Here is a 57,671-nt window from a genome sequence, read left to right on the forward strand (position 1 = left end):
TATATAAATATACACATCTTGCAGATGATGGGTTTATCTCCGTCGTTCCGGATCGCTTTAGGGGAGGCGCTTCGGCTGGTGCGAGGGCTTGGGTTTACGCCCGCCGATGCGGGCTGCGTGGGGAGACGCACCGACAATGTTTCAACAGGTTTACGATCCTATCGCTCAGTCGCTCGGACTGAGCTCCATCTTTGCGGCATTTCCGCTTCTGACGATGTTCGTCATGCTCGGAGGGTTCAGGCTGTCGCCTCAACTGTCCGGTTTCTGCTCGCTGGTCGTCGCCATGATCGTGGCGATTGCCATCTACGGCATGCCGTTCCAGGTCGCCGCCAATTCCGCGCTTTATGGTGCGGCGTTCAGCATCCTTCCGATCATTCTGATCATCATCAATGCCATCTGGATCCACAATATGATGGTGAAGTCGGGCTATTTCGACGTCCTGCGTCGAAGCTTCGGCGTCATCAGCACCGATCTGCGCGTCCAGTCGATCATCATCGCCTTCTGCTTCGGCGGTTTGCTGGAAGCGCTGGCCGGTGCCGGCACGCCGATCGCGATTGCCGGCGTGATGATGGTGGCGATCGGCATGGACCCGCTCAAGGCGGCTCTTTGCGCGCTTGTGGCGGATACCGCACCGGTGGCCTTTGGTGCGCTGGGTGTGCCGATCACCACATTGGCCGCCGTCTCGGGCCTGCCCTATGACGAGCTTGGCGCGATCATCGGTCGCCAGACGCCAATCCTGGCGATGTTCATTCCGCTCATTCTCGTCTGGATCGTCGATGGGGGACGGGGGCTGCGTCAGGCATGGCTTCCCGCCATGGTCGCCGGTGTTGCCTATGCCGTGACCCAGTTCGTCAGCTCGTCGTGGATCTCGGTGCCGTTGACAGATGTTTTGGGCGCGCTGGCGGGTGCCTTGGCTCTCGTCGCGTTCCTGCAGGTCTGGAAGCCGAAGGAAACCGTCGAATGCGCCATCGTCAATGAGAGCGAAACCAGCACGATACCGTTCAGCAGCCGCAGCGTGACGATTGCCTTCCTGCCCTATGTCGCGATCATCGTGATCTTCACACTGTCGCAACTCGGGCCGATCGCCCAGGCTCTTTCTGTCGGTGTCAGTAAATTTGCCTGGCCGGGTCTGTCCATCGTCAGTCCGTCAGGGGTGGCCATCGGCACATCGCTGTCGCTGCCCTGGTTGCCCGGTACCGCAACGCTTCTCGGCGTCGCCGGACTGTTTGCGATGCCGTTCCTCAAGGTTTCGCCCGGTGCCGCCGTCGAGACCTATGGCGCGACGCTCAAGCAGCTGAGATGGGCCATTCCGACGGTTCTCTGCGTGCTTGCCGTCGCTTTCGTCATGAACTTCTCCGGACAAACCATCACGCTCGGGCGCTGGCTCGCCACGACCGGACATGCCTTCGCATTCCTGTCGCCGGCCATCGGCTGGATCGGGGTGGCGATTACCGGATCCGACAATTCAGCCAACGCGCTCTTCGGTGCTCTGCAAGTCGCTGCGGCTCATGAAACCGGCCTGTCCCCATCGCTTCTGGCTGCAGCCAATAGCTCGGGTGGCGTGCTGGGCAAGATGATCTCGCCTCAAAGCCTGACGATTGGGGCTGCTGCCGTCGGGATCATCGGACGCGAAGGGGATATTTTCAGAAAGACACTTCCCTGGAGCATCGTACTGACGCTCGTCCTTTGCGCGATCGTCTACCTTCAAACGACGCCAATGCTTGCATGGATGCTTCCATAAGCTTGGATCTGATCGAGAAATAGGAGAAATAGCCATGGTCTACCAGGCAACAAAAAAGTCGAAATATTGCTACACCATCGAGGAGATCCCGCTGGTTCCGCTGACGGAACAGTCCAGCACGCGGTTCGTTGCTGCAGGCCCGGCTCTGCTCAGCTTCATCACCAATCCGCCCGGATGCGTGTTCCCGATGCACAGCCATGAAGCCGTGCAGATCCTCGTCATCCTGGAAGGCACGGAAGAACATACCTGCGGTGACGAAACCTTCCTGATGGAAGCGGGTGACGTCTGCGTCCATCCCTCCAACGTACCGCATGGCGGGCGCACCACGACCGGCTTCCGCGGCATCGACATCTTCGTTCCGCCACGCGAGGATTACCTGCAGCTGATGGCCAAGCATGGCCTTCCAATCGAGGGCCCCAAGTGATATATTAAAATCCAACTGGCATTCATTGCGCCCCCTAGCGCCTTGAATGCCTGATCGGAGGAGCGGAATCGGCGGGGCTGATCACCTTGTCCCAACTCCGCTCCTTTGAATTCTGGGGGGCGTCAAATGCAGGCGCGGCAATTCATTTTTAAATTCATTATCGAAAGCGATTGGAATGGCTATGACACCGGGTTCAAGCTGGGATTTCAGACTACCGACCGAGATTCATTTCGGCTGGGATCGTCTATCAACCTTACCGGTTATCGTTGCAGATTCGAATGGCCGCCATGTGTTCGCGATGATTGGACGCAGCTTCCTCGATCGCGTCGGTGAGGCTGGGCTGAGGGATCTGCTGGGTGCGGTCGACCTGACGATCTGCACCGATATCGAGGAAAACCCTTCGATCAATACGGTTGATGCGGCGGCGAAGCGCTGCCGCGACAGCGGTGCCGACGTCGTCGTGGCGATCGGCGGCGGCAGTGTTCTCGATGCGGCCAAATGCGTGGCCCTGTTGCAGAACAACGAGGGCTCGATCCGCGACTATCTTTATCAGGTCAGAAAGCCGCAGCGTCGCGGTCTTCCGCTGATTGCCGTGCCGACGACGGCCGGGACCGGCAGCGAGGTGACGCCGTTTGCCGTCATTACCGATCTTGAAAAGAACGCCAAACCAGCGATCTCCTATCCGGAAACCTTTCCCGACCATGCGATCGTCGATCCGGCACTGACGATCAGCATGCCGGTGCCGGTGGCCGTCTCGACCGGGCTCGACGCGATGACGCAGGCGCTGGAAGGGTTCTGGTCGACGCGAGCAACCGACATGACGCGGGCGATGGCGTTTCGCGCGATCGTTCTGATCTACCGGAATATCGAGGCAGCCTGCCTCGACAAGGATCGCGATGCGATCGAGAAGGTGACGCTCGGCAGCGTGATCGGCGGAACCCAGATGGCGATGATCGGCAACACCGCGCTGCATCCCTTGTCCTATCCGTTGACGCTGGATTATGACCTTCGCCACGGTCTCGCCTGCGCGATCTATGTTCCGGCTTTCCTGCGTTACAACCAATCCGCACTTGGCCCCTGGTTCGACGATCTCCTCATCGTTCTCGGGCTCAGCTCCGTCGAGCAATTCGCCGCCGGTTTCGAGGAAAAGATGGAGAGGCTCGGGGCTCCCACACGTCTGTCGACACTTGGCGTCGATCGCGGTGCGATCCCGCAGATCGTCAGAAACGGCGTGGGCCGATCGACGGCGTTCAATCCCCGGCCTTTGACGGAAGAGATCATGGTCGAAATCCTCGTGACCATGCTTTAGGCTCGCAAGGGCGTCCGCCTTTGACAATCCCGTCGCTGCCGGGCCATGCTTGGCAGCGAAAATGGCCGGATTCGCACGCGTGATGTCAATCGCCGGGGACGGTTCCTCATCATACTACCGCTTATAAGAAGGTGCCCATGGAGGATACAGCTCCCCCGCAAGAGCAGCGAAAGAACCTGGCGAGTATTCGCGACGAACTGGACTTGCGAACCGCAAGCACGTCGGCGCTGATCTACCAGGTGCTGTGGAACGATATCGTCTCGCTTCGCCGCTATCCGGGAGAACCTATCCTGGAGAAGGAAATAGCCGGTCAGTTCGGTGTCAGCAGGACGCCTGTGCGTGAGGCGATCCTCAGGCTTTCGAACGAAAAACTGATCGAGATTCTGCCCCAGTCGGGAACCTTCGTGGCGCGTATCGCGCTCGATACGTTGCCGGAGGCCATCGTCATCAGGAAGGCGCTGGAAGACGTGACTGTGCGGACCGCGGCCGCGAAGGCAAGCCGCGCGCAGATCGCGATCCTGCGCGCAAATCTCGAATTGCAGAAGGTCGAGGCGGCAGAGGCCAATTACGAGGGGTTTCGCAAGACCGACGACACTTTCCACACACTGATCGCCGAGGCAGCCGGTTATCCCGGCATATGGGACATCATCAAGTCGGTGAAGATCAAGGTCGACCGGTATTGCCATCTGAGCCTGCCGAAGCCAGGCCGGATTTCACGGCTGATCAAGGAACATACCGCCATCTACAACGCCATTCGCGACCATGACGGCGATCGCGCCGCGGCCGCCATGCATGTTCATCTCGATGCCATCATGAGCGGCGTCGAGATGCCGGAAAACCTGGCAGTGCTGTCGGTCACCCGATAAGGGCAGGCGGCTTGCGGGATCAGGGAATGTGCCGGAGCCATTCTTCCCTGGAAAACTTTTCCGCCGCCAGCGTTTCTGCCTGCGCATATTCGTCGTCGGAAATCGTGCCGCTGGTGCCGCCATTGAGAGAAACGAACGTCTCCTTCATCCGCCGGATGATCTCCTCGCGCGGCAGGCCCGTCTGGCTGCGCAGAGGGTCGACACGCTTGACGGCGCTGGTTGTTCCCTTGTCGCTCAGCTTCTCACGGCCGATGCGCAGGACCTTGACCATTTTCTCGGCATCCATGTCATAGGCCATGGTGACGTGATGCAGCACGGCGCCGGAGGAGAAACGTTTCTGTGCCGCACCGCCGATCTTGCCCTTGGAGCTCGAAATGTCGTTGAGCGGTTTGTAGAAGGCATCGATGCCGAGTGAATTCAGGGCCTTCAGCACCCAGTCATCAAGAAACGCGTAGGAGTCGGCAAAGCTCATGTCGCGCACCAGTTCCGTCGGCGCGTAAAGCGAGTAGGTCACCGTCGTGCCCGGTTCGACGAACATCGCACCGCCGCCGGTGACGCGGCGCACCGTCTCGACGCCGAATTCGGCGGCCGCCTCCATATCAACCTCGTTTCGCAGGGACTGAAACCCGCCTATGATGATCGCGGGGCGCTCCCACTCCCAGAACCGCAGGCAGGGGCCGCGGCGTCCGCTTGCGACCTCCCGGGCAAGGACCTCGTCGAGCGCAAGATGCATGGTCGGGGTCTGGGCGGGGGCTTCGATGATCTGCCATTCATAGTCGCGCCAGGTGCCGGTGACGCCAAGCGCGCGGCGGACCGCTATCGCCACCGCCTCGGGGCTGAAACCGATCATCTCGGCGCCGGGACGCAGGCCGCCGCGAATGGCGGCAATGATATCCTCGACGGTCGCCGAGGTGGAAAGGCCTTCAAGCGAGGCACGGATGTCGTCCAGTGCTTCCGCCGGCTCGAGGAAGAAGTCGCCGGATACCTGAACCTCCGAAAGGAGGTTTTCGCTGATGTCGAGATCCACGACGACGAGTTTTCCGCCCTGGACCTTATATTCACCGTGCATGGCTTTTTTCCCGTTCTAAATCATACTGTTATTCGACTTCGCTGACCGTCAGGGAAAAGAGACGAGGTCTCCGTAAAGCGATCGAAGCTTGGCCTTTACAGCCTCCGAATTGCGGTAAATGTCAACGAATTTGCGCAGCCGCGGATCGTCGCGCATGTCCGGCCGGGTGACGAACTGGAAGGCGTAGACCGGATCGTTTTCGAAGATCAGGCCGGATGCCGGATCGAGCCCCGCAAGCTTGGCAAAGGTCGGGTAGGTTGCTGCCGCATCGACATCGTCGAGCGCACGGGCGATCTGCGGCCCGTCGAGCTGCACGACGCGCAGCGGCTTGTGCCAGGCGGTGACATCCTCAAGCGTTGCGCGATGCCCGACGCCCGGCTTGAGATCAAGCAGTTTCGCCTTTTCCAACAACAGCAGCGAGCGCGCGGTGTTGACCGCATCGCCGGAGAAGGCGATCTGGGCATTGTCGGGAATGTCTTCCAGCCTGGTATATTTCTTGGAATAGAGCCCGAACGGCGTGCTGAAGGCTGGCGCGATCGCGACGAGGTTGCGACCGCCATTCTCGTTGGTGAATTCGAGATAGGGGATATGCTGGAAGAGATTGGCGTCCACCTCGCGATCCGCCACCGCCATATTGGGCGTGTTCCAGTCGTTGAATTCGATCAGTTCGACCTTGAGGCCTTGGGTTTCGGCCTCCGCCGCCGCGATCTCGGCTGCCTGGTTGGAGATGCTGGTGGCGAGCGCGATGCGCAGCGGTGGCTGGTCCTGGGCAAACGCAACCGGAGCCGCGAGCGAGCCTGCGAAAAGAGCGATAATATTGAGAACCGAACGACGAGTAGCCATGAACCTGAGCCTTGGCGTCATCCTGCGACGATGACGGTGCGCGATCGCGGGCGGCGCTTGTGACATAATATCGCCGTCGCGCCGGATTGAACCTTCTATATTGCCAGCGGACGCTTTCTATGGACTGGATTGAAAGTCAACTGGAATTGTCACGTTCGTTCCGGGTGGCCAATAAATACCTCGAATGTCCCGGTTATTGTGCTCGATGCGACTGTTCGGCACCGATGGATTCCGTGCCGTCCGCTAAAGCCAGCGGTAGAGATTTGACGCAGTATCTGCCGATTTCTGTCGGAAAAGTGATCAAATACAACTTCACAAGACAAAGCTCTTCGGCACGAGAATCCTGGGAAGATGCGGAGCAGGCTCAGGCACATGCCGCATCTCGCAATCGCCTGGGCGTGATTCGGAAATTTCTTCTAAGCTGTTGCCAGGGCGACAATTTTTGCGACTTTGTGCAAATTTCGGTATCGCTGGGCCAGCGGTTTTTCCGATTCTGGCAAGAAATATCTGACGCGATTTTGCCGACCGCCCGCCGGCTATTGACAGTATCCTTACTCAACCAGCAGGATGTTCACACCAGCCCTGCGCTATTTTATATACGTATTGGTTTGTATGTAAATTATTCTCCCCCTTTCCGTTGGAGCTATTCGATGCAGAAGACGCCGTTGCGCGCTCTCTTTTTATTGTCCGGTCTTGCGTTTCTGGCTGGCTGTCAACAGGAAGAACAGGGACAGGCCAAGCAGGCGCCGCCTCCCACGCCAGTCGGCGTGGTGACGATTGCGGCTGAAGCATTGCCGATCATCAACGAACTCCCGGGTCGCATCGCCCCGACACGCCTTGCCGAAGTCAGGCCGCGCGTTTCCGGTATCGTGATCGAGCGCGTCTTCGAACAGGGCTCGCAGGTAAAGCAGGGCGACGTGCTCTACCGCATCGATCCGGCGCCGTTCCAGGTTCAGGTCGACAGCGCCGAAGCGACGCTCGCCCGCGCCAAGGCCGCTCAGCTCCAGGCGCGCCAGACGGCCGATCGCCAGATCCAGCTTCGCAAGTCGAATGTCGCGTCGCAGCAGGAATACGACAACGCTGTGGCGCTGCTTGCGCAAGCCGATGCGGAAGTCGCGGTGGCCGATGCCGGTCTTGCCGATGCAAAGCTCAATTTCCAGTATTCGCATGTGACGGCGCCGATCAGCGGCCGGATCGGACGTGCGCTGATCACCGAAGGCGCGCTGGTCAGCGCCAACTCGACGGAAAACCTTGCGACCATTCAGCAGCTCGATCCGATCTATGCCGACTTCACCCAGCAGGCCGCCGATCTGATCCGCCTTCGCAAGGCGCTTCAGGACGGCAAGCTGATGACCGGCGACAACGAGGCGGAGGTCAAGCTGCTTCTTGACGACGGGACACCCTATGACGTTCCGGGCCGCCTGCTGTTTTCCGAAGCCGCCGTCGATGAAACCACCGGTCAGGTGACGCTGCGCGGTGAGTTCCCCAACCCACATGGCGATCTTCTGCCGGGCATGTATGTCCGCGTCCAGATCCAGCAGGGTGTCGAAAAGGCTGCCTTTGCCGTGCCGCAACAGGCCGTTCAGCGTGATGTCGGCGGCCAGGCGAGCGTTCTCGTCGTCGGGCAGGACAATAAGGTCGAGCAGCGTCGGGTGTCCGTCGGGCGTACGCTCGGCGATCGCTCGGTCATCTCGCGGGGTCTGGCGGCAGGCGACCGTGTGATCGTCGACGGTTTCCAGAAGACCGCGCCGGGTGCCACCATCCAGCCGCAGCCCTGGAGCCCGGCAAAGCCCGCGGCCGAACAGGCTGCCGGCGGCGACGCGGCGGCAACGACCCAGCAGAAGTAAGGATCCGATCGCATGGCAAGTTTCTTTATCGATCGGCCCATTTTTGCCTGGGTCGTGGCGATTTTCATCATGCTGGCCGGGTTCCTTGCCATTCCGATGCTGCCGATTGCGCAGTATCCGAATGTCGCGCCGCCGCAGATCACCATTTCAACCAACTATCCCGGCGCGTCTCCGGAAAACATCTATCAGAGCGTCACCCGTCCGATCGAAGACGAGCTGAACGGTGTTCCGGGCCTTATCTATTTCGAGTCGACCTCTGAATCGTCGGGCCGCATCTCGATCAACGTCACCTTTGCCCCCGGCACCAATATCGGCGAAGCGCAGGTTGAAGTTCAAAATCGCATCGCCCGCGCGGAGCCGCGCCTGCCGCAGACCGTGACGTCTCAGGGCGTGCGCGTCGAGCGCGCCGGCACCTCCTTCCTGATGGTCGTTTCGTTGACTTCGACGGACGGCAATACGGACGCGATCGGGCTTGGCGACTATCTGCAGCGCAACGTCATCGGCGAAATCCGCCGCATACCGGGCGTCGGCAGTGCCCAGCTGTTCTCCACCCAGCGCTCCATGCGTATCTGGATGGATCCCGACAAAATGGTCGGTCTCAGCCTGACCTCCTCCGACGTCGTCAGTGCCATCCAGGCGCAGAACGCGCAGGTTGCGGCCGGCCGTATCGGTGCCACGCCGAACCCGATCGGCCAGCAGATTTCCGCGACGATCAACGTCGAGGGGCAGCTGACCTCGCCGGAGCAGTTCGGTGCGATCGTGCTGCGCGCCAATCCCGACGGATCTTCGGTACGTCTGCGCGATGTCGCCCGCATCGAGGTTGGCGGGGAAAGCTACAACTTCTCCAGCCGCCTGAACGGGAAGCCAAGCGCTGCCATTGGCGTCCAGCTTTCGCCGACTGGTAACGCGCTTGCGACATCGGAAGGCGTCAAGGCGCTGATGGAGGAGCTCGCGCAATATTTTCCTCCCGGTGTCCAGTACGAAATCCCCTATGATACCAGCCCGTTCGTGGCGGTCTCGATCGAAAAGGTCATCCATACGCTCATCGAAGCGATGATCCTCGTCTTCGTCGTGATGTTCGTCTTCCTGCAGAATGTCCGTTACACGGTCATTCCGGCACTGGTCGTGCCGGTCGCTCTTCTTGGCACCTGTGCGGTGATGTATGCCTCGGGCTTCTCGATCAACGTCCTCACCATGTTCGCCATGGTTCTGGCGATCGGCATTCTCGTCGACGACGCGATCGTCGTCGTCGAAAATGTCGAGCGCATCATGGCAGAAGAAAAGCTGTCGCCGAAGGAAGCGACACGCAAGGCGATGAGCCAGATTTCCGGTGCCATTATCGGCATCACGCTGGTTCTGACGGCGGTGTTCGTGCCGATGGCCTTCTTCCCCGGCGCAGTCGGTATCATCTATCAGCAGTTCTCACTGACCATGGTCGTCTCGATCCTGTTCTCGGGTTTCCTTGCCTTGTCCCTGACGCCGGCGCTTTGTGGCTCGTTCCTCAAGCCGATCAAGGAAGGTCACCACGAAAAGAAGGGGTTCTTCGGCCTCTTCAACCGTGGTTTCAACAAGGCATCGCACGGTTATTCGCGCTCGGTGGGCGGCATCATCAAGCGGTCCGGCCGCTTCATGATCATCTATCTGGCGCTTCTTGTCGGTCTCGGCTGGGCCTATATGCAGCTGCCGACATCTTTCCTTCCCAACGAAGACCAGGGTTACCTGATCGTCGACGTTCAGGCTCCCGCCGAAGCCAGCACGGACAGAACGGTCGATGTGATCTCGCAGATCGAGAAGATCGCACTCAGAGAAAAGGCCGTCGACCGGATCATCGCGATCAACGGCTTCTCGTTCTCCGGTAGCGGCCAGAATGCCGGCCTCGCTTTCATCACCCTGAAAAACTGGGATGAACGCGGTCCGGAAGATTCCGCTGCCGCCATCGCCCAGCGTCTGAACGGCAAGATCTTCGGCATCCGCGATGCGATTGCCTTTTCGCTTTCGCCACCACCGATCCAGGGTCTCGGCAACTCAAGCGGCTTCACTTTCCGTCTGCAGGACCGTGCGGGTCTGGGACAGACCGCACTCGCGGCCGCGCGCGAACAGTTGATGGCCGCGGCACGCAAGAGCCCGATGCTGGCAGGCCTTCGTATCGAAGGCATGCCGGATGCAGCTCAGGTCAACCTGATCATCGATCGTGAGAAGGCCAACACGTTCGGCGTTACCTTTGGCGACATCAACTCGACGATCACCGCCAATCTCGGTTCCACCTATGTCAACGACTTCCCGAATTCCGGGCGCATGCAGCGGGTGACCGTGCAGGCTGACGGCAATCAGCGCATGCAGACTGCAGATCTGATGAAGCTGAACGTTCGCAACGCAAGCGGCGGCATGGTGCCGATATCGTCCTTCGCGTCGGTTGAATGGATGCGCGGACCAGCACAGGTGGTGGGCTATAACGGTTATCCGTCGATCCGCATCGCCGGGCAGGCAGGCCCGGGCTATTCTTCAGGCGATGCGATTGCCGAAATGCAGCGTCTTGCCGCCGATCTTCCAAAGGGCTTCGGTTACGAGTGGACCGGTCAGTCTCTGCAGGAAATCCAGTCAGGTTCGCAGGCTCCGGCCCTGATCGGGCTCAGCGTCCTCTTCGTCTTCCTGCTGCTCGCAGCACTGTATGAAAGCTGGTCGATCCCGATTTCGGTCATGCTCGTCGTGCCGCTCGGCGTGATCGGTTGCGTTGCCGCAGTGATGATACGGCACATGCCGAACGACGTGTATTTCCTTGTCGGACTGATCGCGATCGTCGGCCTGTCGGCGAAGAATGCCATCCTGATCATCGAGTTCGCCAAGGACCTGCGCGCCGAAGGCCGCACGACCTACGAGGCGACAGTGGAGGCCGCGCATCTGCGTTTCCGCCCGATCCTGATGACGTCGATGGCATTCACGCTGGGCGTCGTGCCGATGGCAATTGCCACCGGCGCCAGCGCCGCCAGCCAGAACGCTATCGGTACCGGCGTGCTGGGGGGCATGATTTCGGCGACGATCCTCGCGATCTTCTTCGTCCCGGCCTTCTTCATGTTCATCATGCGGTTGTTCGGTGGAGCCCGAAAAGAGCCGCTGATCCGCGAGAAAACCGAAGAGACGGATGCCAAGTCGGCACATTGATAGCGATCGAACCCGGAAGCCGGATCGGCTTCCGGGTTCGATGATCATATCGGCCACCGGTTTGGAGTGCCTGGGCTGATGGAAAGGGGGAGGGATGAGACGAACCAAGGCTGAGGCCGCGGAAACGCGGTGTTCTATCCTTTGCTCCGCCGAGCAACTGTTTTTCGAAAAGGGCGTCGCCAACAGCGCGCTCGACGAGATCGCGACTGCTGCCGGTGTTACCCGCGGCGCGATCTACTGGCATTTCGCCAATAAGAGCGACCTTTTCCTCGAGCTATACAACAGCGCACAGCTGCCACGGGTCAACATGGCAGATGTCGACGATCCTCTGGAGGAAGGAGAGGATCCCCTGGCGAGAGTCGAGAAGATGGCATGCGGCTGGCTGGAAATGCTGTCCGTCGACCGCCACCGCCAGCGGCTTCTTTCCATTCTCCTGCGGACCAATTTCACGCAGGAATTCGAACCGGTCAGGCAGGAGATGGACGCGCTCGACCGGGAGCATACGCTGCATCTGGAAGGCACGTTGGCACGAGCGGCCCGCCATGGCGGCCTTGCAGACGGCTGGACGCCGCAATCTGCCAGCAAGGCGTTCAAATGGATGATGAAGGGGATATGCTGGGACTGGCTTCTTTTCGGCCAGAAATTCGACCTGGTCGCCGAAGGTGGCGACAAGGTCAGGCGTCTGCTCTCAAGCTTCCGCAACAATCCGGTCTGACGGATCGTCCGGGCGCTACGTGATGAAATGAGCTTCCAACGTCGGCAGATATCAGCGGGTCAGCCGCGCCATTGAGGGCCGCTGCCACTGCCGCTCAACAGCCAGGTCACGCTGACCTGCAATACGCCGGCCATCATGTCGATGCGGTTGGAGCGCGGCTCTGCGCGATCGTTTTCCCAGTCGGACCATGTGCCCGGCTCCACGCCAAGCACATGGGCGGCCTCGTCGACGGAAATGTTGCGGGCATCGCGGGCAAGCGAGATGCGCCCGCCGAGCGTATCGTCCACGCCGTAGACGGGTTCGAATTTTCGATTGCTCATCCAGATATCCCCATGGTTCAGACGGCGGCCGCCCGCATGACAGGCAGCCGCCGGTCGAACGTTAGCCCTTTTCCCCAACCCAGTTTTTGATCTGGTCCGGATGGTCCTTGATGTATTTTACGATCGCCTCGTCATAGGAGGTCTCCTGGGCATTGAACATGCCGGCCTCCAGATCGGAAATCGGCAGCTTCATGCGCGACAGGAAGCCGGCGACCTTGGGGTTGTCGGTCTTGAAATCCTTGCGGGCTAGCACATCCACGTGTTCGGCTTCACCGAGTGATTTCTTCGGATCGGCGATATAGCGCAGCTTGTATTTGCCGAACATCCAGTGCGGGCTCCAGGCGGTGGCGACAAACCACTTTTCGGAGCGGACGGCACGATCCACAGTGGTCAGCATGCCGGCTTCGCTGGAAATCTGCAGCTTGTAGTCGCCGAGGCCGTAATCCTGAAGTGCCTGCTTGGACAGACGGGTGAGGCCGGCGCCCGGATCAATGCCCTGAACGGTGGCGGCAAGTTTCTCCTGCACTTCGGGCTTCTTAAGATCCTCGATCGAGGCGATCTCGCTTTCGGGAATATAGGCAGGCACGATCCAGCCCAGCTTTGCGCCGTCATATACGGTGCCCAGCGTCTCCACCTTGTCCTTCACCTTGGCATAATAGTCGGAATGCGTATTCGGCAGCCAGGCCATCATCATCGCGTCGACATTGCCGCGGCTGACACCTTGATAGAGAGGAGCAACATCCGTCTGGATCAGTTCGACATCGGTGCCGAGTTCATCCTTGATAAGCTTTGCGGCAAGCTTGGTGACGAATTCGGCATCGGCCCAGGGACCCCAGCCGAGCTTCACCGGCTTGGCATCCTGCGCCAGGGTCGGCAGGGCCGAACCGGCCAGAAGCGAAGCGGCGAGCCCGAGGGTTGCGGCGAGCGTCGCACGGCGGGTCGAGGAAAAAGTCTTGAACATGCGTTCTCCTTTTTGGGAGGTTTGATTTCGCGGGTTCGGCACCCGCATGGTTGGCGTGGGAAAGGCTCAGGCGATGGCCGTTGCCATCTCCTCACGCTCGTTCTTCTTGAAAAGCAGGCCCCAAAAGGCGGCACGCGGCTTTCCGAGGGACTGGGTAAGACGATCGAGGATGACCGCCAGGATGACGACGGCGAGGCCGCCTTCGAAACCGGTGCCGACGTCGAGACGCTGGATGCCGGTCAGGACCGTATTGCCGATGCCGCCGGCACCGATCATGGAGGCGATCACCACCATCGACAGCGACAGCATGATTGTCTGGTTGATGCCGGCCATGATCGACGGCATCGCATTCGGCAGCTGCACCTTGAACAGAAGCTGCCTCGATGTGCAGCCGAAGGCATTGCCGGCCTCGATGAATTCGGCATGCACCTGGCGGATGCCCAGATTGGTCAGCCGAACGACCGGCGGCATGGCGAAGATGACGGTGGCGATTGCGCCCGGCACGGCACCAAGGCCGAAGAACATCGCGGCCGGGATGAGATAGACGAAGGCCGGCATGGTCTGCATCAGGTCGAGGATCGGGCGCACAATGGCCGCAACGCTATCCCTGCGCGCCATGGCGATGCCGAGCGGCAGGCCGATGAGCATCGCCATCAGCGTCGAAGCGATGACCAGCGACAATGTTTCCATCATCGCGCCCCACAGCCCCATATGGTTGACGAGCCAGAGCGCCACACCGGTCAGTACGCCGAAGCCGAAGCCCACGCGCCAGAGCGAGAGAAGCACGAAAATGGCGATGCCGACCGGCATCGGTATGGCTGTCAGTGCGTTCTGGATGCCTGACGTGACGAAACCGATCACGGCGGCGATGAAATCCAGCGCGGGTGAAAAATTTTCGAGGATGTAATTGACGGCGGCGTCGATGCCGTCACCGATATCGAAGTTCATAGTCTGTCTCCGGTGGTTGGCCGGTTATAGGGGGAGCTGGAATCAGCCGGCGCGGTCGAGTGTTTCGAGCAGCGTCGATTTGCTGATGGAGCCGACATAGCGCTTGCCGTCATCGATGACGGGCACGGGCCACGGACTGGCGGCGACCCTGCCAAGCACATTCGACAGCGGTTCGTCGGCCGGTATCGGTTCGATTTCCGGCAGGAAGGCTCCGCGATAGGGATCGGCCGCCTTGGAGCGGATTTTCTCAACCAGTGAGGTCTGGCTGACCACGCCGTGATAGGTCTTGTCGCGGCCGAGGATGATGGCGTATTCGCGGTCGAAATTCTTCATCCGCTCCAACGCCGCAGCAGCGGTCATACCCTGGCGCTCGATGATGGTGATCTGCGTCTTGCGCGCAACATCGCCCGCCTTGAAGACCTGGCTGACATCGACATTGCGGAAGAAGGAACGGACATAGTCATTGGCCGGGCTCATGACAATCTCGTCCGGTGTCCCGACTTGAATGACGTTGCCGTTCTGCATGATGCAGATCCGGTCGCCGATGCGCATCGCCTCGTCGAGATCGTGGCTGACGAAAACGATGGTGCGGCTTTGTTCCGACTGCAGGCGGACAAGCTCGTCCTGCATCTCGGTGCGGATCAGCGGATCAAGTGCCGAAAATGCCTCGTCCATCAGAAGGATGGTCGGTTCACTGGCCAGCGCGCGGGCAAGGCCGACACGCTGTTTCATGCCGCCTGACAGCTGGTCCGGCATGCTGTCGGCATAACCGTCGAGGCCGACGGCCTTGAGTGCCGCAAGCGCTTTTTCCCTGCGCTCGCCCTCGCCAATGCCGGCGACTTCAAGTCCGAAAGCGGCATTGTTGATTACCGTGCGGTTGGGCAGGAGCGCAAATGACTGGAAAACCATGCTGATGTCGCGGCGACGGACATCGATGAGCTCGCGACGGGACATTTTGGTAATGTCGCGGCCATCGATCTCGATCGAACCGGATGTCGGCTCGATAAGGCGGTTCAACAGGCGCAAAAGGGTTGATTTGCCGGAGCCGGACAGGCCCATGATGACAAAGATTTCGCCGGCCTTGATATCGAAGCTGGCATTGTTTACGCCGACCGAGCAACCGGTCGCGGCGTGGATTTCGGATTTCGTCTTGCCGGCGCGGACCATGTCCAGGGCCTTGTCAGGCCGCTCGCCGAAAATCTTGTAGACGTTGTTGATACTGATCTTGGTCGGAGCCGGCGAAGCCGACGCGTCATTTTCAGTTGCAAAAGCCATTCAATCTCGGGCCCGGGCTCGATAGCTCGGGCATTCTCCTTTTGTGATTTCCTTGAAGAGTGCGCCTGGACGGACCGGTGCAAAAGGATATCAATACAATAACTGGCGGCAACCAAGTATCGCCACCGCGGATGTAGGCTGCAGACAATGCAGAAATGCATTCGTCGATCTGCATGAAACATGCGGATCGGCTCCGGCGTGGTTTACAGAAGAAATACGTCAGACTGGCCGATGACCTACATGGAAGGTAGGGAGGTTGGGTCCAGAAGTCCATAAAAAAACATAATTGTATTATTGCGCGGCGCGAACGAAACTGCTTCGACATGCCGCCATCCTCCGCAATGGCAGGGGTTTCGGCACAAGGTGAAGCGGGCGAAATCTGGCGATCACGAAGCCGTGAGTGGTCGCTTGCTCGCGTTCGGTCGCATGGCGCAGCTATGCCGTGGCGTCTAAGGCTATTGGCGGCACCACGAGAAATAAAATCATGAATGCTTATTTTCTAGGCGCTTCAGCTGCTTGACACTGTTTTGAGCGCTGCCTACAGAATTGACCAAATGGTAAAGAGGGGATTTCGACCATGACCAGTGAATTCAGATTGTCTCGCCGTACGCTTATCGCATCCGCCGCTGCGTTCAGCGCCAGCGCCTTCATTCCGGCAGCCCGTGCAGCCGCTCCCTTGAAGGTCGCCGGCATCCATGGTTCGCCGGTCGAAAATGCCTGGAACTCGGTGCTGCATGCGGCACTGCAGGAAGCCGCCAAGGAAGGCGTGATCGAATATGTCTTTTCCGAAGGCGTTTCCGGCACAGATTATGGCCGCGCCATGCGCGAATATGCCGAACAGGGCAACAAGCTGATCATCGGCGAAGCCTATGCTGTCGAAAGCGAAGCCCGCGAAGTGGCCGGGGAATATCCGGAGACAGCCTTCGTTCTCGGCTCCAGCGGCAAGCAGGCCGGCGACAACTTTGGCGTTTTCGGCACCTGGAATCATGATGGCGCCTATCTCGCTGGCATGCTGGCCGGCAAGATGACCAAGAGCAATACGGTCGGTGCCGTCGGCGCCATGCCGATCCCGGAAGTCAACATGCTGATCAATGCGTTCGGTGAAGGCGTCAAGGCCGTCAACCCGAATGCCAAGCTGCTCGTTTCCTTCATCGGCACCTTCTTCGATCCGCCGAAGGCGCGCGAGGCAGGCCTTGCCCAGATCGACGCCGGCGCCGACATCCTGTTCGGCGAGCGCATCGGCACGGCAGATGCTGCCAAGGAACGTGGCATCAAGGCCGTCGGCTCGCTGATCGACTACACGCCGCGTTATCCGGACACGGTATTTGCCAACGCACTCTGGGGCTTCCGCCCGATCCTCAACGCGGCGATTGCCGATGTGGCCGCCGGCAAGCCGGTCGGCAAGGATTACACGGCTTTCGGTCTTCTGAAGGAAGGCGGCAGCGACATCGCCTACACGAAGGGCGTTGCGCCTGCCGATGCGGAAGCTGCGATGGAAGCCAAGCGCGCCGAAATCAAGGCCGGCACGTTCGAAGTGCCGCGCAACATGAACGAACCGAAGTAAGCAGGCACCGATGCAGGCCGACGCGACAGCACTTGCCGAAGCGATCGGCCGCCGACAGATGACGGCGCGGCAGGCGATGGAAACATCGCTTGCCGCTGCCGAAAACCATCAGGCGCTCGGCGCCATATGTTACCTCGATGCCGAACAGGGATTGGCCTTAGCAGATGCGTTTGACGCATTGCCGGCCGACCAGCGGAAGTCGATGCCTTTCGGTGGTGTGCCGACTTTGGCAAAGGATCTCGGTGGTCCTTTCAAGGGCTTTCCGATAAGCGCCGGGTCGAAATCTCTCCCAAGGCAGGATAGATTGGCGGATTCCGACCTTGCCGCCCATTTCCGCAATGCTGGATTTTGCCTGTTCGGTATCACGACGACACCGGAATTCGGGCTTTCGCTGGCGAGTGAACCGGCGATCGGGCCGATCTCGGGCAATCCGCTTGATCCTTTTCTGACATCAGGCGGCTCCTCGGGCGGTGCTGCAGCGGCCGTTGCGGCCGGCATTGTTGCAATCGCCCATGCCACCGATGCCGGCGGCTCTATCCGGGTTCCGGCCGCCTGTTGCGGCCTTGTCGGCCTGAAACCCGGTCGTGGGGCAATGGCGGCCGGGCCGCTATTCACCAATCATCTCGGCGGGATTGCCAGCGAGCTTGCCGTCTGCCGCTCGGTGCGCGATGCGGAGCGCGCGTTTTCCGTCCTTTCGGGGGCTGCACGCGGGCCTTATCCGCCGGTCGATCGGGCCGTCGCTCCTGCCGGAAAACTTCGGGTCGGGCTACTGAATGATCTTGGACCGGCATTTGCGATCGATCCGATTCGCGCCGAGGCGATCGAGAATGCCGCGCGGATGCTGGAAGCGGAAGGGCACGAAATCGCTTCGCTCACCTGGGACGATATCCGGGCCGTTGTCGACGCATCAGGCCGGGCGTTTCGCGATGTGATTGCCATCAATCTGGCGAGCTTGGCCAAGATCCCCGGTATCGATGCCTCGCTTTGGGAACCGATGACACAGGCCGTTGCCGAGGAAGGCAGCTGGATGAGCGGCGTGCAGGTCTGGGATCTCGTGCAGGCGATGGTTTATGTCAGCCGCGATCTCTACGCTCTGTTCGACCGTTTCGACGCGTTGCTGACGCCAATGCTGACCTCCGCGCCAATGCCGATCGGTTCATTCCCGAGCGATCATCGGGATACCGACCTGCATTTTGCCCGCATGGGGTCTTTTGCGCCGCTGGCAGCACTCGCCAACATATCCGGATTCCCGGCAATCACCCTGCCTTTCGGGGTGGACAAGAGCGGCTTGCCCTTGCCGGTGCAGATGATTGCTCCTATGGGGCATGAGGCTCTGCTTCTGGCGCTTGCCGCAAGGCTTGAGCGTGAAGAGCGCTGGTCACACCGTTTTCCCATTGCAGGCCTTGGATAATGACTGAGACCGTTCTCGACATTTCGAACGTCAGCAAGCGTTTTGGCGACAATCTTGCCAATGACGATATCTCGCTGTCGCTCGGCAAAGGCGAGATCGTTGCGCTGCTGGGCGAAAACGGCGCCGGCAAAACGACGCTGATGAGCATTCTGTTCGGCCATTACGTGCCCGACACGGGTTCGGTCACCATCATGGGCGAGGCGCTGCCGCCTGGAAAGCCGCGCGCCGCAATCCGCGCCGGTATCGGCATGGTGCATCAGCATTTTTCACTGGCACCCAACCTGGCTGTGCTGGAAAACGTCATGACCGGGACGGAAAGTCTCTGGTCTTTCGGCTCCAATGTGTCTGCCGGGCGCAAGAAGCTGATCGAGATCTCGCAGCGCTTTGGCCTCAAGGTCGATCCCGGAGCAAGGCTTGGCGATCTTTCCGTCGGCGAGCAGCAGCGGGTGGAAATCTTGAAGGCGCTCTATAACGATGCGCGCATTCTTGTGCTCGACGAACCGACGGCGGTTCTGACCAAGCTCGAGGCTGAAACGCTGTTTTCGACGCTGAAGGACATGGCGCGGCAGGGCCTGTCGCTGATCTTCATTTCCCACAAGCTCGACGAGGTGATGGCGACCGCCGACCGGATCGTCGTGCTGCGTAGCGGCAAGCTGGTCGCCGAGCGCCGGGCCGGCGATACCAGCAAGGCGGAACTGGCTGAACTGATGGTAGGCCGCAAGGTGACGCGGCCAGTACGCGAGGCCTCGACGCCCGGTGAGATCGTGCTGGAGGCAGCCGGCGTCACGGTGCGTGCCAGCGGTATCGATCGTCTGAAGTCTATTGATTTTCGCCTGCGGGCCGGCGAGGTTCTGGGCATTATCGGCGTTTCCGGTAACGGTCAGGCCGTGCTGGCCCAGCTCCTGAGTGGCACGATCAGCCGCAGCGCCGGTGATCTGGTGTTGTTCGGCAAGGGTGTCGGCGATCTGACGGTGGCGGACGCGGTTTTGGCCGGCATCGGCCGCATTCCTGAGGATCGCAACCGAGACGGTGCGATCGGCGAGATGGCGATCTGGGAAAATGCCGTGCTCGAACGTCTGTCGCGGTTTTCGAAAGCGGGGTTGGTCGATCGCAAGGCGGGGATAGCCTTTGCGCAAAAGATCATCGATGGTTTTGACGTACGCGGGGGAACGCCCACCAGCCGTATCCGGCTCCTGTCCGGCGGCAACATGCAGAAGCTGATCCTTGGCCGCAACCTGATCGAACATCCGAAAATCCTTCTCGCCGCTCAGCCGGCACGCGGACTGGACGAAGGGGCGGTAGCCGCTGTCCACGAAAGGATACTGGCTGCCCGCAATGCGGGGGCGGCGGTGCTGCTGATATCCGAGGATCTCGACGAGGTGATGGCGCTGGCCGACCGCATCCAGGCAATCGTCGGCGGCAGGCTGTCGCCCTCGGTCAATGCGGAGGATGTCGATGCGCAGAGGCTCGGCCTGATGATGGCCGGGGAATGGGATATGCCGGGCATGAAGGACGCGACCGATGCGGTTTGAGAGGCGCGAACATCGCTCGACGCTGCTGGTGATCGCGACACCAATTCTGGCTGTGGTCGCAGCCCTTGCCATTGCGGGCGTGCTGATCGCGCTGGCCGGCGCGCCGGTGTTCCAGGCCTATTGGAAGATCCTGACCAGCGCCTTCGGCTCGCGGCTGTCTGCAACCGAAACGCTGACGCGTGCCTCACCGCTGATCCTGACCGGTCTTGCCGCGGCCGTCGCCTTTAGGGCGCGGCTTTGGAATATCGGCGGGGAGGGGCAGTTCTATCTCGGCGCCATCGCGGCCGCCGCCGCCAGCGTGCATCTTTTCGCCGGCCTGCCGTCGCTCTTGCAGATCCCGCTGCTTTTTGTTGTCGGCGCGGTCGCCGGCATGGTTCTGTTGCTGATGCCGCTGTGGCTGCGTCTGCGCTTCTCGGTCGATGAAGTGGTGACGACGCTGCTTTTGAATTTCGTGGCACTTCTGTTCGTCTCGATGCTGATCGACGGCGTGCTGAAGGATCCGGCCGCCTTCGGCTGGCCGCAATCGGAAGCGGTGGATGCCGCCGCCCGCCTGCCGAAACTGCTGGCCCGCTCGCGCCTGCATATCGGCCTTGGCATTGCCGTCGTGATCGCCTTCCTCATCTATTTCGTCCAGACGCGCACCGTCTTCGGCGTACAGTCGAGGGCTGCAGGTCTCAACCCATCCGGTGCTGTTTTTGCAGGCGTGCCGCTCGGCCGCACGTTGGTGATCGTCGCGATGATTTCCGGTGGTCTGGCGGGCCTTGCCGGCACGATCGAGGTTCTGGGCGTCAAGGGTTACGTGACGACCGACCTGTCGCCGGGTTACGGTTATTCCGGCATCGTCGTTGCCATGCTCGCCAATCTCAACCCGCTCGGCGTGGTTCTGGCAGCGCTGTTTACCGCCACGATGTTCGTCGGCGCCGACGGCATGAGCCGCAGCATGGGCATTCCGACTTACATTGCCGATGTGACGGTGGCGCTGTCGCTTCTCTCCATGCTCGTCGCGGTGTTCTTCACGCAATACAGGATACGCCGATGAGCGCGCTTTTCGATATCCTCGCTTCCGCTGGCCTCTGGGCCGCCGTGTTGCGCATCGCGACGCCTCTCATTCTCGGCACGCTTGGTGCATTGCTGTCCGAGCGTGCCGGCGTGCTGAACCTCGGCATCGAAGGCATCATGACCTTCGGCGCCATGGTCGGCTGGCTGACGGTCTATAACGGTGCCGATCTCTGGGTGGGTGTTCTGGCTGCTGCTCTCGGTGGGGCGATGTTCGGACTGTTGCATTCGCTGCTCACGGTGACGCTCGGCCTGTCGCAGCATGTGTCCGGCCTCGGTGTCACGTTGTTTGCCTCAAGCTTTGCCTATTACGTTTTCCGGCTGATGGTGCCGGTTGCCGGCACGCCGCCAACGATCACGCCGTTCCAGCCGCTCGATATTCCCGGCCTGTCGTCACTTCCCTTCTTCGGTCCCGCCTTTTTCAACCAGACGGCGCCGACCTATCTGGCAATCGGGCTTGCCATCGCGCTTGCCTATCTGATCGCTCGCACGCCGGTGGGGCTTGCGATCCGCATGACGGGCGAAAATCCGCATGCGGCGGAGGCGCAGGGGCTGAATCCGATGGCAGTTCGTTACGGCGCGGTGATTGCCGGAAGCGCGCTGATGGGCGTCGGCGGCGCGTTCCTGACGCTTTCTGCTTTCAACAGCTTTTTCCCGACCATGGTTCAGGGGCGCGGCTGGATTTGTATCGCGCTGGTAGTTTTTGCCTCGTGGAGGCCGGAACGGGCGCTGCTTGGCGCGATCCTGTTTGCGCTGTTCGATGCCTTCCAGCTTCGGCTGCAGACGGTGCTGAATGGTGTCGTGCCGTACCAGATTTTCCTGATGATCCCTTATCTGTTGTCCATCGTGGCACTGGCTGTCATGGCACGGCGTGCCCGCGTTCCGCAGGCGCTGATGCAGCCTTACCGGCGCGGCGAGCGCTGACGTTTTTATTCCGAGGAGTTTTCCATGTTCGATCTCATCATCAAAAACGCCAACCTGCCGGATGGCCGCAAGGGTATCGATATCGCCGTTTCGGGTGGCAAGATTGCCGCGATCGAGGCGAATATCGCAGGCGGGGCGCAGGAAACCATCGATGCGACGAACCGGCTGGTCAGCACCTCCTTTGTCGATCCGCATTTCCACATGGACGCAACCCTGTCGCTCGGCCTGCCGCGGATGAACGTCTCCGGCACGCTGCTGGAGGGCATCGCGCTGTGGGGCGAGCTTCGGCCGATCCTGACCAAGGAGGCGCTGGTCGAGCGCGCTCTCGCCTATTGCGATCTCGCCGTATCTCAGGGGCTTCTGCATATCCGCACCCATGTCGATACCTCCGATCCGCGGCTGGTGACGGCGGAAGCCATGCTGGAAGTGAAGGAGCGGGTGGCACCCTATATCGACCTGCAACTCGTCGCCTTCCCGCAGGACGGTTATTATCGCGCAGCAGACGGCGTGAAATCGTTGGAGCGGGCGCTCGACATGGGCGTCGATATCGTCGGCGGCATTCCGCATTTCGAGCGCACCATGCAGGATGGTGCAGCCTCGGTGGAAGCGCTTTGCCGCATCGCCGCCGATCGCGGCCTGCCGGTCGATATGCATTGCGACGAGACCGACGATCCGATGTCGCGTCATATCGAGACCCTGTCTGCCCAGACGGTGCGGTTCGGCCTGCAGGGAAGGGTTGCCGGTTCCCACCTGACCTCGATGCATTCGATGGATAATTATTACGTCTCGAAACTGATCCCGCTGATGGCGGAAGCCGAGATCAACGTCATCCCCAATCCGCTGATCAACATCATGCTGCAGGGCCGCCACGACACCTATCCGAAACGCCGCGGTATGACGCGGGTGCGCGAGCTGATGGCGGCCGGCCTCAACGTCTCTTTCGGCCATGACTGCGTGATGGATCCCTGGTATTCGATGGGGTCCGGCGACATGCTGGAAGTCGGACACATGGCGATCCATGTGGCGCAGATGGCGAGCGTCGAGGACAAGAAGAAGATCTTTGACGCCTTGACGGTGAATTCGGCCAAGACGATGGGGCTTGAGAACTACGGCCTGTCGGTCGGCTGCAATGCCGACCTCGTTATGCTGCAGGCGGAAGACGTGCTGGAAGCATTGCGGCTGAAGCCGACGCGGCTTGCGGTCATCCGGCGCGGCAAGGTGATTGCCCGCACCGAACCGAAGGTCTCGCATCTCGTACTGGATGGCCGGCCGGGTCAGATCGACGCCGGCCGCAACCCCACGACGCGCGGTTAAGCTCAGGCAGGCTGGAGCGCTGCCGCCTGGCGGCGCAAGAGCATGCCGAACAGGTCTCGTGGTTCGTCCGGATCGGCGACCAGATCGAGTTTTTCGAACCGGGTGCTGCCCTTCAGCTTGTCATAGACATACCGAAGTGCGGAAAAATCTTCTGTCGCGAAACCGACGCTGTCGAACAGGGTGATTTGCCGTGCGTCTTTTCGCCCGGCTGTCTGGCCGGTGATCACCTGCCAGAGTTCGATGACCGGATGATCGGCGTCGAGCTGCTGGATCTCGCCTTCGACGCGGGTCTGCGGCGGGTATTCGACGAAGATCGATGAGCGCTTGAGGATATCCCGGTGCAGTTCCGTCTTGCCGGGGCAATCGCCGCCGACGGCGTTGATATGGACGCCGGGACCGATCATGTTGTCGGAGAGGATCGTGGCATTCTGCTTGTCGGCGGTGGCGGTGGTGATGATTTCCGCACCTTCGACCGCTTCTTCGGCGCTGCGACAGGCGGTGATGGTCAAGCCGAGTTGCGAGAGATTGCGGCGGCACCGGTCGGTCGCGGTCGGGTCGATATCGTAGAGCCTCAGGTTTTCGATCCCGAGCAGTGACTTGAAGGCCAGCGCCTGGAATTCGCTCTGGGCACCGTTGCCGATCAGCGCCATGGTTTTGGCACCCTTCGGCGCCAGATGCCGTGCCGCGACAGCGGATGTGGCAGCGGTCCTGAGCGCGGTCAGGATCGTCATTTCCGACAGAAGTAGCGGATAACCGCTGTCGACATCCGACAAAACGCCGAAAGCGGTCACCGTCTGGCGGCCGCTTTTCGTGTTTTTAGGATGACCGTTCACATACTTGAAAGCGTAGAGCGTACCGTCGCTTGCCGGCATCAGCTCGATCACCCCGTCACGCGAATGCGAGGCGATGCGAGCGACCTTGTCGAACAGTTCCCAACGGCGAAAATCCTCCTCCACATAGGCGGCGAGTTCGGTCAGAAAGGTCTCGGTGCCGGTGGAGAGCACCAGATCCATCATGTTCTCGACACTGATGAAGGGGACGATGTTGAGATTCTGTTCGGCCGGCATCAGTAGCTCCTTGTCGGTCGGTCGAGGACCTTGCGGCCCATCAGGCTTGCGGTGAGATCGACGAGAAGCGTGGCGGTGCGGCCGCGCTCGTCGAGGAAAGGGTTGAGTTCGACCAGATCGAGGCTGGTGACGAGCCCGCTGTCATGCAGCATTTCCATCACCAGATGCGCCTCGCGGAAGGTGGCGCCGCCCGGAACCGTGGTGCCGACAGCCGGCGCGATCGACGGGTCGAGGAAATCGACATCGAGGCTGACATGCAGCAGGCCGTTTGCAGCTTCGACCTCTTCGAGAAAACGGCGCAGCAGCACGGCGACGCCATGTTCGTCGATCGTACGCATGTCATGCACGGTGACGGCGTTTTCCTTCAGCGCATCGCGCTCGGCCGGATCGACGCTGCGGATGCCGATCATGCAGACATTGGCGGGATCGACCGGATGCGAAAGCGGCGGCAGGTAGCCGTCGAAGCCGGGGCGGCCGGTATAATAGGCGGCTGGCAGGCCATGAAGATTGCCGCTTTTCGTTGAATCGAGCGTGTGGAAATCCGTATGCGCATCCAGCCAGAGGACGAAGAGCTGGCGGCCCTGTTCTGCTGCGCGCCGAGCGACACCGGCAACCGTGCCGGCCGACAGCGCGTGGTCGCCGCCCATGAAGATCGGCATGCCTTCACCGCTTTCGCGATAAGCGACGTCGGTCAGGAGTTTTGTCCAGGCGGCGATTTCGGGCAGGTTGCGCACGGCTGGGTTCGGATGGGTGACATCCGGCAGGTCGCTGATCACGACATTGCCGATATCGGTGACCTCGTGGCCAAGTTCCTCAAGCGCGCCCTTGAGATCGGCGACGCGAAGAGCACTCGGGCCCATTTCGCAGCCAAGCTGCGAAGCGCCGTCCTGAAGAGGGATACCGATCAGTCTGCAATGCATGTCTTTACTCCATTTCTCTCAAAAAAAAACATATGTCTCTGGCGGAATGAATAGATCGAATTGCCAAAACAGACAAAATGGCTTTCCATTTTGGCAGTATGATTTATCAATTCGTCCATGGATGAATTCGATCATAAGCTGGTGACGCTTTTGCGTCACGATGCGCGTCGCAGCATTTCTGACCTTGCGGCCGATCTCGGTACCTCGCGGGCGACGGTTCGGGCGCGCATGGAAAAGCTGGAACGGAACCGCGACGTCCTCGGCTATACGGTAATCCTGAGGGCCGATGCCGTCGAGCTTCCGGTGCGTGGTATCATGATGGTGGAGATCGAGGGGCGTGTCGCCGACCGGGTGATCCAGACGCTTGGCGGCTTTCCGGAAGTTTCCGAGATTCACACCACCAATGGGCGGTGGGATCTGGTTGTCGAATTGGGCACCGCGACACTTGCCGATTTCGACAATGTGCTTCGCCGCATCAGGCTGGTGCAGGGGATTACCGCCAGCGAAACGAACCTGCTTCTGGCGACGCCGCGCAGTACCCGCGCACGGCTGTGAGCTTTTGCCCAAAGCGCCGTTGACGGCTGTCAACGGCGCGCTTAGTCCTTGCGCCCTCACATATTGATTTCCTTCAAGTCGAGACGCCCATGACCATTATCAGACCGGATATCAGCGCCCGTGCCGCGGCAGCACCTCGCAGTGGTATTGGCGAGATCGTCGCCTATGCCAGAGGCCGCGAAAACCTGATGCCGCTCTGGATCGGTGAGGGCGATCTGCCGACGCCGGACTTCATCACCAAGGTAGCCGGTGAGGCGCTTGCCGCCGGCGAGACCTTCTATACCTGGACGCAAGGGATCCCCGAGCTTCGTCAGGCGATCCTGCGTTATTATGAGCGCCACTACGCCACCAGCCTTTCGGTCGATAACATCTATGTCACCGGATCGGGCATGCAGTCGATCGTGCTGGCGCTTCAGGCGGCGGTCTCGGCCGGTGACGAAATCATCTATCTCTCGCCGTCATGGCCGAATGCGATGAATGCGGCTCTCGTGGCCGAGGTGACGCCGAGGCCTGTCCTTCTCGACTTCATCGATGGGCAATGGAAGACCAATATCGATCGTCTGGCATCTGCGATTACCGACAAGACCAAAGCGCTGTTCATAAATTCGCCATCCAACCCGACCGGCTGGACGGCAACCAGAGACGATCTGGTCGCGATCATTGATCTCGCCCGCAAGCATGGCCTGTGGATCATCGCCGACGAAATTTATGGCCTTTATCATTTCGATGGTGCGCGCGCGCCGTCCTTCATGGATGTGATGGAGCCGGAAGACCGGATCATCTTCGCCCAGTCGTTTTCGAAGAACTGGTGCATGACCGGCTGGCGGGTCGGCTGGATGGTGGCGCCGGCCGAAATCGGCCAGACGCTGACCAATCTCATCCAGTATTCCACCTCCGGCGTGGCACAGTTCATGCAGAAGGGTGCGATCGCCGCCCTCGATCACGGCGATGATTTCATCCGCACCAATATCGAGAGGGCGCGGACATCGCGCGATATTCTCTGCGACGCATTGGTGGCGACCAACCGGGTCGAGACCGGCCGCCCGCCCGGTGCGCTTTATGCCTTCCTGAAAATCGACGGCGTTACCGATGCGCGGGCTGAAGCCTTCAAGATCGTCGATGCGACGGGTGTCGGCCTGGCGCCAGGCACGGCGTTCGGACCGGGTGGCGAGACGTTCCTGCGGGCCTGTTATCTGCGTGATCCGAAGCAGGTGGCAGATGCCGCTGAGCGGCTGAGCAACTATATCCGGGCTCTTTAACGCAGCATCAATTTTCCAGCCAGCGGCGGCCGGAGGCGGAAAGATGCGAATGCATCGCCGCCTGTGCCGCCAGTGGATCACGGGCCTCCAGCGCAGCCAGAATAGCGTGATGTTCTGTCAGCGCGACAGTCCAGCTCTCTGCCGTTTCGAAATGTCCGCGTATGCCGGCCGAAAGCGGACTGTGCCGCTCGTCGAACAGGTTGGCGACGATCTCCGCAAGCAGGCTGTTGCCTGCACTCTGGGCGATGGTCAGGTGGAAGGCGCGGTCCTGCTCGATCGGCTTTCGCGCATTGGTAATATCATCCGCCATCGCCTCCAGTATTGTGTGCAGCGACGCGAGTGTCTCATCGGTAATCGTTGCCGCGGCCTGGACGATGATGGCGCTTTCGATGACCGCGCGCGCCTGCATCAGTTCCGAAGGGCTTTCTCCGAGCGATCGGCCATTGCCGGCCGGCTTTGCCGTGTTGAGCACATAGATGCCCGAGCCCATCCTGATCTCGATCGCGCCGTCGATTTCGAGCGCGATCAGTGCCTCGCGAAGCGACGGGCGTGACACGCCGAGCTGCTGCGCCAGTTCGCGTTCTGCGGGAAGGCGGGTGCCGGGGTGATAGTTGCCGGAGGCGATAAGCTGCCGGACGCGGTCCGCAGTCTGCTGGTAGAGGCGTCGTGTATCCGTCATTGAGGTCAGGCCAATTGCGCATTTATTGAGCAGTCGGGCGCCACTTGGCGGCAAAATTTGGCAGGACGCAAGAAAAATCTGCAAATTGGCTTGACCAAAAGCAATGCGCGGGATTTTATGTCGCACAAGGGCCGTGGGAAGCCCTTGCGCGAAGAGGAGATCGCGATGGGAGGAGTGCCGCAACCTGCTGGCGCCAACGGCATGGTCATGCCTTCGGTTCTGTTGAAGCTGGAAGCCGTGTCTAAGGAATTTCCGGGCGTCAAGGCGCTGTCGGGCGTCAGTTTCGATCTGCGCGCCGGCGAGGTGCATGCCGTCTGCGGCGAAAACGGCGCCGGCAAGTCGACACTGATGAAGATCATCAGCGGCGTCTATCAGCCGAATTCGGGCTCTATTGTCTTCAAGGGCGAGACCGTGCAGTTTGCTTCGACCTTGCAGTCGGAAGCCGCCGGCATTGCCATCATTCACCAGGAGCTCAATCTCGTTCCGCATCTGACGGTCGCGGAAAACATCTATCTCGCCCGCGAACCGCGTCGCGGCTTTCTGGTCGATCGCAAACGCCTTCTCACGGATGCGAAACGCTGTCTCGACAGGCTCGGCGTCGACATTGACCCGAACGTGCAGGTGCGGACGTTATCGGTCGCCCAGTGCCAGATGGTCGAGATTGCCAAGGCACTGTCGCTCGATGCAACCGTGCTGATCATGGACGAGCCGACCTCCTCGCTGACGGAGCAGGAGGCGCAGCTTCTGTTCAAGGTGATCCGGGATCTGAAGGCCCAGGGCACCGGTATTATCTATATCTCGCACCGTCTGGACGAGATGGCGGAGATCGTCGATCGTGTCACCGTGCTGCGCGACGGTCGTTATATCTCGACCGACGATTTTGCCGATCTGACCGTCGATGACATCGTGGCGCGCATGGTCGGCCGCTCGCTGGAAGACAAGTTCCCCGAGCCGACGCGCGTGCCGGGCGACGAAGTGATCTTCTCGGCAAGCGGTCTGACCAGACGCGGCGTATTTTCGGACATCAATTTCGAGATCCGTCGCGGTGAGATCCTTGGTTTTGCCGGGCTGATGGGGGCAGGGCGGACGGAAGTGGCGCGTGCGATCTTCGGCGCCGATCCGCTTGATGCCGGCACGATCATGCTTGACGGCAACGAATTGAAGATCTCCGATCCACGCAACGCCATCGATGCAGGGATCGCCTATCTTTCCGAAGACCGCAAGGCGCAGGGACTGGCGGTAAAAATGCCGGTCGATGCCAATCTGGTCATGGCGCGGATGGAGGCGGTCGCGAGCCGTTTCGGCGTGATAGACCGCAGGCGCCACCGCGAGGCGGGCCAGCGTTATGTCGATCTCCTGAACATCCGCACGCCGAGCCTCAGTCAGCCGGTGCGGCTTCTATCCGGTGGCAACCAGCAGAAGATCATCATCGGCAAATGGCTGTTTCGCGAGCCGCGCGTCATGTTCTTCGACGAGCCGACGCGCGGCATCGATGTGGGTGCCAAATTCGCCATCTACCAGATCATGGACGAGCTTGCCGCCCGCGGCATTGGCATCGTGCTGATCAGTTCGGAACTGCCGGAAGTGCTGGGCATGTCCGATCGCATCGCCGTCTTCCATGGCGGGCACATCACCGCGACGCTTACGACGCGGATGACCTCCCAGGAAGAAATCATGCATTACGCCTCCGGCAGTGGTCGGCGTGGCGAACAGGGATAAAGAGCATGACCGACATGACCAGTGAAAAGCCGGTACAGCAGCCGGTCCCGAGCCCGGCCGGTCAGGGCCGCCGCCTCAGCGAGCGGCAGAAGGACATCATTCAAAAATTTGCAGCGCTTGGCAGTCTCGTCGTGTTGGCTGCGGTATTTTCGGCAACCAGCAGCGCCTTCATGACGGTCGGCAACGGCATGACCATCGCCTTGCAGGTCACTTCGATCGCATTGCTCGGTATCGGGGCAACTTACGTCATCATCACCGGTGGCATCGATCTTTCGGTCGGCTCGGTTCTGGCGCTTGCCGGCGTGGTGGCGGCGCTCGCCGTCAAGGAACTGCAATTGCCGATCTGGATCGGCATGCTGCTCGGCATTCTCACCGGCGCATTCTGTGGGCTGATCAACGGTTTCATGGTAACGCAGCTGAAGCTTCCCCCCTTTATCGCAACGCTCGGTATGATGCTGATCGCTCGCGGCGTTGCATTGCAGATCACCGGCGCGAGAGCTGTTTCGGGCCTTGGCGAAGCCTTCGGCGAACTTGGCAACGGTTCGCTGTTCCGCATCGAATCGCTTGACGATCAGGGCTTTCCGGTCGTTACCTTTCCCGGCATTCCCTATCCGGTCGTGATCATGGTCGTGATCGGCCTGATTGCGGCCTTCGTGCTGAACCGCACGGTGCTCGGCCGTTATATCTATGCGATCGGATCCAATGCCGATGCGGCGAGGCTTTCGGGCGTCAATGTTTCGCGCGTTACCGCATTCACCTATGTTGTGTCGGGGGCGCTTGCCGGCCTCACCGGCTGCGTGCTGATGTCGCGTCTCGTCACCGCCCAGCCGAACGAGGGTGTGGCCTATGAACTCGATGCCATCGCCAGTGCCGTCATCGGCGGCACGTCGTTGATCGGCGGGGTCGGAACGATTTCCGGCACGATGATCGGCGCCTTCGTCATCGGCATCTTGCGCAATGGTTTGAACATGAACGGCGTCTCCGCCTTCACCCAGCAGATCATCATCGGCCTCGTCATACTGGTCACCGTGTGGATCGACCAGCTGCGCAACCGCCGCTGAGGACAAGGGAACGGCCGGGGGCCGGACCTGACTATGGAAAGCCACGGGGAGGGGAGGAGCCTTCCCTTTAAACGAACCCCAAGGGACATCCCGGGGTCATTCGAGGAGGAAAAGACATGCGTAGACTTGCAACGGTCCTGATGGCGTCGGCACTTGCCTTTGCCGGGGCATCCGCCGCATCGGCCGGCGAAATCGCCGTCATCGTCAAGACGGTCAACTCGACCTTCTGGCAGAACGTGCAGAAGGGTGCCGAAGCCGCGATCGGAAGTGCCAAGGGTAACACGATGACCTTCCAGGGCCCGGCGGCCGAATCCGCCATCGCCGACGAGGTCAACATGGTCGAGAACGCCGTCAACCGTAAGGTTTCGGCGATCCTGCTTGCGCCGTCCGATCCGGACGCGCTGGTGCCGGCCGTCAAAAAGGCCTGGGAAGCCCGTATCCCGGTCGTCATCATCGACAGCCAGCTCGCCAGCGGCGCCGACAAATATTACCAGTCCTTCCTTGCCACCGACAACCGCAAGGCCGGTGAACTGGCCGCGAAGGCGCTGATCGAGAAGGTCGGCACGACCGGCAAGATCGCCGTCATGTCCTATGTCGCCGGTGCCGGTTCCGAGATTGGCCGCGTCGGTGGCTTTACCGACTACATCAAGGCCAATTCCAAGCTCGAGATCGTCGGCCCCTATTATTCGCAGTCGCAGATGGCAACGGCGCTCAACCAGACCACCGACGTTCTGGCCGCCAATAGCGACCTCAAGGGCATTTTCGGTGCCAATGAGCCGACGGCGATCGGCATGGGCCGGGCGATCAAGCAGGCCGGCAAGGCCGGCAAGATCGTGGCGATCGGCTTTGACGGAAACCAGGACCTGCAGGAATTCGTGAAAGACGGCACGCTGACCGCGACCGTTGTCCAGGGCTCCTACCAGATGGGCGAAAAGGGCATCCAGACGCTGGCCTCCATCCTCGCCAAGCAGAAGGTCGAAAAGACCGTCGATACCGGTGTCGTTGTTGTGACGAAGGAAAACATCGACAAGCCGGAAGCCAAGAACGTTCTCTACTAAGCAGACCGGCGCGCGGGTGGTTTCGCCCGCGCGCTCCTTTTCGATGATGATCAGGATTTGAGAATATCATGAAGGTTTCGGACAGGCGCAGGCTGCGCGATCGCGACGTCTCGTTTACGCTCATGGGCCTGGGCTGCGCCCAGATGGGCAATCTCTACCGGCTGACCCCCTATCAGGAATCCTTGAGTGCCTTTGAGGCCGCCTGGGATGCCGGCATCCGCTATTTCGATACGGCGCCTTTTTACGGCTACACCCGTTCGGAGCGTCGTCTGGGCACGATGGTGACGGACCGCGAGCGGGACGATTATGTGCTCAGCACCAAGGTCGGCCGCATCATGGTGCCAGATGAGACTGTGGGGCCGGAAGAGGATGCCTATGTCGCACCGCTGCCGTTCCGGCCTCATTATGATTACAGCTATGACGCGATCATGCGCTCCTTCGAGGCGAGTCGTCAGCGTCTCGGCGTGTTCAAGCCCGACATCCTCTATGTCCACGATATCGGCCGCGCCACCCATGGCGATCTCCACCAGCATTATTGGGACCAGCTGACCAAGGGCGGCGGCTTTCGCGCACTCGGCGAGTTACGAGTGTCCGGCATGGTCAAGGCGATCGGCCTCGGCGTCAACGAGTGGCAGGCAGTCGCCGATGCGATGGACGAATGCGACATTGACGTCTCAATGCTCGCCGGTCGCTACACGCTGCTGGAACATGAAGAAAGCCTGCCGCTTCTCGATCGTTGCCATCGCCAGGGTGTCGGTATTGTCGTTGCCGGCGCCTTCAATTCCGGCCTTCTGGCGGGCAATCGTAAGTTCAACTATGCCGATGCGCCGGCTGATATTCTCGCCCGCGTCGGCGAGATCGAAGCGGCCTGCGAGGCCGAAGGCGTTGCCATGCAGGCAGCGGCGCTCGCCTTCCCCGCACAGCATCCGGCCGTCGTCACCGTCGTGTCGGGCGCCCGCAATGGCGACCAGATAAAGGCCAATGTCGGCTGGTTCGAGCAGGACATCCCGGGTTCCTTCTGGACACGACTGAAGGACAAGGGCGTGATTTCCGCCGACGCCCAGGTTGCGGGTGGTTGAGCCGATGATCATCGATGCCCACCAGCATTTCTGGCTGATGAAAGACCGTAAGGGCGACTGGCCGCCGCCGGAACTCGCCGCCATCCATCGTGATTTCCTGCCCGGCGATCTTGCACCAGAGATCGAAGCCGCTGGTGTCGGCGGCACGATCCTCGTGCAGTCTCTGCCAAGCGTTGAAGATACCCGGTTCATGCTGGGGCTGGCCGAGAAGAGCGAGACCATTCTGGGTGTCGTCGGCTGGGTCGAGATGAAGGCGGCGGATGCACCAGCCGTGATTACCGAACTGGCCAGATCGCCCAAGCTCAAGGGGCTGAGGCCGATGCTGCAGGGCATTGCCGATCCCGACTGGATCGACGATCCGGCGCTGGAGCCGGCGGTCGATGCGATGATGGCGCATCATCTGGTCTTCGATGCGCTGGTACTGGAACCGCATCTTTCGGCTCTGCATGCCTTTGCCCGCCGTCATCCCGGCCTGCCGGTCGTCATCGATCACGGCGCCAAGCCACGGATTTCGGAAGGCCATTATCGCGACTGGCGGCATGGCATGCTGCGGCTCGCCGAACTTCCCAATGTTTTCTGCAAGCTCTCCGGTCTGCTGACGGAGGCTGGCGACCAGAAGCCCGAGGCGCTGCGGCCCTATATCGAGACGATAATCGAACTTTTCGGTGCAGAGCGGGTGATCTGGGGCAGCGACTGGCCGGTCGTCAATCTCGCAGGCAGTTATGCGGGGTGGATCGAACAATGCCGCGAAATTGTGCCGGATGCCGTCCATGATGCGGTGTTCGGCGGCAATGCCCGCCGTTTCTACGGTCTGCAGGGAGTGTGAGATGCAGAGAATGGGAATGGTGATCGGCCTCGAGCCGGAGAAGGTCACCGAATACAAGGCACTTCACGCCGCCGTCTGGCCGGAGATTCTCGATCTCCTGTTGCGCTGCAACATCCGCAATTATTCGATTTTCCTGCGCGAGCCGGAGAACCTGCTGTTCGGTTATTGGGAATACCATGGCACTGATTTCGCTACCGATATGGCGATGATGGCAGCCGATGAAAAGAACCAGGAATGGTGGACGTACTGCATTCCCTGCCAAAGGCCTTTCGCGACGCGAAAGGATGGGGAATGGTGGGCATCGATGGATGAGGTGTTCCATCTCGACTGAAAGGGAGAAGATATGACTAAGCTAGGAGGCAAGGTGGTCGTGGTGACCGCTGCTGGTCAGGGAATAGGTCGGGCCAGCGCGCTCGCTTACGCCGCGGCCGGTGCCAAGGTCTGGGCAACTGATATCAATGAAGAAGCACTGGCAACGCTGAATGGCAGCGCCAATATCGAGACATCGAAGCTTGATGTCCTCGATGCAGCTTCGGTGACGGCATTCTTTGAACGCATCGGCGCAGTCGATGTTCTGTTCAACTGCGCCGGCGTCGTGCATGGCGGCTCGGTGCTGGAGATGACGGACAAGGATCTAGATTTCGCTTTCGATCTCAATGTCCGCGCAATGGTGCGCACGATCAAGGCCGTGCTGCCAGGCATGCTGGAGCGTGGCGACGGCACGATCATCAACATGGCCTCTATCGCATCGAGTTCCAAGGGTGTGCCGAACCGTTGCGCCTATGGCACGACCAAGGCAGCCGTTATCGGCCTGACCAAGGCAATTGCAGCCGATTACGTCACGCGCGGCATTCGCTGCAACGCGATTTGCCCTGGCACGGTCGAAAGCCCGTCGCTGGAAAGCCGGATGCGTGCTCAGGGCAATTACGACGAAGCCCGTGCGGCCTTCATCGCCCGCCAGCCGATGGGGCGTCTCGGCAGCCCGGAGGAAATCGCCGAACTCGCCGTTTATCTTGCCGGCGCTACCTACACGACCGGTCAGGCCGTCGGCATTGACGGCGGCTGGTCGATCTGAGCTGTTTTGAAAAGCAAGTTTTGAACTGAAAGGACTATCTCCATGAAATTCCTGCGTTATGGCGCACCCGGTGCGGAAAAGCCCGCAATCGTCGATGCCGACGGCAAGATCCGCGATCTGTCTGCGCATGTCACCGACCTCTCGGGCGCGGCACTGGCCCCCGATGCGCTGGCGAAGCTCGGCGCGATCGATGTCAGCAGCCTGCCGCTGGTCGAAGGTTCGCCGCGTCTTGGCCCCTGCGTTGCCGGCACCGGCAAGTTCATCTGCATTGGTCTCAATTATTCCGACCATGCCGCCGAAACCGGCGCGACCGTGCCGCCGGAGCCGATCATCTTCATGAAGGCATCGTCCGCCATCGTCGGCCCGAATGACGACGTCACCATTCCGCGCGGTTCCGAAAAGACCGACTGGGAAGTCGAGCTCGCCGTCGTCATCGGCAAGACCGCCAAATATGTGAGCGAAGCCGATGCGCTTGATTATGTCGCCGGTTATTGCGTCACCAACGACGTCTCCGAACGCGCCTTCCAGACGGAACGCTCGGGCCAGTGGACCAAGGGCAAGTCCTGCGACACGTTCGGTCCGATGGGGCCTTGGCTCGTCACCAAGGACGAGGTTCCGGACCCGCAGAACCTCGGCATGTGGCTGACGGTGAACGGCGAAAAAATGCAGGACGGTTCGTCGAAGACCATGGTCTACGGCGTCGCCTTCCTCGTCTCCTACCTGTCGCAGTTCATGTCGCTGCATCCGGGCGATGTGATCTCCACCGGCACGCCTCCGGGCGTCGGCATGGGCCTCAAGCCGCCGCGTTACCTGAAGCCCGGTGATGTCGTCGAACTGGGCATCGAAGGCCTTGGCACCCAGAAACAGACTTTCCAGGCCGACATCTGAGCCAACTGATCGGCGCGCCGGCAGGAGGCTGGCGCGCCGATTTCATCACGACCCAAAGCATGTCGCGCGAACGTTTGCAGCGGTTTTTCGCCGACGAGATGCAGCAAGACAAAAACTGAAGCGTGATGCGCGGATCCGAAGGGTCGCGAGGCGCTTTAGCCGGCAGAGGAGGCCGCAGACCATGACCCGCATCACCAATCTTCGTGTTTTCGACTTGCGCTTCCCGACCTCGGCAAGCCTCGACGGTTCGGATGCGATGAACCCCGATCCGGATTATTCGGCTGCCTATGTCATCCTCGAAACCGACAAGGATGGCATTTCCGGCCATGGCCTGACCTTCACCATCGGCCGCGGCAACGACATTTGCTGCATGGCGATCGAGGCGATGCGCCATCTGGTGGTCGGCAAGGATCTGGCCGAGATGCGCGCCGCCCCCGGAAAGTTCTGGCGGCACCTGACCGGCGACAGCCAGTTGCGCTGGATCGGCCCTGAGAAGGGCGCCATGCATCTGGCGACTGGCGCCGTGGTCAACGCGCTCTGGGATGCGCTCGCCAAGGAGGCGGGCATGCCGGTTTGGAAATTCGTCTCCACCATGTCTCCGGAAGAGATCGCCGATATCGTCGACTACCGTTACCTGACCGATGCGCTCACCCGCGACGAGGCGATCGACATCCTGCGCAAGGCCGAGAGCGGAAAGGCGGAGCGCATCGCCATACTCGAAAATGAGGGTTACGCCTGCTATACGACATCCGCCGGCTGGCTCGGTTACCCCGACGACAAGCTGCGGCGGCTCGCGCAGGAAGCGGTCGATGCAGGCTTCAGCCATGTGAAGATGAAGGTCGGTCGCGATCTGGAAGACGATATCCGTAGGCTCACCATTTGCCGCGAGGTGATCGGCCCGGATCGTTATATGATGATCGATGCCAATCAGGTCTGGGATGTGAACCAGGCGATCGACTGGGTGAAGGCACTTTCCTTCGCCAATCCCTTCTTCATCGAGGAGCCGACCAGCCCGGATGATGTGGCCGGCCACAAGAAGATCCGTGAAGCGATTGCGCCGGTGAAGGTCGCGACGGGCGAAATGTGCCAGAACCGCATCATGTTCAAGCAGTTCATCGCAGAAGGCGCGATCGACATCGTGCAGATCGATGCCTGCCGCATGGGAGGATTGAACGAGGTTCTGGCGGTATTGCTGATTGCCGCCAAATACGGCAAGGCGGTCTGGCCGCATGCCGGCGGCGTCGGCTTGTGCGAATATGTGCAGCACCTGTCGATGATCGACTACATTGCCGTATCGGGGACAAAGGAAGGACGCGTGATCGAATATGTCGACCACTTGCACGAACACTTCATCGACCCCTGCGTGATCAAAAACGCCGCCTACATGCCGCCGTCACGACCGGGCTTCTCGATCGAGATGAAACCGCAGTCGATCGAGGCTTACCAGTTCGGACGGCCGAAGGCGGCGTAAATAAAGCGGCTACGAAGTTCGCCGCTGCCCCTCATCCGCCTGCCGGCACCTTCTCCCCGTGAACGGGGAGAAGGAAGAATGCCGCAACGTCTCTGGTTTTCGGCAATATTGAGCGAGGCACGTCCCCTCGCCCCGTTCACGGGGAGAGGGTTAGGGTGAGGGGCTTTCTTGCCTGACCCACCATCACATCACCGCACCGATCTGCCACGGAACGAACTCGTTGCGCCCGTAACCGAGTGCCTCGGATTTCGACGGTTTGCCCGAAGCGACGGCGAGAACCGTCTCGAAAATTTCCTTGCCCTTTTCCTCCAGCGTCACGCCATCGATGATGTCGCCGCAATTGATGTCCATGTCTTCCGGCATCTGGGCGTAAAGCTGGTTGTTGGTGGCAAGCTTGATCGAGGGCACCGGCTTGCAGCCATAGGCCGAACCGCGGCCGGTGGTGAAGCAGAGGATGTTGGCGCCGCCGGCGACCTGGCCGGTGGCCGCTACCGGATCGTAGCCGGGCGTATCCATATAAACGAACCCCTTGCGGTCGATCCGCTCGGCGTAGCGATAGACACCGCGCAGGGTGGAATTGCCGCCCTTGGCGACGGCGCCGAGCGACTTTTCGAGAATGGTGGTGAGGCCACCCGCCTTGTTGCCGGGCGAGGGGTTGTTGTTCATCTCGCCGCCGTTGCGGGTCGTGTATTCCTCCCACCAGTGGATCAGGTCGACGATCTTCTGGCCGACTTCGACACTTTCGGCGCGACGGGTAAGCAGGTGTTCGGCACCGTAGATTTCCGGTGTTTCGGACAGGATGCTGGTGCCGCCCTGGCGCACCAGCATGTCGGCGGCGACACCGAGTGCGGGATTTGCAGTCAGGCCCGAATAACCGTCGGAGCCGCCGCATTGCAGGGCAAGCGTCAGTTCCGAAGCTGGCAATGGCTCGCGCTTTGAGCGCGCGACGAAGGGCAGCATTTCCTTGATCCGGGCGACGCCGGCCTCCACCGCCTTGCGCGTGCCACCGATCTCCTGGATGGTCAGCGACTGGAAATGGTCGCCATCGGTAATGCCATAGGTGTCCTTCATCCGCGGGATCTGGAACACTTCGCAGCCGAGGCCGATCAACACGACGGCGCCGAAATTCGGGTGGCTGGCATAACCCCATTGGGTGCGCGAAAGCACGTCAAAGGCCTCGCCTTTGCCGGCCATGCCGCAGCCCTGGCCATGCGGCAGCGGCACGACGCCATCGATATCCGGATAGTCGTCGAGAATGCCCGAGCGGTTGATCTCGTCAGCCACATAATCGACGACGGTGGCGGAACAGTTCACCGAGGACAGGATGCCGATATAGTTGCGGGTGCCGGCGCGGCCATCGGCGCGGCGAAAGCCATTAAAGAAGGCGGGCAGTTCGCCCTGGCGCAGCGCATCCGGCGGGCCAGCTTCGGCGGCAAAGGCATAATCGCGCTCAAAATCGTCGCCCATGGTGACGTTCTTTTCGTGAACCCATTCGCCGGGCTGGATGTCGGCCGAGGCAAAACCGATCACCTGGCCGAATTTGCGGATCGGTTCGCCCTTGGCAATCACACGGGCCGCGACCTTGTGGCCGCGCGGAACACGGGAAAGGGTCTGGATACCGTTTTCGACCGGTGTGCCGGTCGGAGCATCGGCGATGGTCACGACCACATTGTCGAGGGCGTTCAGTCTCAAAGCTTTGGTTGACATATCAAACCTCCAGAATGGCCTTGATCACGCCGGCTTCCGGCTTCGACCAGGTTGAAAACAATTCCACGGCGTCGGCGAGAGGCGCCTTGTGGGTGTTGAGCGCCCGGGTCGGCACTCGGCCGGCCTCGATCTGGCGAACCACTTCGGCAAAATCATCCGGCTGGGCATTGCGGCTGGCAAAAAGGGTCGCCTCCCGCTTGTGGAATTCCGGGTCGGAGAAGGTGATGTCCTGCCGGACGACCGAGAGCAGCACGTAACGGGCGCCATGGGCAAGGAAATTGAAACCGCGCTGCATGGGGATGGCATTGCCGGTGGCATCGATGACGACGTCATACCATTCGCCGCCGGTCAGCCGTTCGGCAGTCTTTTCCGCATCAGCATCGGCAAAGAAGGTCTCGTCGGCGCCGAGCTTGTCGACGGCGAAGGCGAGCCTGTCCTCGCGGGTGTCGGTCACCGTCACATGGGCACCGCGGGCCTTGGCAAAAATGATTGCCGACATGCCGATCGGGCCGGCGCCGGTGATCAGCACACGATCCTCGGCGGTGATGCCGCCACGTTTGACGCCATGGGCGCCGATCGCCAGGAATTCGATCATCGCGGCATCTTCGAGCGGGATGTTGCCGGTCGGGATGACGTTTGCTTCGGGCACGCAGAGATATTGCGCCATGCCGCCATCGCTATGGACGCCAAGTACCGAGATATTGCGGCAGGCATTGGTGATGCCCTTCCGGCAGGCCTGGCAGGTGCCGCAGGAGAGATAGGGCACGATATAAACGGGTTCGCCCGGCTTCAGCCTGCTGCCGGCCGGGGCTTCCTCGACGGTGCCGGACAGTTCATGGCCCATGACCCGCGGATATTCGAGGAAGGGATGCTTGCCGGCGAAAATGTGAAAATCCGTGCCGCAAATGCCGACATGGCGAATGCGGACCTTGACCTCGCCTTCTGCGCGGACGGGATCGGGGCGATCCTCAAGCGCGAGACGGCCGGGCTCGATACAAACGAGCGCCTTCATGATGAACTCCTGCAATTAAATCGGGGTGTTTTTCTGGGAAATGCGGATCTCAAAGCCATGCCGTCACCTCGCGATTGACGAGATCGCGCCAGGCGCGGGACTGAACGAGGCGTGGCGGAAAAAGGCCTTCGATGGCAACGAACGAGGACGTGTAGTCCTGAGGATCCGCCGCTTTTGCGGCATTCAGAAGTTCGTCGCGGCGTGGATCGTTGCAATCCTTGAAGCGGATCAGTGTCGCAATCCAAAGGCCGACGACACGGGCGAAACTTGCGCCATCCGATCCATCTGCCAGCGCATCAAGGGTCGGCGAGAAGATCCGCTGCGGCAGTTTCTGGCTCGAATCCATGGCGATCTGGATATTGCGATGGGCAATGGCGCGGTTGCTGAAGCGCTCGATCAGCTGGTTCATGTAGAAATCGAGATCGATGCCGGGCACCGGGTCGAGCGTTGCGGCCGCCGCCCGCATGTGATCCATGGTCATCGCCACGAATTCCGGCACGGCCATCACGTCGCGCACGCATTCCAGCCCCTTGAGCAGGCCAAGATGGGCGATCATCGTGTGCGAGCCGTTGAGCAGCCTGAGCTTCATCTTCTCGTAAGGCTCGACATTGTCGACGAACAAAGCGCCGCCGGCCTCCCAGGCGGGACGACCCGAGACGAAGGCGTCCTCGATCACCCATTGCATGAAGGGTTCGGTGTCGAGCGCCAGTGCATCGTCGACGCCGAGCAGGTTTTTGGCGCGGGTGCGGGTGTCTTCGGTTGCGGCGGGAACGATGCGGTCGACCATGGAGGAGGGAAATGTGACCTCTTCGCGGATCCAGCGCGCCAGTTCGGCATCGCGCCGTTCGGCCATTTCGAGCACCAGCCGCCGCACCACCTTGCCATTGGACGGAAGGTTGTCGCAGCAGAGAATGGTGAAGGGCCGCATGCCCTTGTCGCGGCGGGCGGCAAGGCCTGAGACGAGATAACCGACGGCGCCGACCGGAGCGCCGGGATTGGCCAGGTCGTTAGCGATGGCGGGGTGCGCCTCGTCGAGGCCGCCGGTCACCGGATGCAGGCCATAGGCCTTTTCGGAGACGGTGAGGGTGACGACATGGATATAGGGGCTGGCGAGATAGGCAAGCACGCGATCCCGGTCGGTGGCAGCGCAAAGCCAGTCGACGGTGGCGCCGACCACTTCGCTCGTTTCGCCATCACTATCGCGCACGGTGATCGAATAAAGCCCGTCCTGTGCCGCGAGCGCTTCGACCGGCTCGGGCGAACGCAGGTTGACGGCGACGATGCCCCATGGGCCGAATTCGCTCTGCAGCGCGCGCTGGGTATAGATACCCTGATGCGCGCGGTGGAAAGCGCCGAGGCCGAAATGCAGCATGCCGGGATGCAGCTTGTCGCGGTCATAACCGGGCAGCGCCACGGATGGCAAAAGCTGAGCTGCGGTGGAGAGATGTTGCGTCATCGGCCCAATCCATATTGGCTATGGCTCAGTGCCCGTTCGATGCCGCGCAGTTCCGCCAGCCCCTTGAGCCTGCCGATTGCCGGATAACCGGGCTGGGCGCCGCGTGACAGATCGTCGAGAATTTCCTGGCCGTGGTCGGGCCGCATCGGCATCTGGTGATCTTCACGACCTTCGGCCTTGCGTCGCTTTTCTTCCGTCAGCAGCGCGGCGATCACCGCCACCATGTCGGTGCCGCCTTCCAGATGTTCGTCTTCGAAGAAGGAGCAGGGCAGGCTGTCGTCGTCGCGGGTGACATTGCGCAGGTGGACGAAATGGATGCGATCGGCAAAACGCGTGGCGATGGCAGCGAGATCATTGTCGGCGCGGGCGCCGAGCGAGCCGGAGCAGAGCGTCACACCATTGGCGCGGCTATCCACCGTGTTCAGCATATGGGCGTAATCGTCTTCGGTGGAGAGAATGCGCGGAAGGCCGAGAAGCGGCCATGGCGGATCGTCGGGATGGGCGCAGATGTTGATACCCACCGCTTCGGCCACCGGCACGACTTCGGTTAGGAAATCGATGAGGTTCGATTGCAGCCTGTTGCGGTCGATGCCGTGATAGGTGCGCAGCTTTTCGAGCAGTTGGTCCAGCGTATAACCATCCGCCGAACCCGGCAGGCCCGCGCCGATATTCTTGCCGAGTGCTGTAATCCGGGCATCGTCCAGCAAGGAAAAGCGCTTCGCAGCTTCATCCTGCAGCGTCTCGGGATAATCGGCGGCCGCTCCCGGGCGTTTCAGGATGTGGATGTCGAAGGCGATGAAATCGGTGAGATCGAAGCGCATGGCCCTTGCGCCATGTTTGGTTTCCCAGCGCAGATCAGTACGGGTCCAGTCGAGGACGGGCATGAAATTGTAGCAGACCGTCTTGATGCCGGAGGCAGAGAGACGGCGAAGGCTTTCCTGCCAATTGGTGACATGTTCGCGCCAGTCACCGGTCTGGGTCTTGATGTCCTCGGAAACCGGCACGCTTTCCACCACGTCCCAGAAGAGGTCACCATCGCGGATCGCCTGATGACGTTTCTCGATCTCATCCACCGGCCAGACGGCGCCCGTCGGAATATGGTGCAGGGCGCTGACGATGCCTTCGGCACCCGCCTGGGCGGCATCCCTGACCGTGACCTTGTCGACCGGTCCGAACCATCTCCATGTATGTCGCATCTGTCTTCCTCGGATTAGCTGAGCGCGATCTGGACCTTGCAGGCGGCGGTGCGGTCACCTGCCTGCAGGAAGGCGGCAAGCGCCTCGTCGATCGGGAATGTGTGGGACAGGATCGGCCGGACATCGATCGCGCGACTGCCGATGAGTTCGACCGAACGTGCGAATTCTGCATGGAAACGCTGCGAGCCGCGCCAGACGATTTCCTTTCCGACCAGCATGTTGAGCGGGATCGACACTTCGCCGGTCACACCGACCTGCACGATCGTGCCGCGCGGGCGCACGCTCTGGAATGCAGAGACGATGGCGGGTCCTGCAGCAGAGCATTCGAACACCGTATCGAACGTGCCCTTGTCCTTCTGATAGGGTGCAAGCGCATCCGACTTAGACACGTTGATCGTCTCGTCCGCGCCCATGGCAGGCGCGCGGGAAAGCGCCGCGTCGGCAAGATCGGTGACGGTGATCCGGCCGGCACCGGCATGACGTGCGGCGGCGACAACCAGAAGGCCGATCGGGCCGGCGCCGGTGACCAGCACGTTTTTGCCCGCAAGATCACCGGCCTGGGCGACGGCATGGAGGCAGACCGCGAGCGGTTCGGCGCAGGCAGCTTCGGCTGCGGACACCTCGCCGGCGACGGGCACGCACTGGATCGCCGGTACGATCAGATGTTCACGGAACATGCCCTGTTCATGAGGGAGGCGCATGGCCGAGCCCATGAACTTCATGTCGAGGCAATGGATCGGCAGGTTGATATGGCAATAGTGGCAATAGCCGCAGGGCTGCGACGGGTTGACGGCGACGAGCATGCCGGGGGTAAGCCCGGTAACGCCGGGGCCAACCGCCTCGACGAAGCCGGAGGCCTCGTGGCCGGAAATGATCGGTTCGCGCACACGCACCGGGCCGAAGCCGCCATCCTGAAAATAGTGGAGGTCGGAGCCGCATATGCCGCCCCAGGCCATTTTCAGCAGCACTTCGCCGGCAGTGGGTTCCGGGCAATCCTCAGTTTCGACCTTCAGGTCCTGTTTGCCGTAAAGACGAATGATCTTCGTCAACATGGTGTCATGCCTTCGATTGGACTTTCAATTCTGAACGAGATGCCTGCGCCGGCGGGCGGCGCAGGCCAATTTCTTAGCGGATCAGGCCCATTTCGGTCGGCAGCCAGAGAGTGACGGCCGGGATGAAGGTGATGATGATCAGTGCGATGAACAGCGGCACCAGCCAGGGCAGGATAGCGATCGTGGTGCGTTCCACCGATAGTTTGGCGACGCGCGACAGCACGAACAGCACCATGCCGAGCGGTGGATGCAACAGGCCGATCATCAGGTTCAGCGTCATGATCAGGCCGAAATGCACCGGGTCGATGTCGAACTTCAGCACCAGCGGCAGAAGGATCGGTACGAGGATGGTGATCGCCGCGATCGTGTCGAGGAAACAGCCGACGAACAGCATCAGGATGTTGACCAGGATCAGGAACACCCATTTGCTGTCGGTAAGGCCTGTTATGGCCGTCGATAGCAACTGTGCCGTCTGGCTGACGGTCAGCAACCAGGCAAAGACGGAGGCCGCCGCGACGATGAACAGGACGGAGGCGGTCGTTTCGACCGTATCCATGGTTGCCTTGGCGAGGCTTTTGAAGTTCATCGTGCGATAGCGGACGAGGCCGAGGAACAGCGACCAGAGGACCGCGGCAACGGCTGCTTCCGTCGGCGTAAACCAGCCCATCGTCATGCCGCCGATCAGGATGACCGGGGTCATCAGCGCCATGACGGCCGAGAAGTCGAAATACCAGTCGCAGGCGATCAGCACGACCAGAGCAATGCCGACAGCCAGATTGAGCGACAGGCCGACGAGCGTCAGAAGATAGATGCCAAGTGGCACCATCATGACAACAATGACTTCCAGAGAGGCACCGAAGATCGTCTTCAAGCTGAACGGCGTATCGGCGCCCCAACGCTTGACGAAGGCGAAGACGGCGACCGTGATCATCATCAGCACGGTCATGACGACGCCGGGTACGATGCCTGCCATGAAAAGCGCGCCGATCGAGACATTGGCCATCATGCCGTAGATGACGAAGGGCAGCGATGGCGGGAAGATCGGACCGAGCGTTGCAGACGCTGCGGTGACGCCGACGGCCGCCTCGACCGGATAGCCGTGATCTTTCATCGCCTTGATCTCGATCGTGCCGATGCCGGCGGCATCGGCCAGCGCCGTGCCCGACATGCCGGAAAACACCACCGAGCCGATGATGTTGACCTGTGCCAGACCGCCCTTCATCCAGCCGACGAGCGCGACCGCGAAGGAATAGATACGACCCGTGACGCCGGCCACATTCATCAGATTGCCGGCCAGGATGAAGAAGGGAACGGCCAGAAGCGGAAAGCTCTCGACGCCTGCGATCAGCCGCTGTGCGGCGATGATGTCCGGTGCGATACCGTAAAAGAGGATATAAGCGAGCGATGACGTCGCCATCGAGATGGCGACCGGCACGCCGAGCAGCATCAGGGCGAGAAAGGAACCAATAAGAAGCAGCATGTGGTCAGTCCCCGCTCTGGAATGCTTCGGGCCGCTCAAGCACCGAATAGCCGCGGCGCATATTGGCGATGAAGACCTGGATGGATCGCAGCAGCATCAACACGAAGGCCGCCAGAACCGAGTAGAATACGATGCCTCGCGGAAGATCGACGGTGACCATTTGCTCGTCGGCGACAATTTCCATGTAGCGCCACATCAGCCATGAACCGTAGGCGAAGAAGCCGATGCGGATGATGTCGACAATGGTTGCCATCACCCGTGTCAGGCGTGCCGGCAGGTAATGGTAGAGTACATCGACCTGGATATGGCGCGACATGCGCACGCACATCACCGCCCCCAGAAACACCACGCCGATCAGGCAATTAACCGCGATTTCCTCGGTCCAGGCATAGCTGTCGTTGAGCACGTAACGGGTAAAGAATTGCAGGAAGACGCAGCCCGTCATCAGCCAGAACAGGCCAAGTGTGACCCAGTCTTCGAAGGCATAGACCTTGAGATCGACATCGGCCGGAGCCTCGTCGAACGTATGCGCCAGCTCCTCAGGGGTAACCTGAGTATGGACTTCTTGAATTGTCGTCATGAGTTTGTCCCATTCGTGAAAAGCCGGCGCGGCCGCCTGTCGGCCGCGCCGAACGGGATCATTTGATGGCGCGGATCGCTTCCCAATCGGCCTTTTCGTAGCCGAAGTCCTCGAACTTCACCTTGTCCAGCACGTTCTTTTCGAAGTCCGCCTTGTCGACCTCGACGACATTGATGCCGCGCTTCTTGAAGTCCTCGACCAGCGCCTTCTCGCGCTCTTCGATGATCTTCGTCGTGCGGGCCGCTGCTTCCTGCATTACGTCGCGGAAGATCTGCTTGTCTTCGTCCGAAAGGCTTGCCCAGCGGCTCTTCGAGATCACCGTGTTGAGATGATCGACGATATGGCCGGAAAGCACGATGTTCTTCTGAACTTCGTAGAATTTCTTGGCCTCGATCGTCGTCAGCGGATTTTCCTGGGCGTCGACCGTACCGTTCTGCAACGCCAGATAGACTTCGGCAAAGGCGATCGGCGTGGTGTTTGCACCGCAGGCGCGCGGCATGGCAAGATAGGCCGGAACGTCCGGAACGCGCATCTTGACGCCCTTCAGGTCGGCGCATTTGGTGATGGCGGTGTTCGATGTCGTATGGCGCGTGCCGTAATAGCTGACGGCGGTGATGACGTTACCCGTCTTGTCCTCATAGCCCTTTGCGAGACGCTTGAAGACGTCGCTCTTGGTATAGGCGATCAGGTGTTCCGGATCGCGGAAGATATAAGGGAAATATGTGACGCCGATCGGCTTGAAGTCGCGGGCGGCAAAGCTCGATCCCGAGATGATCATGTCGACCGTGCCGAGCTTCAGGCCCTGGTTGATATCAGCTTCCTTGCCGAGCTGAGACGCCGGATAAACGTCGATCTTGTAGCGGCCATTGGTGCGCTTGGCGATTTCCTGCGCCGCCCAGACCGATTCCGTGTGGAACGGCTCGGATGTCTCGTATACATGCGCCCATTTCAATGTGGTTTCCGCATGCGCGGCCAAAGCCGACGCCACGACGATCGCTGCTGCCCCAAGCAACGCCTTGAATCTTGAACTCATTCTGTCCTCCCGAATAGCGTTCAGATTGCTCCCAGACCGGCCGCCTCCTCGCGGCTCAGGTCACTCCTCTCTCGTTGGCTCCTCTCCGAAGCTTTCCGAGAATCTCTTCTGCGACAACGTCAAGTGCATGCGCATTGCCTCGCGTGATGCCGCCGGGTCCTTGGCCGCCAGCGCATCACGAATGATCCTGTGTTCGTCCAGCGCCGCGCGCCAGGTATGCGGGCCTTCGAAATAGCTCGCGAGCTTTTCGAAAAACGGCGAAGATCTCTTGTCGTAGATCAGGCCGATAAAAACGTTGAGCGACGAATTGCCGATCATGTCTGCGATCGCGGTGTGAAATGCCCGGTCGAGCGCCAGAGCCCGTTCGGAATTTTCAAGCACGCCCTCCATCTCGTCGAGAATGAGATCGAGACTGTGGATGCCCTCATCATCGACACGCCTTGCAGCTTCTTCGGCAATGGCACTTTCGATGATGCAGCGTGCCTGCAGGATTTCGAATGGTGCTTCGCTGTCGTCTGCGGCGAGAACTTTCGGTTCGCCGACCGCCCTCTGGTTGACATAGACGCCGGACCCCATGCGGATCTGCACGAGCCCTTCGACTTCCAGAACGATCAAGGCCTCGCGCACAGTGGGACGCGAAACGCCAAGACGTTCCGCCAGTTCCCGCTCTGCAGGCAGGCGCTCTCCGACCGGAATTTCTCCCGACTGGATAAGACTGCGAATCTGCTCCGCGGCCTGGCGATAGAGCCGGCGTGGTTCAAGCGCGACAAACATGAAAACCTCCTGACGCGTCTCTCCTCCCGCGTCATGTGGTCAGATTGTCTTACCAATTATCATTCGTCAAGTGTTTCCTTAACCGATTATTGATCAAGCCGGCATGGCCACGCCGTAGCGGCTGGCAAGCTCCCAGAACGCGTCTTTCGTTGCCGGGTCGAGTTCGACGCCATGCGCATCTCGGTGCCGGGCGACTTTCCATTCCCTGTCGCCGGGCGCCATCACGGCTGCACCCTCTCGAGGCGCGGATGTCCTCAGCGTTTCCACATAACGTTTCATGCCGGCCTCGAATGTCGCCCGGTCGCCGAAAGCTTCCGGCATGATGGCCATGACGAAGGCGCCGAGTTCGCGCGGCGTCTGCATGTCCTCGCCATTCATCGGGAGAATGTCGAAACTCAGTCGCATGCCGGTCAGCACGGCGCTGAAGATTTCCGCGATACCTGCAAGTGCTGCCCCCTTGAAGCCGAAAGCGGCGCCGACGGGTGCCAGCATCTCCGTCAGGTTGGCGTTCGTGGTGTCGATGCCAGCCTCATCCGATGCGACGCCTTCCGGAAGCGTGGTGCCGGTGCTGCGATAAAGCAGGACGCGGTTAAAGGGCACGGCGCTGGTTGCCATGTCGAGGAACCAGGGATCTTCGCCGGCGATCGGTACCGCCATCGAGATCGGGTTGGTGCCATGAAACCGCGATGCGCCGTCATGCAGCCGGACAAAACTGTCGGAGTTGCAAAAGGAAAGCCCGATCAGGCCTTGCCTTGCCGCTTCGACGGAATAGGCGCCCGCCGCGCCAAAATGAGAGTTGTTGCGGATGCCGACGGCACCGATGCCGAACTGGCGCGCGAGTTCGACAGCTCTTGCCATGGCGACATAGGCGGGAACCGCCCCTTGCGCGTGGTCTCCATCAAGCGTTTCCACGGCACCAAAGCCCGAAACCTTCTTGATCTCCGGGGCCTTGTTGAGCCGTCCGCCTTCCAGCGCCTTGATGTAATGGGCTAGCAGGCGGACGCCATGGCTATCCACCCCGCAACGCGTGGCATGCATCATCGCCCGCGTCGTCGCGTCGGATGTCTGAGCGTCGGCGCCGCAGGCGCTCAGGATCTGGCGGCAAAAACGGTCGATCTCCGACAGCGATACGGCGTTCTGAATGGCGTCCATGACGATCCCTAGGAATTATTGTCTTTTGCGTACACTAGACATTATCTCCGTCTGATGCAATTGAAGGAAACGAGACAACGGCTGTTTTTTGCTTCGCCGCGACGTTTTGGGAGGAAGGGCATGATGGATAAGGCGGATGACGCCATGAGAGGTCGTTCGCCCAGGCTCTATCAACGTGCGCTGGAGGTGATCGCGTCCGAAATCCGCTCGGGCAACTGGCGGGATGCGGCAAAGCTGAACGAAACCGCGGTTGCGGCGCGCTTCGGCATCAGCCGGGCGCCGGCGCGTCAGGCGCTGGCAGAGCTCGAAGGCCAGGGCCTTGTCCGCAAGGCGGAAGGTCGGGGTTACCAGATCGTTGCGGTCGTAGGGCAGCAGGGCTTGGCCGCTGACGGCGAGCCTGTCGGAGCTGAAGGGCCTTCTGAAGATCTCAGGCTGCATTTCCTCGCGAGTTGGGAACTGATCTACCGGCAGGTGGAGATGGATGTCGTTTCGAGGACATCGTTTGCGAGCTGGCGTGTCAATGAAGCGGCGCTTGCCAAGGCATTCGGGGTCAGCCGCACCGTCGCCCGTGAAGTGGTGGCAAGGCTGCAGCAGCGCGGCATCGTCACCAAGGACGAAGCGGGTCGCTGGCAGGCGGCGGCGCTGACCGGCACGCACGTCACGCAACTCTACGAATTGCGCTGGACGCTGGAGCCGCTGGCCTTGCAGCAGGCCTTTCCGCGCCTGCCGGGTGATCTGCTGCCGCAATTGCTGGGCGATCTGAAAACGGCGATCGCGGCCGGCGAATGGGCGGATGGCGCAATGCTTGACCGTATCGAGCAGCAGCTCCACGGCGATCTGCTCGGCCATTGCGAAAACCCGCCTCTGATGCAGGCGATCAACCTACCGCAGGCGATCCTCGTGGCGCATCACAGGCTGTACCAGCCGAAAGCGCCGTCAATCTTGGAAGAGCCCTTCCTGCTGGAGCATCTTGATGTTCTGGAGCGCTTGATCGCCGGCAGGGTGGCTGATGCAGGCCAGGCGCTGGCCCGCCATCTGCAGATCTCGCGCGAGCGGGCCATGGTGAGAATTTCGACGGCGGCGCGCAACCTTTCGCTCCCGGACGTGAGCTATCTGGAGCGGCTGCGCGACGTCGAATTCCAGTGAGGACAATGTTCAAAGGGAGGAACCTGCATTGAAAATCAAATCGCTCGAACCGTTTATTCTGCATTTGCCGCTGACATCGGAGTCGATCTCCGATTCAACTCATAACATCACCCATTGGGGTGTCGTCGGCGTTGCGATCACCACGACGGATGGGCTGGTCGGCTATGGGTTTACCGGCACACATGCGCATCTTATGTCCGACAGGCTGATCACCGCCTGCATCCGGGATTGCTACGCGCCGCTACTGATCGGCGAGGATGCCAATGACCATCAGCGACTATGGACGAAGCTTGCACGTTATCCCTCGCTGCAATGGGTCGGCCGCGCCGGCATCACGCATCTGGCGCTTGCCGCCGTGGATGTCGCGCTGTGGGACCTGAAGAGCAAGAAGGCCGGCCTGCCGCTCTGGTCCTATCTCGGCGGTGCCCGCACGGACAAGCTGGAGGCCTATAATACCGATATCGGCTGGCTGTCTTTTTCGCTGGACGAACTGTTGTCCGGTTCTGCCCGTGCGGTGGAGCAGGACGGGTTCACCCGCATCAAGCTGAAGGTCGGTCATGACGATCCGAATGTCGATATTCGCCGGCTGGAGGCCGTGCGCAAGCGGCTGGGGCCGGATGTCCGCATCGCCATCGACGGCAACGGCAAATGGGACCTGCCGACCTGCCTGCGTTTCTGCGAACGGGCGCGCGATCTCGACATCTACTGGTTCGAGGAGCCGATGTGGTACGACGACGTGGAAAGCCACCGGCTTCTGGCGCGCTCCTCGACCATTCCGGTGGCGCTCGGCGAGCAGCTTTATACGGTGGACGCTTTCCGCTCGTTCATTGCGGCGGGTGCCGTCGCCTATGTCCAGCCGGATGTGACGCGGCTTGGCGGAATAACCGAATATATTCAGGTCGCAGATCTGGCGCTGGCGCATCGGCTGCCCGTGGTGCCGCATGCCGGCGAGATGAGCCAGGTTCATGTACATCTGAGCTACTGGCATCCGGCTTCGACCATTCTCGAATATATTCCCTGGATCAAGGATCATTTCGAGGAGCCAGCGGATGTGGTCGGCGGGGTCTACAAGCGGCCGGAGCTTCCTGGTGCCGGCACGACCGTGCTGGCGGACAGTTTTTCCCGTTATGGCAAGAGCCTTGGTTGAACCGCTTCCATAAACAAAAAAGGATCTGCCGCTCTATGGCGGCAGATCCAGATGGAGCTTGCGCTCTGCTTTTGCCTTGGGAGGCTTATTCGGCCGGCTGCAATTCACCGGTGACATTGTCGCTGGAGCCGCCGGCAAGGGCTGCATCCAGCATGTCCTTGTCGAGCTCGCCTTCCCAGCGGGCGACGACGATGGTAGCGACCGCATTGCCGACAAGGTTTGTCAGCGCGCGGCATTCCGACATGAAACGGTCGATGCCGAGGATCAGCGCCATGCCGGCAACCGGGACGGCCGGAACAACCGAAAGCGTGGCGGCAAGCGTGATGAAGCCGGCGCCGGTAATGCCGGCGGCGCCCTTGGAGGAGAGCATCGCGACGAGCAGAAGCAGGATCTGATCGGTCAGCGACAGGTCGATGCCGGTCGCCTGGGCGATGAACAGGGCTGCCAGCGTCATGTAGATGTTGGTGCCGTCGAGGTTGAAGGAGTAACCGGTCGGAATCACCAGGCCGACAACCGAGCGCTTGCAGCCGGCCCGTTCCATCTTCTGCATCAGGCCGGGCAGGGCGGCTTCCGAAGAAGACGTGCCAAGCACGAGCAGCAGTTCTTCCTTGATGTAGCGCAGCAGTGCAAGGATCGAGAAGCCGTTATATTTGGCGACCGCACCGAGGATCACCAGCACGAAGATCAGCGCGGTGATGTAGAAGGTGAGGATTAGGAATGCCAGGTTGGCGACCGAGCCGATGCCGTATTTGCCGATGGTGAAGGCCATGGCACCAAAGGCGCCGATCGGAGCTGCCTTCATCAGGATCGCGACAAGGCGGAAGATCGGTGCGGTGAGTGCTGTCAGGAAATCGGTGACGGGCTTGCCGCGTTCCCCGACCATGCCGAGCGCAATGCCGAACAGAACCGAAAAGAACAGCACCTGCAGGATGTCGCCCTGGGCGAAAGCACCGACGATCGTGTCCGGGATGATGTTCATCAGGAAGCCGGTGACGGTCGTCTCATGCGCCTTGGTGGCATAGGCGGCGACGGCCTTACCGTCCAGCGTGGCCGGATCGATGTTCATGCCGGCGCCGGGCTGCAGGATGTTGCCGACGACCAGACCGACGATCAATGCGAGCGTCGAGAACGTCAGGAAGTAGATCATTGCCTTGCCGGTGACCCGGCCGACCTTCTTCAGGTCGGACATGCCGGCAATGCCGGTGGCAACGGTCAGAAAGATCACCGGTGCGATGATCATCTTGACGAGCTTGATGAAGGCGTCACCAAGCGGCTTCAGGCTTGCGCCAAGGTCAGGATAAAAGTGGCCGATCAGGATGCCCGCGGCAATCGCGAAAAGCACCTGAACATAGAGCTGGCGGTAAAATGGCAGGGGGGCACGCGGTTGCGTGGATGCTGGTACTTCAATCATTGTTTTCCTCCATCGCGCCACATCCAGATATCTGGACCTTCCCGGGCGCTTGCTGATGTCGAAATTGATGTTTGCAAACTGCGTGCCAGTTTGTCGCTTGCGACATAAAGTCCCGATTTCAATCGGTTATACCGGTTCATCGTCGCATTTTCTCTCGCGATGTGCGGTTTTACGCACTTGTTAATTTGCGATCTGTGCGGATTTATGCTCATATCGCACCATGAAAATGGATCCACGCATAGCCCATACGGGCGCCGTACGCCGCACCTGGCTCGCTTTCGGCCTGGTGTTCGTCCTGGCATGCGCGGCGGTCTTCTATCTGGCGGGGGCTTATGGGCGATCGTCGGCGCTGTCGGCTCTGTCTGCCCAGGGCAAGACAGAGGCAAGCCTGAAGGTGGCTCTGCTGCGCGCCGTGCTGGAGAGGCCGCGTGCGCTTCCGCTTCTTCTGGCGCGTGACCGGGACATTGAGGATACGCTTTCCAGCAACGACGAAGCAAAGAGGATCGCGCTGGATCGCAAGCTCGAGGATCTGATCGCGCCAACCAAAGCCGCAGTCATCTACGTCGTTGCCGCAGACGGTATCGCCATCTCGGCCAGCAACTGGCAGGAGGAAAAAAGTTTCGTCGGCAATGACTACCGGTTTCGCAGTTATTTTTCGCGGGCGATGCGGGAAGGAGGCGCCGAACACTTTGCGCTTGGTTCGGTTAGCAATCGCCCCGGACTCTACATATCGCATCGAGTGGGGTCGGCCGACAACCCGCTCGGCGTGGTTGTCGTCAAGATGGAGTTCGATCAGCTCGAGAGCGACTGGCGTGAAACGCAACGTCCCTCCTTCGTCACCGACGATAATCATGTCGTGCTGGTAACCAGCATTCCGTCCTGGCGTTTCATGACCACGGAGCCGCTTCCGCCACAGAATATTTCAGCCATACGCGAGAGCCTACAGTTTGGTGACGCGCCGCTCGTGCCGCTGCCTCTTGCCCGGCTCGAAACCGTTGCAGCGGATGCTGCCATCGTTCGCGTATTGCTGCCGGGCGGCGGGGCGATCCGATATCTGCAGATGACGGTGCCGGTCGCAACGACGGACTGGAGTTTCCAGTATCTGCTGCCGATCGACGGGCCTGTCGCCGCGGATATGCGGGAATACCGGCTGCTCGGGGCGTTGGCCCTTCTCGGCATATTTGCGCTTGCCGCTATCTGGATCCGGCGCCGCCAGGTGGCCTTGATGGCAATCATCGAGGCGCGGGCGGGGCGCGACGAACTGGAGCGCCGTGTCGACGAGCGGACGCGCGACCTTAGTCTCGCCCATGACAGCCTGCAGGCGGAAATCTCCAACCACCGCTCGACTGAAGCGAAACTGCAGGTCGTGCAGCAGGATCTCGTGCAGGCGAACCGCCTCGCCATCCTCGGACAGGTTGCGGCGGGTGTCGCTCATGAGATCAACCAGCCGGTCGCAACGATCCGCGCCTATGCAGACAATTCCAAAGTCTTTCTGGAGCGGCAGCAGGTCGAACCGCTGAAGGAGAATCTCGACCTGATCTCCGGCCTGACCGATCGAATAGGCGCTATCACCGACGATCTGAAAGCCCTGGCACGGCGCGGGCGCACGGAGGCCGAACCTGTGTTGCTCGCCGATGTGCTGGAAGGTGCCATCATGTTGTTGAAGAGCCGGTTCACCGGTTCGCTCGAGATGCTGAAAGTCGAGCCCATCGACGACGGTCTGAAGGTCATGGGTAACCGGCTCAGGCTGGAGCAGGTCTTCATCAATCTGCTGCAGAATGCACTTGAAGCCATGGAGGCGACGAAGGTCGATCTGGATGGCCAGGTTACCGTCTCGGCCGTGTCTTCGCGGACTGATGTTGCGATCAGTGTCGCCGACAATGGGCCGGGCATCGCTGCCGATATTCTTGCTTCCCTGTTTCAGCCGTTCAACTCCTCCAAAGAACGGGGCCTTGGGCTCGGCCTTGTCATCTGCAAGGACATCATCGCGGATTTCGGTGGCCGGCTCACTGTCGAGACCAACGCACATGGCACCCGCTTCACCGTTCATTTGAAAAGGGCCTGAGAGATGGCTGCGTTCGTTCCCGTATTTCTTATCGATGACGACAAGGACCTCCTGCGGGCAACAGCCCAGACCCTCGGTCTGGCGGGTTTTGACGTCAGGCCTTTCTCGTCCGGCAACGAGGCGCTGTCGTATCTCGACGAAACATTCACCGGGGTCGTTGTCTCCGATATAAGGATGCCGGGTCTGGACGGGCTGCAATTGTTCGAACGGATATCCGGTATCGATCCCGAACTGCCTGTCGTGCTGATGACCGGCCACGGCGACATCCCGATGGCGGTGAAGGCGATCCGCGACGGAGCCTACGACTTTCTGGCAAAACCATTTCCGGCGGAGCGGCTCGTTCAGTGTGTGCGCCATGCGGCCGAAAAGCGCAGTCTGGTGATCGAGAACCGCCGGCTGAAGGCGGCCCGCAACGGCGGGGATGACGGATTCCCGCTGATCGGTCAGACGCCGGTCATGGAGCGGCTGCGGCACATGCTGCGCCAGATTGCGGATACTGACGTTGACGTGCTGGTGACGGGTGAGACTGGCAGCGGCAAGGAGGTCGTCGCTGGTGCCCTTCATGCCTGGAGCCGCCGGTCGAAAGCCAATTTCGTCGCGCTGAACTGTGGCGCATTGCCGGAACAGGTGATCGAGAGCGAGCTTTTCGGCCACGAGCCGGGCGCCTTTACCGGAGCGCAGAAGAAACGAATCGGACGCATCGAGCATTCAAGCGGCGGAACCCTGTTTCTCGACGAGATCGAAAGCATGCCGCTGTCCAGCCAGGTGCAGATGCTCCGGGTTCTGGAAATGCGGGAGGTGACGCCGCTCGGGACCAATGAGGTTCGGCCTGTCGATCTTCGTGTCGTGGCGGCCTCGAAGGTCGATCTGGGCCACCCGGCCCAGCGGATGGGGTTTCGCGAGGACCTTTACTACCGCCTGAACGTCGTGACGCTGACCATCCCGCCGCTGCGGGAGCGGCGTGACGATATTCCCCTGCTGTTCAATCATTTCGCGCGCAAGGCCGGCGGTCGATTCGATCGTGCGGTGCCAGATATCCCAAGGGCGGTGATCGAACACCTGCGCGACCATCCGTGGCCCGGCAATGTCCGGGAGCTTTCCCATTATGCGGAACGGTTCGTCCTCGGGCTGGAGCCGGCAGCACTGGCGGTCATGCGCCCGGACGTTAAGGTGGGTGGCGAGACTTCACTGCCGAATCGGCTCGATCTCTACGAGGCCGATATTATCCGCGAAACCCTGACGGCCTGTGGTGGTGATGTTCAGAAAACCATCGCGGCGCTCGGCATTCCACGCAAGACATTTTACGACAAGCTGCAGCGCCACGGAATTACGCGCAGCGATTATGCCGAGAGCCGTTAGGGGGCGGAATGCCTTTCTGTAAAGGCTTTTCGGCGTTCTTATGCCGGTTCGAACCGGTATGAGAATGTCGTCATGTGCTGAAATTGAAGCTGAAAAACGCATGCCGGAAACGCCTGGTTAAGGTTTTCTTTTTATTAACAGGGACCGGTGTGATCAGGTTGTTTGATGGTTTCGCGTAGTATGCATTTTCCGCCTTCCCGCAAAGACGTTTCCCCGCTCGACAAGCTTGATGGCAGCGACGAACAGGAGTTCGAAGCCGCCAACGATGTCGAGCAGCCCCTGCCGCTGCCGGTGCTTATCCCGGCGGTCGAACTCGATCCGGAAAAGCTTCCGACCTGGCAGCGTGCCTTCATATTGGCCCCCAATGTGCGTTTCACCCGCACGCCCGGGCGTGGTCCAACGAAGGCAGAGGCCGAAGCAGCCATCAACGAGCTGAAGGCAGAAGTGCCCGACACCGCAGCTGCAGCCGTGAACAGCGCTCAGTCGACACAACATTCCAAGCATGCAGGTTCCCAGGTGAACAATCTTCAACGCCGGATCGTCCAGGCTTTCGCAACCGAACAGACGTCAGGTCCCGCTGCGCAGCCGGCCGACGCTGCCGCTCGCAATGCGATTGAGCAGGCCCATCACCTCCGGTCATCTTCGGCGGCGAGAAAACCGGTCGACCATCCGGCTATCCCGGCGTCGCCGGCAGCCTCCGCGCCGATGACGCGCCGCGTCACGTCGATCCCGGATCATCTGATCTGGGAAATGATGAGTCTCGGGGCATCGGAAGATGTCGAACCCGGCATTTCGCGCCGCACGCTTGCACCGGCCCGGCCCATGCCGAAAGCGGCTCCCGTTTCGACACAGGTGCCGACTGCGATGTCGATCCCGGTTTCCGCATCGGCACTTCGTCCGTCCGTACAGCGCTTTGTGCCGCCCGCTCCTGAAGTCGCTGTCGCGCCGACACCAGACGCTTTCCCGGTAGAAGCGGCTTCCGCAGTGCAGCTCTATCGCCAGGTGGCGATCCGCCATGCAGCACCTGTTGCCATGTATGCCGAACCCCGGCAGGCCTTGGTCGAGGAGCCGCAGATCATCGCGGAACCGGTCCTTGTCGAAACTGCGCCGATAATAGTCGAACCGATGAACATCCCGGTTGCCGCGCCGGTCACCCGCAAGCCGCGGGTGCTGACCTTCGCGGAGGACTATACGTTCCCCGATATCGATCTTCTTCAGCCGGCAGCACCACGCGAAGAACAGACGATGAGCCAGGAGGCGCTGGAACAGAGCGCCGGAATGCTCGAAAACATACTTGAAGATTTCGGCGTCAAGGGCGAGATCATCGATGTTCGTCCCGGCCCGGTGGTGACGCTTTACGAATTCGCGCCGGCTCCCGGCGTGAAATCCTCACGGGTGATGAACCTTTCCGACGATATCGCCCGTTCGATGTCCGCGCTGTCCGCCCGTGTCGCGGTCATTCCGGGCCGCAACGTCATCGGCATCGAATTGCCGAATGTGGTGCGCGAGACCGTCTATCTGCGGGAACTCGTTGAGAGCAATTCCTATATCGGCACCGATTACCGACTGCCGCTCTGCCTTGGCAAAACGATTGGCGGGGAGCCCGTCATTGCCGAACTGGCGAAGATGCCGCATCTGCTGGTTGCCGGCACAACGGGCTCGGGCAAGTCGGTCGCCATCAACACGATGATCCTGTCGCTTCTCTACCATCTTCGGCCGGAAGAATGCCGGTTGATCATGGTCGACCCGAAGATGCTCGAACTTTCCGTCTATGACGGTATCCCGCATCTGCTGACGCCGGTCGTAACGGATTCCAAGAAGGCGGTTCTTGCCCTGAAATGGGCCGTGCGCGAGATGGAAGAGCGTTATCGCAAGATGTCGCGTCTCAACGTTCGCAATATCGATGGCTTCAATGCCCGTGTTGCCGAAGCGCGCAATCGGGGCGAGACGATCATGATCAGCGTGCCGGTCGGTTTCGATCGCTCGACCGGCGAGCAGATCTTCGAGGAACAGTCGCTCGACCTGACGGCGCTACCATATATCGTCGTCATCGTCGATGAAATGGCCGATCTGATGATGGTCGCCGGCAAGGAAATCGAAGGCGCAATCCAGCGCCTGGCACAGATGGCACGCGCCGCCGGCATTCACCTGATCATGGCGACCCAG

At 60.8% G+C, this 57,671-nt stretch carries 49 protein-coding genes (1 of these 49 only partly in view); 29 read left to right on the forward strand and 20 right to left on the reverse strand.

All coding sequences use genetic code 11. The features are described from left to right. Nucleotides 1-136: 136 nt before the first annotated feature. The 4 genes from AC2GXZ_RS18335 (at nt 137) to AC2GXZ_RS18350 (ending at nt 4,340) form a co-directional block, all read left to right on the forward strand. A complete protein-coding gene (locus tag AC2GXZ_RS18335) occupies nt 137-1,741 on the forward strand; it encodes an L-lactate permease (protein ID WP_483760619.1) in 1,605 nt (534 codons plus the stop codon). A 34-nt stretch (nt 1,742-1,775) separates the two neighbouring features. After that, nucleotides 1,776-2,165: a cupin domain-containing protein gene (locus AC2GXZ_RS18340; protein ID WP_483760620.1), complete on the forward strand. Its 390-nt coding sequence runs from the start codon at nt 1,776-1,778 to the stop codon at nt 2,163-2,165. A gap of 175 nt (nt 2,166-2,340) precedes the next feature. Continuing rightward, nucleotides 2,341-3,474 carry an iron-containing alcohol dehydrogenase gene (locus AC2GXZ_RS18345; RefSeq protein ID WP_483760621.1) on the forward strand — a complete coding sequence of 378 codons (1,134 nt, stop codon included), beginning with the start codon at nt 2,341-2,343 and terminating at the stop codon, nt 3,472-3,474. Between the two features lie 137 nt (nt 3,475-3,611). Continuing rightward, on the forward strand, nt 3,612-4,340 hold the full coding sequence (locus tag AC2GXZ_RS18350) for a GntR family transcriptional regulator (protein WP_483760622.1): 729 nt from the start codon (nt 3,612-3,614) through the stop codon (nt 4,338-4,340). A 19-nt stretch (nt 4,341-4,359) separates the two neighbouring features. Here the strand turns inward: AC2GXZ_RS18350 and lplAB are convergent, their stop codons facing one another. Together lplAB and AC2GXZ_RS18360 are read right to left on the reverse strand one after the other, a co-directional pair. After that, nucleotides 4,360-5,409 (reverse strand): lipoate-protein ligase LplAB, encoded by a 1,050-nt coding sequence (lplAB, locus tag AC2GXZ_RS18355; RefSeq protein WP_483760623.1) that lies wholly within the window; start codon nt 5,407-5,409, stop codon nt 4,360-4,362. Nucleotides 5,410-5,457: 48 nt separating this feature from the next. Further along, complete coding sequence (locus AC2GXZ_RS18360) at nt 5,458-6,252, reverse strand: MetQ/NlpA family ABC transporter substrate-binding protein (protein WP_483760624.1); 795 nt, start codon at nt 6,250-6,252, stop codon at nt 5,458-5,460. 650 nt (nt 6,253-6,902) lie between these two features. Here AC2GXZ_RS18360 and AC2GXZ_RS18365 point away from each other — a divergent pair. From AC2GXZ_RS18365 to AC2GXZ_RS18375, 3 genes are all read left to right on the forward strand, one after another. After that, nucleotides 6,903-8,099, forward strand: a complete 1,197-nt coding sequence (locus AC2GXZ_RS18365; protein ID WP_483760625.1) for an efflux RND transporter periplasmic adaptor subunit — start codon at nt 6,903-6,905, stop codon at nt 8,097-8,099. Between the two features lie 12 nt (nt 8,100-8,111). Beyond that, nucleotides 8,112-11,258 carry a multidrug efflux RND transporter permease subunit gene (locus AC2GXZ_RS18370; RefSeq protein ID WP_483760626.1) on the forward strand — a complete coding sequence of 1,049 codons (3,147 nt, stop codon included), beginning with the start codon at nt 8,112-8,114 and terminating at the stop codon, nt 11,256-11,258. 94 nt (nt 11,259-11,352) lie between these two features. Beyond that, nucleotides 11,353-11,973, forward strand: coding sequence for a TetR family transcriptional regulator (locus AC2GXZ_RS18375; protein ID WP_483760627.1), 621 nt, complete (start codon nt 11,353-11,355; stop codon nt 11,971-11,973). Between the two features lie 59 nt (nt 11,974-12,032). Here AC2GXZ_RS18375 and AC2GXZ_RS18380 read toward each other — a convergent pair whose 3' ends face one another. From AC2GXZ_RS18380 to proV, 4 genes are all read right to left on the reverse strand, one after another. Continuing rightward, the gene (locus AC2GXZ_RS18380) at nt 12,033-12,293 is read right to left on the reverse strand and encodes a helix-turn-helix domain-containing protein (RefSeq protein ID WP_483760628.1); all 261 of its coding nucleotides are present in this window, start codon (nt 12,291-12,293) and stop codon (nt 12,033-12,035) included. 61 nt (nt 12,294-12,354) lie between these two features. Continuing rightward, a complete protein-coding gene (locus AC2GXZ_RS18385) occupies nt 12,355-13,254 on the reverse strand; it encodes a glycine betaine ABC transporter substrate-binding protein (RefSeq protein WP_483760629.1) in 900 nt (299 codons plus the stop codon). Nucleotides 13,255-13,320: 66 nt separating this feature from the next. Further along, nucleotides 13,321-14,202 (reverse strand): ABC transporter permease, encoded by an 882-nt coding sequence (locus tag AC2GXZ_RS18390; RefSeq protein ID WP_483760630.1) that lies wholly within the window; start codon nt 14,200-14,202, stop codon nt 13,321-13,323. A 42-nt stretch (nt 14,203-14,244) separates the two neighbouring features. Then, complete coding sequence (gene proV / locus AC2GXZ_RS18395; RefSeq protein WP_483760631.1) at nt 14,245-15,477, reverse strand: glycine betaine/L-proline ABC transporter ATP-binding protein ProV; 1,233 nt, start codon at nt 15,475-15,477, stop codon at nt 14,245-14,247. A 577-nt stretch (nt 15,478-16,054) separates the two neighbouring features. Here proV and AC2GXZ_RS18400 point away from each other — a divergent pair. From AC2GXZ_RS18400 to AC2GXZ_RS18425, 6 genes are read left to right on the forward strand one after another with little or no spacing between them, the layout of a single operon-like run. Next, nucleotides 16,055-17,041, forward strand: coding sequence for a BMP family protein (locus AC2GXZ_RS18400; RefSeq protein WP_483760632.1), 987 nt, complete (start codon nt 16,055-16,057; stop codon nt 17,039-17,041). A 10-nt stretch (nt 17,042-17,051) separates the two neighbouring features. Next, nucleotides 17,052-18,452 carry an amidase gene (locus AC2GXZ_RS18405; RefSeq protein WP_483760633.1) on the forward strand — a complete coding sequence of 467 codons (1,401 nt, stop codon included), beginning with the start codon at nt 17,052-17,054 and terminating at the stop codon, nt 18,450-18,452. After that, nucleotides 18,452-19,984, forward strand: a complete 1,533-nt coding sequence (locus tag AC2GXZ_RS18410; protein WP_483760634.1) for an ABC transporter ATP-binding protein — start codon at nt 18,452-18,454, stop codon at nt 19,982-19,984. The genes AC2GXZ_RS18405 and AC2GXZ_RS18410 overlap by 1 nt, the downstream gene beginning before the upstream one ends. Then, nucleotides 19,974-21,023 (forward strand): ABC transporter permease, encoded by a 1,050-nt coding sequence (locus AC2GXZ_RS18415; RefSeq protein ID WP_483760635.1) that lies wholly within the window; start codon nt 19,974-19,976, stop codon nt 21,021-21,023. Before AC2GXZ_RS18410 ends, AC2GXZ_RS18415 begins: the two co-directional genes overlap by 11 nt. Continuing rightward, nucleotides 21,020-21,964 (forward strand): ABC transporter permease, encoded by a 945-nt coding sequence (locus AC2GXZ_RS18420; protein WP_483760636.1) that lies wholly within the window; start codon nt 21,020-21,022, stop codon nt 21,962-21,964. The genes AC2GXZ_RS18415 and AC2GXZ_RS18420 overlap by 4 nt, the downstream gene beginning before the upstream one ends. Before the next feature lie 24 nt (nt 21,965-21,988). After that, entirely contained in the window at nt 21,989-23,278 is a 1,290-nt protein-coding gene (locus AC2GXZ_RS18425) for an amidohydrolase family protein (RefSeq protein ID WP_483760637.1), read from the forward strand. Nucleotides 23,279-23,280: 2 nt separating this feature from the next. Here AC2GXZ_RS18425 and AC2GXZ_RS18430 read toward each other — a convergent pair whose 3' ends face one another. Together AC2GXZ_RS18430 and rocF are read right to left on the reverse strand one after the other, a co-directional pair. Continuing rightward, on the reverse strand, nt 23,281-24,345 hold the full coding sequence (locus AC2GXZ_RS18430) for an ornithine cyclodeaminase (protein WP_483760638.1): 1,065 nt from the start codon (nt 24,343-24,345) through the stop codon (nt 23,281-23,283). Then, nucleotides 24,345-25,265, reverse strand: a complete 921-nt coding sequence (gene rocF / locus AC2GXZ_RS18435) for an arginase (protein ID WP_483760639.1) — start codon at nt 25,263-25,265, stop codon at nt 24,345-24,347. Before rocF ends, AC2GXZ_RS18430 begins: the two co-directional genes overlap by 1 nt. A 117-nt stretch (nt 25,266-25,382) precedes the next feature. On the opposite strand from rocF, the gene AC2GXZ_RS18440 reads away from it, so the two are divergent. Further along, complete coding sequence (locus AC2GXZ_RS18440; RefSeq protein ID WP_483760640.1) at nt 25,383-25,820, forward strand: Lrp/AsnC family transcriptional regulator; 438 nt, start codon at nt 25,383-25,385, stop codon at nt 25,818-25,820. An 89-nt stretch (nt 25,821-25,909) separates the two neighbouring features. Next, a complete protein-coding gene (locus AC2GXZ_RS18445) occupies nt 25,910-27,079 on the forward strand; it encodes a pyridoxal phosphate-dependent aminotransferase (RefSeq protein WP_483760641.1) in 1,170 nt (389 codons plus the stop codon). A gap of 7 nt (nt 27,080-27,086) precedes the next feature. On the opposite strand, the gene AC2GXZ_RS18450 is transcribed toward AC2GXZ_RS18445, so the two are convergent. Further along, on the reverse strand, nt 27,087-27,758 hold the full coding sequence (locus AC2GXZ_RS18450; protein WP_483760642.1) for a FadR/GntR family transcriptional regulator: 672 nt from the start codon (nt 27,756-27,758) through the stop codon (nt 27,087-27,089). A gap of 165 nt (nt 27,759-27,923) precedes the next feature. On the opposite strand from AC2GXZ_RS18450, the gene AC2GXZ_RS18455 reads away from it, so the two are divergent. The 9 genes from AC2GXZ_RS18455 to AC2GXZ_RS18495 all read left to right on the forward strand — a co-directional run bounded on the left by AC2GXZ_RS18455 (nt 27,924) and on the right by AC2GXZ_RS18495 (nt 36,935). Continuing rightward, complete coding sequence (locus AC2GXZ_RS18455) at nt 27,924-29,477, forward strand: sugar ABC transporter ATP-binding protein (protein WP_483760643.1); 1,554 nt, start codon at nt 27,924-27,926, stop codon at nt 29,475-29,477. Nucleotides 29,478-29,482: 5 nt separating this feature from the next. Continuing rightward, complete coding sequence (locus AC2GXZ_RS18460) at nt 29,483-30,538, forward strand: ABC transporter permease (RefSeq protein WP_483760644.1); 1,056 nt, start codon at nt 29,483-29,485, stop codon at nt 30,536-30,538. 116 nt (nt 30,539-30,654) lie between these two features. Then, on the forward strand, nt 30,655-31,596 hold the full coding sequence (locus tag AC2GXZ_RS18465) for a substrate-binding domain-containing protein (protein WP_483760645.1): 942 nt from the start codon (nt 30,655-30,657) through the stop codon (nt 31,594-31,596). 68 nt (nt 31,597-31,664) lie between these two features. Next, the gene (locus AC2GXZ_RS18470) at nt 31,665-32,675 is read left to right on the forward strand and encodes an aldo/keto reductase (RefSeq protein WP_483760646.1); all 1,011 of its coding nucleotides are present in this window, start codon (nt 31,665-31,667) and stop codon (nt 32,673-32,675) included. A gap of 4 nt (nt 32,676-32,679) precedes the next feature. Further along, nucleotides 32,680-33,501 carry an amidohydrolase family protein gene (locus AC2GXZ_RS18475; RefSeq protein ID WP_483760647.1) on the forward strand — a complete coding sequence of 274 codons (822 nt, stop codon included), beginning with the start codon at nt 32,680-32,682 and terminating at the stop codon, nt 33,499-33,501. A 1-nt stretch (nt 33,502) separates the two neighbouring features. Then, complete coding sequence (locus AC2GXZ_RS18480) at nt 33,503-33,832, forward strand: L-rhamnose mutarotase (RefSeq protein ID WP_483760648.1); 330 nt, start codon at nt 33,503-33,505, stop codon at nt 33,830-33,832. Nucleotides 33,833-33,844: 12 nt separating this feature from the next. Further along, nucleotides 33,845-34,576 (forward strand): SDR family oxidoreductase, encoded by a 732-nt coding sequence (locus AC2GXZ_RS18485; RefSeq protein WP_483760649.1) that lies wholly within the window; start codon nt 33,845-33,847, stop codon nt 34,574-34,576. Between the two features lie 42 nt (nt 34,577-34,618). Then, entirely contained in the window at nt 34,619-35,464 is an 846-nt protein-coding gene (locus AC2GXZ_RS18490; protein ID WP_483760650.1) for a fumarylacetoacetate hydrolase family protein, read from the forward strand. A 181-nt stretch (nt 35,465-35,645) separates the two neighbouring features. Next, nucleotides 35,646-36,935, forward strand: coding sequence for an L-fuconate dehydratase (locus AC2GXZ_RS18495; protein WP_483760651.1), 1,290 nt, complete (start codon nt 35,646-35,648; stop codon nt 36,933-36,935). 183 nt (nt 36,936-37,118) lie between these two features. On the opposite strand, the gene AC2GXZ_RS18500 is transcribed toward AC2GXZ_RS18495, so the two are convergent. The 10 genes from AC2GXZ_RS18500 to AC2GXZ_RS18545 all read right to left on the reverse strand — a co-directional run bounded on the left by AC2GXZ_RS18500 (nt 37,119) and on the right by AC2GXZ_RS18545 (nt 48,377). After that, the gene (locus AC2GXZ_RS18500; protein WP_483760652.1) at nt 37,119-38,642 is read right to left on the reverse strand and encodes a UxaA family hydrolase; all 1,524 of its coding nucleotides are present in this window, start codon (nt 38,640-38,642) and stop codon (nt 37,119-37,121) included. Between the two features lies 1 nt (nt 38,643). Then, complete coding sequence (locus AC2GXZ_RS18505) at nt 38,644-39,654, reverse strand: zinc-binding alcohol dehydrogenase family protein (protein ID WP_483760653.1); 1,011 nt, start codon at nt 39,652-39,654, stop codon at nt 38,644-38,646. 49 nt (nt 39,655-39,703) lie between these two features. Beyond that, a complete protein-coding gene (locus AC2GXZ_RS18510; protein WP_483760654.1) occupies nt 39,704-41,110 on the reverse strand; it encodes a mannitol dehydrogenase family protein in 1,407 nt (468 codons plus the stop codon). Then, a complete protein-coding gene (uxuA, locus tag AC2GXZ_RS18515) occupies nt 41,107-42,306 on the reverse strand; it encodes a mannonate dehydratase (RefSeq protein ID WP_483760655.1) in 1,200 nt (399 codons plus the stop codon). The genes AC2GXZ_RS18510 and uxuA overlap by 4 nt, the downstream gene beginning before the upstream one ends. 14 nt (nt 42,307-42,320) lie before the next feature. Next, the gene (locus AC2GXZ_RS18520) at nt 42,321-43,358 is read right to left on the reverse strand and encodes an L-idonate 5-dehydrogenase (RefSeq protein ID WP_483760656.1); all 1,038 of its coding nucleotides are present in this window, start codon (nt 43,356-43,358) and stop codon (nt 42,321-42,323) included. 73 nt (nt 43,359-43,431) lie between these two features. After that, nucleotides 43,432-44,838: a TRAP transporter large permease gene (locus tag AC2GXZ_RS18525; protein WP_483760657.1), complete on the reverse strand. Its 1,407-nt coding sequence runs from the start codon at nt 44,836-44,838 to the stop codon at nt 43,432-43,434. Between the two features lie 4 nt (nt 44,839-44,842). Continuing rightward, a complete protein-coding gene (locus tag AC2GXZ_RS18530) occupies nt 44,843-45,418 on the reverse strand; it encodes a TRAP transporter small permease (RefSeq protein WP_483760658.1) in 576 nt (191 codons plus the stop codon). A gap of 58 nt (nt 45,419-45,476) precedes the next feature. Beyond that, complete coding sequence (locus AC2GXZ_RS18535) at nt 45,477-46,451, reverse strand: sialic acid TRAP transporter substrate-binding protein SiaP (RefSeq protein WP_483760659.1); 975 nt, start codon at nt 46,449-46,451, stop codon at nt 45,477-45,479. 60 nt (nt 46,452-46,511) lie between these two features. After that, nucleotides 46,512-47,225, reverse strand: coding sequence for a FadR/GntR family transcriptional regulator (locus AC2GXZ_RS18540; protein WP_483760660.1), 714 nt, complete (start codon nt 47,223-47,225; stop codon nt 46,512-46,514). 93 nt (nt 47,226-47,318) lie between these two features. Continuing rightward, complete coding sequence (locus AC2GXZ_RS18545) at nt 47,319-48,377, reverse strand: Ldh family oxidoreductase (protein WP_483760661.1); 1,059 nt, start codon at nt 48,375-48,377, stop codon at nt 47,319-47,321. A gap of 120 nt (nt 48,378-48,497) precedes the next feature. Here AC2GXZ_RS18545 and AC2GXZ_RS18550 point away from each other — a divergent pair, with 120 nt between their 5' ends. Then, entirely contained in the window at nt 48,498-49,523 is a 1,026-nt protein-coding gene (locus AC2GXZ_RS18550) for a GntR family transcriptional regulator (RefSeq protein WP_483760662.1), read from the forward strand. Nucleotides 49,524-49,551: 28 nt separating this feature from the next. After that, the gene (locus AC2GXZ_RS18555; RefSeq protein ID WP_483760663.1) at nt 49,552-50,670 is read left to right on the forward strand and encodes a mandelate racemase/muconate lactonizing enzyme family protein; all 1,119 of its coding nucleotides are present in this window, start codon (nt 49,552-49,554) and stop codon (nt 50,668-50,670) included. A gap of 85 nt (nt 50,671-50,755) precedes the next feature. On the opposite strand, the gene AC2GXZ_RS18560 is transcribed toward AC2GXZ_RS18555, so the two are convergent. After that, the gene (locus tag AC2GXZ_RS18560) at nt 50,756-52,081 is read right to left on the reverse strand and encodes a dicarboxylate/amino acid:cation symporter (RefSeq protein ID WP_483760664.1); all 1,326 of its coding nucleotides are present in this window, start codon (nt 52,079-52,081) and stop codon (nt 50,756-50,758) included. Nucleotides 52,082-52,307: 226 nt separating this feature from the next. On the opposite strand from AC2GXZ_RS18560, the gene AC2GXZ_RS18565 reads away from it, so the two are divergent. From AC2GXZ_RS18565 to AC2GXZ_RS18575, 3 genes are all read left to right on the forward strand, one after another. Next, entirely contained in the window at nt 52,308-54,146 is a 1,839-nt protein-coding gene (locus AC2GXZ_RS18565) for a sensor histidine kinase (RefSeq protein WP_483760665.1), read from the forward strand. Nucleotides 54,147-54,149: 3 nt separating this feature from the next. Further along, on the forward strand, nt 54,150-55,505 hold the full coding sequence (locus AC2GXZ_RS18570; protein ID WP_483760666.1) for a sigma-54-dependent transcriptional regulator: 1,356 nt from the start codon (nt 54,150-54,152) through the stop codon (nt 55,503-55,505). Nucleotides 55,506-55,670: 165 nt separating this feature from the next. Next, a protein-coding gene (locus tag AC2GXZ_RS18575; RefSeq protein WP_483760667.1) for a DNA translocase FtsK crosses the window boundary here: on the forward strand, nt 55,671-57,671 show its 5' portion. The gene runs 558 nt beyond the window's last position; the window shows 2,001 of its 2,559 coding nt (coding positions 1-2,001); its start codon is at nt 55,671-55,673; its stop codon lies off the right edge, out of view.

The sequence above is a fragment of the Aliirhizobium sp. YIM B11859 genome (assembly GCF_057163345.1).

Coding starts and splice junctions, on each gene's coding strand:
- AC2GXZ_RS18335 (WP_483760619.1), top strand. CDS start 137: ATGTTTCAACAGGTTTACGATCCTATCGCTCAGTCGCTCGGACTGAGC.
- AC2GXZ_RS18340 (WP_483760620.1), top strand. CDS start 1,776: ATGGTCTACCAGGCAACAAAAAAGTCGAAATATTGCTACACCATCGAG.
- AC2GXZ_RS18345 (WP_483760621.1), top strand. CDS start 2,341: ATGGCTATGACACCGGGTTCAAGCTGGGATTTCAGACTACCGACCGAG.
- AC2GXZ_RS18350 (WP_483760622.1), top strand. CDS start 3,612: ATGGAGGATACAGCTCCCCCGCAAGAGCAGCGAAAGAACCTGGCGAGT.
- lplAB (WP_483760623.1), bottom strand. CDS start 5,409: ATGCACGGTGAATATAAGGTCCAGGGCGGAAAACTCGTCGTCGTGGAT.
- AC2GXZ_RS18360 (WP_483760624.1), bottom strand. CDS start 6,252: ATGGCTACTCGTCGTTCGGTTCTCAATATTATCGCTCTTTTCGCAGGC.
- AC2GXZ_RS18365 (WP_483760625.1), top strand. CDS start 6,903: ATGCAGAAGACGCCGTTGCGCGCTCTCTTTTTATTGTCCGGTCTTGCG.
- AC2GXZ_RS18370 (WP_483760626.1), top strand. CDS start 8,112: ATGGCAAGTTTCTTTATCGATCGGCCCATTTTTGCCTGGGTCGTGGCG.
- AC2GXZ_RS18375 (WP_483760627.1), top strand. CDS start 11,353: ATGAGACGAACCAAGGCTGAGGCCGCGGAAACGCGGTGTTCTATCCTT.
- AC2GXZ_RS18380 (WP_483760628.1), bottom strand. CDS start 12,293: ATGAGCAATCGAAAATTCGAACCCGTCTACGGCGTGGACGATACGCTC.
- AC2GXZ_RS18385 (WP_483760629.1), bottom strand. CDS start 13,254: ATGTTCAAGACTTTTTCCTCGACCCGCCGTGCGACGCTCGCCGCAACC.
- AC2GXZ_RS18390 (WP_483760630.1), bottom strand. CDS start 14,202: ATGAACTTCGATATCGGTGACGGCATCGACGCCGCCGTCAATTACATC.
- proV (WP_483760631.1), bottom strand. CDS start 15,477: ATGGCTTTTGCAACTGAAAATGACGCGTCGGCTTCGCCGGCTCCGACC.
- AC2GXZ_RS18400 (WP_483760632.1), top strand. CDS start 16,055: ATGACCAGTGAATTCAGATTGTCTCGCCGTACGCTTATCGCATCCGCC.
- AC2GXZ_RS18405 (WP_483760633.1), top strand. CDS start 17,052: ATGCAGGCCGACGCGACAGCACTTGCCGAAGCGATCGGCCGCCGACAG.
- AC2GXZ_RS18410 (WP_483760634.1), top strand. CDS start 18,452: ATGACTGAGACCGTTCTCGACATTTCGAACGTCAGCAAGCGTTTTGGC.
- AC2GXZ_RS18415 (WP_483760635.1), top strand. CDS start 19,974: ATGCGGTTTGAGAGGCGCGAACATCGCTCGACGCTGCTGGTGATCGCG.
- AC2GXZ_RS18420 (WP_483760636.1), top strand. CDS start 21,020: ATGAGCGCGCTTTTCGATATCCTCGCTTCCGCTGGCCTCTGGGCCGCC.
- AC2GXZ_RS18425 (WP_483760637.1), top strand. CDS start 21,989: ATGTTCGATCTCATCATCAAAAACGCCAACCTGCCGGATGGCCGCAAG.
- AC2GXZ_RS18430 (WP_483760638.1), bottom strand. CDS start 24,345: ATGCCGGCCGAACAGAATCTCAACATCGTCCCCTTCATCAGTGTCGAG.
- rocF (WP_483760639.1), bottom strand. CDS start 25,265: ATGCATTGCAGACTGATCGGTATCCCTCTTCAGGACGGCGCTTCGCAG.
- AC2GXZ_RS18440 (WP_483760640.1), top strand. CDS start 25,383: ATGGATGAATTCGATCATAAGCTGGTGACGCTTTTGCGTCACGATGCG.
- AC2GXZ_RS18445 (WP_483760641.1), top strand. CDS start 25,910: ATGACCATTATCAGACCGGATATCAGCGCCCGTGCCGCGGCAGCACCT.
- AC2GXZ_RS18450 (WP_483760642.1), bottom strand. CDS start 27,758: ATGACGGATACACGACGCCTCTACCAGCAGACTGCGGACCGCGTCCGG.
- AC2GXZ_RS18455 (WP_483760643.1), top strand. CDS start 27,924: ATGGGAGGAGTGCCGCAACCTGCTGGCGCCAACGGCATGGTCATGCCT.
- AC2GXZ_RS18460 (WP_483760644.1), top strand. CDS start 29,483: ATGACCGACATGACCAGTGAAAAGCCGGTACAGCAGCCGGTCCCGAGC.
- AC2GXZ_RS18465 (WP_483760645.1), top strand. CDS start 30,655: ATGCGTAGACTTGCAACGGTCCTGATGGCGTCGGCACTTGCCTTTGCC.
- AC2GXZ_RS18470 (WP_483760646.1), top strand. CDS start 31,665: ATGAAGGTTTCGGACAGGCGCAGGCTGCGCGATCGCGACGTCTCGTTT.
- AC2GXZ_RS18475 (WP_483760647.1), top strand. CDS start 32,680: ATGATCATCGATGCCCACCAGCATTTCTGGCTGATGAAAGACCGTAAG.
- AC2GXZ_RS18480 (WP_483760648.1), top strand. CDS start 33,503: ATGCAGAGAATGGGAATGGTGATCGGCCTCGAGCCGGAGAAGGTCACC.
- AC2GXZ_RS18485 (WP_483760649.1), top strand. CDS start 33,845: ATGACTAAGCTAGGAGGCAAGGTGGTCGTGGTGACCGCTGCTGGTCAG.
- AC2GXZ_RS18490 (WP_483760650.1), top strand. CDS start 34,619: ATGAAATTCCTGCGTTATGGCGCACCCGGTGCGGAAAAGCCCGCAATC.
- AC2GXZ_RS18495 (WP_483760651.1), top strand. CDS start 35,646: ATGACCCGCATCACCAATCTTCGTGTTTTCGACTTGCGCTTCCCGACC.
- AC2GXZ_RS18500 (WP_483760652.1), bottom strand. CDS start 38,642: ATGTCAACCAAAGCTTTGAGACTGAACGCCCTCGACAATGTGGTCGTG.
- AC2GXZ_RS18505 (WP_483760653.1), bottom strand. CDS start 39,654: ATGAAGGCGCTCGTTTGTATCGAGCCCGGCCGTCTCGCGCTTGAGGAT.
- AC2GXZ_RS18510 (WP_483760654.1), bottom strand. CDS start 41,110: ATGACGCAACATCTCTCCACCGCAGCTCAGCTTTTGCCATCCGTGGCG.
- uxuA (WP_483760655.1), bottom strand. CDS start 42,306: ATGCGACATACATGGAGATGGTTCGGACCGGTCGACAAGGTCACGGTC.
- AC2GXZ_RS18520 (WP_483760656.1), bottom strand. CDS start 43,358: ATGTTGACGAAGATCATTCGTCTTTACGGCAAACAGGACCTGAAGGTC.
- AC2GXZ_RS18525 (WP_483760657.1), bottom strand. CDS start 44,838: ATGCTGCTTCTTATTGGTTCCTTTCTCGCCCTGATGCTGCTCGGCGTG.
- AC2GXZ_RS18530 (WP_483760658.1), bottom strand. CDS start 45,418: ATGACGACAATTCAAGAAGTCCATACTCAGGTTACCCCTGAGGAGCTG.
- AC2GXZ_RS18535 (WP_483760659.1), bottom strand. CDS start 46,451: ATGAGTTCAAGATTCAAGGCGTTGCTTGGGGCAGCAGCGATCGTCGTG.
- AC2GXZ_RS18540 (WP_483760660.1), bottom strand. CDS start 47,225: ATGTTTGTCGCGCTTGAACCACGCCGGCTCTATCGCCAGGCCGCGGAG.
- AC2GXZ_RS18545 (WP_483760661.1), bottom strand. CDS start 48,377: ATGGACGCCATTCAGAACGCCGTATCGCTGTCGGAGATCGACCGTTTT.
- AC2GXZ_RS18550 (WP_483760662.1), top strand. CDS start 48,498: ATGATGGATAAGGCGGATGACGCCATGAGAGGTCGTTCGCCCAGGCTC.
- AC2GXZ_RS18560 (WP_483760664.1), bottom strand. CDS start 52,081: ATGATTGAAGTACCAGCATCCACGCAACCGCGTGCCCCCCTGCCATTT.
- AC2GXZ_RS18565 (WP_483760665.1), top strand. CDS start 52,308: ATGGATCCACGCATAGCCCATACGGGCGCCGTACGCCGCACCTGGCTC.
- AC2GXZ_RS18570 (WP_483760666.1), top strand. CDS start 54,150: ATGGCTGCGTTCGTTCCCGTATTTCTTATCGATGACGACAAGGACCTC.